Here is a 43,110-nt window from a genome sequence, read left to right as displayed (position 1 = left end):
AGATCAAGTGGGGCCTGGACTACATGAACTCCCGCTACGGCAGCCCCGTCCAGGCCTGGGACTTCTGGCAGACCCACCACTGGTACTAAACCCACAGGTCATCCAGTGACCCCGGCGCGCCCACCTGAGCGCGCCTCCCGCGAAGGCGGCGACCCCCGATCCCCGGGGCCGCCGCCTTCGGACGTTTCACATCGACGTGGACGGCGCTTCCGGCGCCGTCCACGCCTAGCCGTCCACCTCGTACCGTCCGACCTCCAGGAAGTACCGCAACTCCTCCGGCGTACCGTCGATGGCGTCCTCGGCCGCCGCACGGAGGGCGGGGCTGATGGTCGGGTCCGCCAGGATGCGGGCGACCGCCACGCGGAGGTCGTCCTCCGACATGTCGTCCACCGCTGTCCGGGACGTGGCCACGGCAACCGTGGACGCGGTCGATGGACCGGTGGCGAACGCCGGGGTGGTCAACAGCAGGGCAGGCGTCAGGGCGGTGGCCGCGACGAGCGGAGCAGCGCGGGTTGGTCTCATGGGCTTGCGCCTCCGTGGTCGAGCTGTCGATGCGAAGATCATCGCCGCTGTGCACCACCGCAACCGATGCCGGGAATCGGCAGTCTTCATGGACTGATCATCGCCGTCGTCACACCTGGTCGGATGCGGCCAGAGCTTACGTAAAGCCTTACGGAGCACGGTTTATGACGGTCCATTAGTTATGTGTCACCGTATGCACCACCCGGCCTCGTGGTCGTGGGCGGTGCCTCAGAGGCTGCGGGCGGTGATGTCGCCGTGGGCGGTGGTGGCGTGGATGTCGAGTGCGGTGGTGCCGTTGTTCGCGAGGGAGTTGTGGATGCGGCCGTGACCGGTGCCGGCGTCCAGCGCGGCCGGGACGCCGGTGGCGGCGCCCACGGCGATGTCGCCGGACCCGGTGCGCAGGACGAGGGTGCCGCGTACGGCCTCGATGATGCGGATGGCGCCGCGGGCGGTGCTGATGTCGGCGGGGCCGTCCAGCCGGCCGACCTGGACGTCGCCGTCGACCGCGGTCAGGCGAAGACTCTCCGCCTCCCCGATCTCGATGCGGCGGTAGGCGCCGTCGACGGTGATGTCGCCGCAGCGTCCGGTGGCGTGGAACTCGGTGGCGGCCGCGTTGGCCTCGATGCTGGATCCGGAAGGCAGTTGGACGGTGACCTCGACGGAGCCGGACGGTCCCGCCGGTCGGCCGTCGGCGGCCGGGGCGGTGATCTGGAGCCGGCCGTCGGCACAGGTGACGGCGGTCCGCTCGGCGGCCCGGGCGTCTCGGCGGTGGGAGACGTCGGCGGGGCGGACCTCGACGAGGGTGTCGGTGCGGTCGGCGGCGACGATCCGGACCCGTCCCGCGGGGATGTCCAGGACGGCGTGGACGGGGGCGGGGGTGTGGAACTTCCGCATGATGCTCTCCTCTTGCGCTCAATGTTTCTTACATCGGAAACGCTACGTAGCGTTCGAGGTTCACGCAATAATCTTGTTGCGATCAACTAGCGTCATCGCAGGTAGAGTTCAATATTTCGTTGCAACAGTCTCCGACTCAACGCAACGTTGACATCACGCTCGTTGCACTGACTTGAGCGTGAACGCACCGCCTGTCATCGCACACCCCCACCGCGGCAGGTCGCAACCACCGAGCGCGCGCCCTCCGCCACTCCCTCGCCGACCGGAGTCGGGGGTGCGGTCGGCGTTCCGTTCGCCCGGGTCATGCCGACGCCCGCCAGGACCACGGCCATGCCCAGCACCACCCGGCCGCCGAGGTGCTCGCCCAGGACGGCCACGCCGAGAAGGACGGAGACCACCGGCAGCAGGTAGCCGACCACGGCCGCGCTGGTGGCCCCCTCGTCGTTGATGATCCGGTAGGTGAGGTGGAACGTGGTCGCCGTGCACAGGACACCCAGGACGACGGCCGCGGCCAGGACGCCGGGGCCGGGGTCGATGGATCCCAGGCCGCCGACCGGCATCATGACGGCGGTCAGTCCACTCGCGGCGACGAGTTGGGCGGCGGACAGGGAGATGGTGGGGGTGCCCTTACGGACCAAGGTACGACCCATGTACGTGAACGCGACGGCGTAGCTGGCGGCCGCGCCGAGGATGGCGAGGGCGCCCCAGCCGACCGCCCCGGCGGTCCGCCAGGGGGCGAAGATGACGATCGTGCCGGTGAAACCGAGCAGAAGGCCCGTCAGCCGCATGGGCCGCAGGCGGCGTTCCGAGCCGAGGAACAGACCGAGGACGACCGACCAGAGTGGGGTCGTGGAGTTCAGGACTCCGGCGAGACCCGAGTCGACGGTCTGCTGCCCCAGGCTGAACAGCGCGAACGGAAGGGCGTTGCAGAAGAAGGCCGCGACTGCGATGTGGCGCCAGACGGGGACGCCACGTGGCAGGCGCCGGCCCGTCGCGTAGCAGGCGGTGGTGAGCACGACCGCGCCGAGGGCGCAGCGGATGAGCGTGACCTGGAGCGGGGAGAACCCGCGCAGCGCCAGTTCGGTCCAGAGGAAGGTCGAACCCCACAGCAGAGCGAGCACGGCCACCCGTACGCCGCCCCACAGGCGCCATGTACCGCTGTTCACTGGCGTGTTCCTCCATTCGCCTCGATCAACAGGCCCGGTGTTCGATCCAGCGGGCCCCTACGGCCCCGGTCCGGGGAGCGAGCACCTCGGTTCCGGTCCCTCGAAGGTGCCCCAGCCAAGCTTTGAGGACAAGCGAAAGGTTCTACCTGGTTTGTTAAGCTCTGCTACATGCTTGATGTGAGGCGACTCCAGGTCCTGCGCGCGGTGGTCACCAGTGGCACGGTCACCGCCGCCGCGGCCCATCTCGGCTACACGCCGTCAGCCGTCAGTCAGCAGGTGGCGGCACTGGAGAAACAGGCCGGCACGGCACTGCTCGAACGCGTCGGCCGCGGCGTGCGGCCCACGGCAGCCGGCCTGCTGCTCACCGAGCACGCGGCCCTGATCAGTTCGGCGGTCGCCCAGGCCGAGACCGCCCTCGCCGACCTCCGCGCCGGGCGCACCGGACACCTGACGGCCCGCTACTTCGCCACGGCCGGGTCCACGCTGATGGCCCCGGCCCTGGCCCGGCTGCGCGCAGAGCACCCGGGCGTCCGCGTCGATCTTCAACTCAGCGATCCCAAGGACCCGTTGCGGGAAGTGACGCAGGGCCGGGCCGACCTGGCCGTGGTCGTCCAGGCAGGCGACCGCGGCGGCGACGGCTTCCGGCTCGTCCACCTCCTCGACGACCCCTACGCCGCCGTACTGCCCCTCGGCCATCCGCTCGCCGGCGAGGAGGTCATCGACCTGGGCGCACTCTCCGGCGAGCAGTGGGTCGGCAGCGAGCCGCCCGGTCCCTGCCTGGAACCGGTGATCGACTCCTGTGCGGCGGCCGGCTTCAGCCCCGACTTCGTCATCCAGAGCGAGGACTACGCCACCGCCCAGGGCTTCGTCGCGGCCGGTCTCGGGGTCGGCCTGATGCCGCGACTGGGGCTGCGCAACCCGCACCCCGGGGTCGTCGTACGCCCGGTGCGCAACCCCGAGCCGGTCCGGGTGATCTCGGCAGCCGTACGCGAGATCTCCTTCGGACAGTCCGCTCTGCGCGGTCTGCTGGCCGCACTGCGGGAAGCCGCCGGCACCGCCGAGCCGGCCGGCGTCTCCCGAGCGTCCTGGTCTTCCGGCTCCCGAGCCCGGATCAGTTCGAACTGATGTGGATCGCCGTCGAGTCGGAGCGAGCCGATCGCGATTCGATCTTCGAGCAGTGATTTCCCGAGCTCACGCGCTATCGGGCCGGATCGGTGTCGTAGTCGTGCCGGGCCTGCTCGACCCGGTCCAGGTTGGCGGCAGCCCATCCGGCGAGGTGCGCGAAGAGCGGGGCAAGGCTGCGGCCCAACTCGCTGATCTCGTACTCGACCCGAGGGGGGACTTCCGGGTGGTACGTCCGAACGACCATGCCGTCGCGCTCCAGTTGCCTCAGCCGCTGGGTCAGCACCTTCGGCGTGATCGCGCCGATCCGTCGTTCCAGCTCGACGAAGCGCTGCCGGCCGTGCGCGTTGAGCGTCCACAGGATCGGGGTGGTCCACCGGCTGAACACGATGTCCACCACCGCAGTGGTCGGACAGGCGAGTTGAGGATCGATCGCGGCAGCCACCTCGCCGGTCTCACCGGCCATGTGCACCCCTCGGGATAGTCACTTTCCTCTAGGTACCTACTATATCGGCGCTGTTAGCGTCCTCGTGTCGTCCGGAGAGCGGCTCCGCGTGACGGTCCCGCCCGCACCCGGGCGGGACAACCATCCTCGATCGACACGGGAGTTGTTCATGTTCGTAGTGACGGGGGCCACCGGCAACGTCGGCCGTTCGCTCGTCCAGGCCCTCGCGGCGACCGGTGCACAGGTGACCGCGACATCCCGGGGGATCTCGGCGGCGGACGTACCGCAGCACGTCGAGTACCGGCGGGCGGACCTGGTCGACCCCGAGAGCCTTCGGCCCGTGTTCGACGGCGCCGACGCACTGTTCCTGCAGAACGGGGGCCCCAGCGCGCACCTGCTCAACCCGCAGAACATCCTCGACGTGGCCAAGGCCGGCGGCGTCGGCCGAGTCGTCCTGCTCTCCTCCCAAGGAGTCGCGACCCGACCCGGCTCCGCCTCGCACGGGGACACGGCGCGCTCCATCGAGGACGCCGTCCGGCAATCCGGCATGGCCTGGACGATCCTGCGGCCCGGGGGCTTCGACTCCAACGCGTACGCCTGGGCCGAGTCGGTCCGCTCGCGAAGGACGGCCGCCGCGCCGTTCGCCGACGTGGGCCTGCCGACGATCGACCCGGACGACATCGCCGAGGTCGCCGCCGCGGCCCTGCGGGAGGACGGTCACAGCGGAAAGACCTACGAGTTGACCGGGCCCGCGCTCAACACACCCCGCCGGCAGGCCGAGGCGATCGGCGACGCACTCGGCGAACCCGTCCGGTTCATCGAGCAGACCCGCGACGAGGCCCGCACGCAGATGCTCCGGTTCATGCCCGAGCCCGTCGTCGAGACCACGCTGGCCATCCTCGGCGAACCCACCCCCGCGGAACAGCGCATCAGCCCCGATGTCCAGCAGGTCCTCGGCCGCGCACCTCGCACCTTCGCCGACTGGGCTCGGCGCCACATCGCCGCCTTCCGGTGAGGCGACGCCCGGCCCGGCGCGCAAGTGGCGCACAGGAAAAGGCACTTGGGTAAACACTTCATATGGTCCAGACCAAAGACTCGTTTGGTCTAGTCCAACATGATTGACGTGATCGCGACAGCGCCCGGAAGCTGGGACCCCCCACCCCTCTGGAGGCACAGTGAGACGTCTTCGCGCATGCCTGGGCGCGGCAGCCGCCGTGAGCCTGGCCGCGGCCGGCACGACCGCGCTCGTCGCCGGCAGCGCTTCGGGCGCGTCCGCCGCGCTCAGCAACCGGTGGTACGCCGCCGCCCCTTACCTGATGCCGACGGACAACGACCCGCCGGACGCGGGCGCCATCATGGACGCGACCGGCCTGAAGGCGTTCCAGCTCGCCTTCATTCTCGCCCCCAACGGTGGCGGTTGCTCGCCCACTTGGGGCGGAACGTCGGCGGTCTCCTCGGACACCGCGGTGCAGTCGGTCATCAACACCATCCGCGCCAAGGGCGGCGACGTCTCCGTCTCGATCGGCGGCTACGGCGGCACCAAACTCGGCCAGGCCTGCTCGGACGCGACCGCCACCGCTGCCGCGTACCAGCAGGTCATCACCAAGTACGGCCTGCACGCCATCGACTTCGACCTGGAGGAGCCGGAGTACGAGAACACGGCGGCCGTCAGGAACGAGATCGGCGCCGCCAAGATCCTCCAGCAGAACAACCCCGGCCTGTACGTGTCCGTCACCACGGCCGGAACGGCCGACGGCACCGGCTGGTTCGGCAAGCAGATGCTGCTGGAGGCGAAGTCGCAGGGGTTCACCCCGAACAACTTCTCCATCATGCCGTTCGACGGCGGTTTCAACGGCGCCGCGTCCCAGACCAGCGCGCTCGCCAACTTCAACACGATCCTCCAGTCGACGTTCGGCTGGGACCAGGCGACCGCGTACGCCCACGAGGGCTTCTCCGGCATGAACGGCCGCAGCGACACGGGCGAGTACTTCTCCCAGGCCGACTTCCAGACGGTGCTGGACTTCGCCACGAGCCACAACATGGACCGCTTCACCTTCTGGTCCCTCAACCGGGACCGCCAGTGCTCCCCCGCCGACAACGGCGGCCGCACGTCGGGCACCTGCTCCAGCGTGGCCCAGAACTCCTGGGACTTCGCGAAGTACTCGGTGAAGTTCGCGGGCGTGACCCCGCCTACCGGCACACCCACCCCGACGCCCACACCGACCCCCACGCCCACACCCCCGAGCAGCGCCTGCAAGACGCCCTGGAACGCGGCCACGGTCTACACCGCCGGCAACGAGGCCTCGTACAACAACCACAACTGGAAAGCCAAGTGGTGGACCCAGAACGAAGCGCCGACCGGCGCCGAGTGGGGCCCGTGGCAGGACGAGGGCACCTGCTGACACGTCCACCGGCCCGAGTCATTCCCGGCCGCACCCCCTGAGGGCAGGCGCCACCCGGATCCGGGTGGCGCCTGCCTTTTTGGAGACCGCGGTCACATCAACCGCAGTCACACTGTGCACGCTCGTGCGCGCGGTGTTGCGGAACCGGTGAAGCACCCCACATGACCCACGTCACCCACTACCCGCAATAGTGGATAAAAAGGGGCATGTTTAGACGCGCGCATACGCCTTGACCTGCGGATTGAGAGCCAGCTCACACAGGGCGCCAGCGCCTCGAATGCGGCCACAACTAGTAAAAGGGGTCATTGCGGACACCGGTCCGGGCTGGTTGTCTTGAGGACGTCGCCAGGCACCACGGCCCCCACCGGGTCACGGTGCCTCCGCATGCCGGGACCGACCAGCACCACCCGCACCACGCACCACACGGTCCCCCGGCGAGCGAGCGGCCCCCTTGCCCCCGAAGAACGAGGTTCTCTGTGTCCGTCTCCGCCATCCGCCGCATCGCCAGCCCGAAGAAGGCCCTCACCGTCGCCGCCCTCGCCGCCACCACCGCCGGTCTGGCGCTGGCCGCCGTCCCGGCCCAGGCTTCCACGACGTCCGCCTCCTCCGCCCAGGCGATCGCCCGGCAGATGATCCCGGACACGGCCCAGTACAACGCCTTCAACAAGATCGTCACCCACGAGAGCGGCTGGAACCACACCGCCACCAACTCCTCCTCCGGCGCCTACGGCCTCGTCCAGGCCCTGCCCGGCTCCAAGATGGCCACCGCCGGCTCCGACTGGAAGACCAACCCCGCCACCCAGATCAAGTGGGGCCTGGACTACATGAACACCCGCTACGGCAGCCCCGTCCAGGCCTGGGACTTCTGGCAGACCCACCACTGGTACTAAACCCACCAGTACCGGGCACACCCAGCCGCCCCCGCAACAGGGCATCACACGCGACACCGACCGCTGCTTCACACGAAGCAGCGGCCTTGTCGTGTCCGGGGGTCAGGCGGGCTGGGCGGCGGCCGCGTCCAGCGCCTCCCGGGCCGCCGTCACGGCCGCCGCCCGGTCCTGCGGCACGAGTCCGATGCGGGTACGCCGGTCCAGGAGGTCGGCCTCGTCCAGGGCGCCCTCGTGCAGGGCGGCCCAGAGCAGGGCGCCACGGGTGACGGGGCTCCCCGGCACCACGGGCTCGTTCAGGCGGGGATCGAGGGTGCCCAGGGCGTGCACGGCGGGAGCCTCGATGCCGTAGCGGCGGACCAGGTGGCCCGGGGCCGTGAGCGCGCCGAGCCGGTGCGGGGCGGCGGCTCCGACCAGGGGCAGGGACGCGGTGGTCGAGGCGCCGGCGCGCAGACCGCGGGCCTCGACCGCCGAGTCGACGGCATCCTGCGCCATGCGCCGGTAGGTGGTGAGCTTGCCCCCGACGACCGTGACCACCCCGTCGCCGGAGGTGAGGACGGCGTGCCGGCGCGAGATGTCGGAGGTACGGGAGGGGTCCGTCGACCGGGTGGGCACGGTGTCCAGCAGGGGACGCAGTCCCGCGAAGGCGCCGACGACGTCGTGCCGCCTGACCGGTGCGTCCAGGGCGGAGCCCAGCACGTCGAGCAGGAAACCGATGTCCGACTCCGGCACCTCGGGCACGTCCGGTATGTCGCCGTCGACGGGTTCGTCGGTGAGGCCGACGTACACGCGGCCGTCGTCCTGCGGCAGTACGAGGACGAACCGGTTGGTCTCCCCCGGGATCGGGATGTGCAGGCCCGCGGGCAGCGGACCGAGCAGGTCGGCGCGCAGGACCAGATGGGTGCCGCGCGAGGGCCGGATACGGATGCCCTCGACCAGGCCGCCCGCCCATACGCCGGACGCGTTGATGATCACGCGGGCCCTGATCTCGCCCTGCTCCCCGGTGAGTTCGTCGCGGACGCGGGCGGTGGTCCCGTCGAGCCCCAGGGCCCTGACCCTGGTGAGGATCCTCGCGCCGTGGGCGGCGGCGGTGCGGGCCAGCGCGGTGACCAGGCGGGCGTCGTCGGTCACCCGGCCGTCCCAGGACAGCAGGCCGCCGCGCAGGCCGCCGGGGCGTACCGACGGTGTCAGGTGGCGGGCTTCGACGGCGGAGAGGCGGCGCGGCGCGGGCAGGGTGGCGCGTGAGGTGCGGGCCGCGAGGCGCAGGGCGTCCCCGGCCCGGAAGCCGGCCCAGGCCAAGGACGCCTGGCCGCGTGACACCGAGGGCGTCAGGGGCAGGACGAAGGGCTGGGCGCGCACCAGGTGGGGTGCGGTGCGTTCCATGAGCACACCGCGTTCGACCGCGCTCTCGTGGGCGACGTCGAGCTGTCCCGAGGCGAGGTAGCGCAGTCCGCCGTGGATGAGTTTGGAACTCCAGCGCGAGGTGCCGAAGGCGAGGTCGTGGGCGTCGACGGCGACCACGTCGAGGCCGCGCGCCGCGGCGTCCAGCGCGACCCCGGCGCCGGTGGCGCCGAGCCCGACGACCAGGACGTCCACCACGTCGGCGTCGACGGCCTCGGCCAGTTCGCGGCGTCGGCGGGCGGCGGAGAGCGACGATCCGGGGGCGGGAACGGACGGGCCGGACGGGCTGCTGGTGGGGCTCATGGGGTGAGGGTCCTCTCCAGAAGTGTGCGCAGTTCGTCGAGGAAGGCGGATTCGGTGAGTTCGGGGTCGTCCTCGTCGGCCATGGTCCGCAGCGACAGGGTGAAGGACTGGACCACGAGCAGTACCGCGCGGGCCTGGCGGGCCGTGTGCGTACGTCGCACCGACCCGTCGGCGTGGCCCTCCGCCAGCGCGTCGGCGAGCAGGCCCAGCAGGGCTTCCTGACTGGCTCCCCGGCGGTCCAGGACGTAGGTCAGCAGGAGTTCGGGGTCGACGTCGACGATCTTGAGGAAGAGCGGGTGGGCCCGGAACGCCGCGACTCCGGCCACGAGTCCGTCCACGATCAGGCCGCGCGCCTCCTGGCCGGGGCGGCGTTCGGGCATGGCGCGGCTCGCCACGTCGATCCACTCGCGCGTCATGAGGTCGCCGACCAGTGACCGCACGTCGGGCCAGCGGCGGTAGAGGGTCATCCGTGAGACGCCGGCGCGGCGGGCGACGTCGGTGAGGGTGGTGCGCCGGACGCCGAACGCCAGCACACAGTCGCGTACGGCGTCGAGAACGGGATCGCTGTCCGAGCTGTCCGAGTGGTTGTGACGAATAGGCGTCATGTGTCACAGTGTAACGCCCCGTGCGGCCGTGCGGGAGACGGCGCGTCCGGGAGACGGCGCGTCGCCAACCGACCGATGAGGACAGACCGTTCATGGACATGCTGTGGAGTGGCTGGGGCGACCCCGACAGGGCGGCACCGCTGCCCGACCCGGTGACCGCGCTGCTGCGGGACCTGCTCGGCGTCAAGCCGCGGGAGACCGGCACGCTCGCCCTGGAGGACATCCCCCTCCCCGAGTCCCCGTTGGACACCGCCGCCCTGCGCGCGCTGGCGGCGGCCGTCGGCGGCGAGGACCGGGTGCGCACCGACCCGGAGAGCCGGATCAGGCACACCCGCGGCAAGTCCACGCCCGACCTGCTGAAGATCCGTGCCGGAGACGTCGTGGACGCCCCGGCGGCCGTCGTCCTGCCCGCCACCCACGCCGAGGTCCTGGCCGTACTGCGGGTCTGCGCCGAACACGCCCTCGCGGTCGTCCCGTTCGGCGGCGGCACGTCGGTCGTCGGCGGCCTCGCGCCCGAACGCCGTGACTTCGTCGCCCTGGACCTGCGCCGTATGGACGCCCTGCTCGACGTCGACCCCGTGTCACGGACCGCCACCCTCCAGCCCGGCCTTCGCGCACCCGAGGCGGAGGCGCTCCTGGCCGAGCACGGGTTCACCCTCGGCCACTTCCCGCAGTCCTACGAGTGGGCGACCATCGGCGGATTCGCGGCCGCCCGGTCCAGCGGACAGGCCTCCGCCGGTTACGGCCGCTTCGACGAGATGGTCCTCGGCCTCACCGTCGCCACCCCCGAAGGCACCCTGGAGGTGGGACGCGCGCCGCGCTCGGCGGCCGGACCCGACCTGCGCCAGCTGATCCTCGGCTCCGAGGGAGCCTTCGGGGTCATCACCGCCGTCACGGTGCGCGTCAGGCCCCGGCCGCAGAGGCGCGTCCACGAAGGGTGGCGCTTCGCCTCCTTCGAGCAGGGCGCCACCGCCCTGCGCCGGCTCGCCCAGGACGGCCCGCTCCCGACGGTCCTGCGGCTGTCCGACGAGACGGAGACCTTCGTCGGTCTCGCCCAGCCCGACGCCATCGGCTCGGCCGACCTGCCCGCGAACGCCGGATGCACGGCCGTCGCCGGGTACGAGGGCACCGAGGAGGAGACGGCGAGCCGCCGGGAGCGGGCAGCCGCCGTGCTGCGCGCCGCCGGGGGCACCTTCCTGGGAGCGGAGCCCGGCGAGCGCTGGGCGCACGGCCGTTACGCGGCACCGTATCTGCGGGACTCCCTGCTCGACGCCGGCGCGTTCGCCGAGACCCTGGAGACGGCGGCCTTCTGGTCGCGCGTCCCCGACCTCTACGCGGCCGTGCGCACCGCGCTCACCGACACCCTCACCGCGGCGGGCACCCCGCCCCTGGTGATGTGCCACATCTCGCACGTGTACGAGAACGGCGCCTCGCTGTACTTCACCGTGGTCGGCGCACAGGGCGAGGACGCCGTCGCGCACTGGGCGCCGGCCAAGGCGGCCGCCTGTGAGGCCGTCCTGAACGCGGGCGGTACGATCAGCCACCACCACGGCGTGGGCACCGATCACCGCGACTGGTACGTGCGGGAGGCCGGGCCGCTGGGGGTCGAGGCACTGCGCGCCGTCAAGCGGCGACTGGACCCCGACGGCCTGCTCAACCCCGGGGTACTGCTGCCCAAGGACTGACTCCCCCGCGCAGCTCCCGGTCGCCGTACGGCCACTGGCCCACCGTCAGGCTCCGGCTCCGCGCCGGGGCCCGCACCTGCCCGGACTCCATCCCCCGCTCCGTCCCACCGTCACCGCCCGGAGGCACACCGATGCGACAGTTCACCGCCGTCGTCAATCCCACTGCGGGCGACTCGGCCGGAGCGGCGGCGCTGCTCCAGGTCGCCCGTCTGCTGCGGGAGGCCGGAGCGGAACTGGACACCGAGTACAGCCACAGTCTCGACCACGCCCGGGAACTGGCCCGCGGGGCCGCGGAGCGGGGCCGGGTCGTGCTCGCCGTCGGCGGCGACGGCATGGCCGGGGGCATAGGCGGCGCGCTCAGCGGTACGGACGCCGTGCTGGGCCTGATACCCGCGGGCCGCGGCAACGACTTCGCCCGCGCTCTCCAGCTGCCCACCGACGCGACCGGCCTGGCCCGTGTCCTGCTCGACGGCGAGCCGCGGCGCGTGGACACCATCGAGGTCGAGTCGGCGGTACACCCCCGCACCGTCGTGCTGGGCAGCGTCTACGCGGGCGTCGACGCGCTCGCCAACCGCCACGCCAACCGTGCGCGCTTCCTGCGCGGGTCCGCCTCGTACTATGCCGGCGGGCTGCGCGCCGTCGCCGGCTGGCGCCCGGCGTCCTACCGGGTCACCGTCGACGGCCGGGAGCACCCGCACCGCGGCTACACCGTCGTGGCCGCCAACTCCGCGTACTACGGCTCCGGGCGCATCGTCGCCCCGTCCGCCCGGGTGGACGACGGTCTGCTGGACGTCGTCATGATCCGGGAAGCTCCCCGGCGCCTGTTCTTCACGCTCATGAACGAGCTCAGGACCGGTGCCCACGTCGAGCGGCCCGAGGTCGTCGTCCTGCAGGGCCGGGAGATCCGCATCGAGGCGGACCGGCCGGTGCCCTACGGCGCGGACGGCGAGGTCGACGCCACCCTGCCCGTGACCGTCCGGGTACGACCGCGCGACCTGTCCGTCCTGTCCTGAGCGCCGGGGCGGCCGAGGGGGACGGTCACCGACGGAACAAAACCGTGCCGGGCCGTGCGACCAGCGGGTTTCGGCACTACGGGGTTCCCGGCTAACACGGCTCATCTCGCCACATTCGCAGCGACACGCTGGTGTCGGGGGATGAGCAGACGTCAGAAGATCCATCAGACGGACTAATCGTATGTCAATCTGCCTTATTTGATGGCGATATGACATCCCATCAGGGCCTCAACAGAGGCCATAAATGCCTCATTTGGAGCTCTCTGGCCAGTATTTCGAAATGACCGATATGACCGCCGTGGGTAAGTTCATTCACAAGCCGGCTGACGGGCCGGCAGCCCTGAAACAGGAGATAGTGAAATGAAGCTTCGTTCCACGGCGGTCACCGCCGCTGTTTCCGCAGCCGCGGCTCTGGCCGCGACCGGCATCACCTACGCCTCGGCCGCTTCCGCCCCGGCGCCCCAGCAGGCGCCGGCCGTCGCCGCCCCCGCCGCTCCCGCCGCCCTTCCCGACGGTGGCAGCGGCAACGGCAACGGCAACGGCAACGGCAACAACAACGGCAAGGGCGACGAGGGCAAGGGCAACGAGGGCCGCGGCGGCGGTGGCGGTGGCCACCGCTACTACGAGGGCCGCATCGAGGTCAACGAGCGGTCCTACTCGGCCCACCCCGGCGACTGCATCACCGTCGTCAGCGGCCTCGGCGCGCGCAGCCTGAACATCCGCAACGACACGAAGCGGACCGTCGAGGTCTTCCGCGGCGCGGTCTGCGACAACGGCGCCCCCATCGCCACCGTCGGCCCGCGCAGCTCCGCCAACGGCGTGCACCCGGGCCACACCCGCGCCATCGACATCGACCACGGCGTCGTGGCGAGCTTCCGGGTGGTCCGGGGCTACGACGGCTACGACGGCGGCGGGCACGGCGGCGGCGGCCGCGGCGGCGACTACGGCGGCGACTACTAGAAAACAGTCGGTCGCGTACTGAGGAGCCCCGGCCCGCTGGAATCGGGCCGGGGTCCCAGTACCCACCATTCTCCGACGGTCACGCCCCGTGTGCACCCCGCGCGCCCGACGCCGCGCGTGCGAGGTGCATGCGGGACGTGGCCGTCCGCCTTTCCCGCACCGCCCCGTCCGGCGCCGCTTCAGGTGCCGATCCCCTGTGGATAGCGGAAGTAACCGGTCGGGTCGTACTTCCGCTTCACCCTGACCAGCCGGTCGTAGTTCGCGCCGTAGTAGGCCCGCCGCCAGTCCTTCAGCGTCGGGTCCGGGAAGTTCTGATACGACTGCCCGGGCGGCGTGCCGCCGAAGACGCCCTGGTAGAAATCACGGAGCCAGTGCAGGTTCGCGGTCTCGACACGGTGCGGATCGTAGTCCGTCCAGGAGGTCTCGGCCGCGAAGATGAACACGGCGTTGCGGTGCACGAACGCGGTCGCGTCCGGTGGCACCTGGTTGATCTCCCCGCCGAGGGCGAACATCGCGAACCCGGCCCCGTCCTCGTTGCTGCTGCCCGGCCAGTCCAGCAGCTGCTCGGCGGCGGCCCCGACCTGCCGTTCGGTCAGGAGCTCCCGGGAAGTGAGCACCGCCGACTTGGTGGCGAACTGTTCCACCGGCGTGGTGGCGCTCAGCAGTACGCTCGCCCGACCGGGAGTGACCTCGCGCACGGACGCCCTGTTGCGGGCGCGCTCCTCGGCCGTGCCGATGGCGAGCAGCGGAGCCAGGATGTCGCGCAGCTCGTCGAGGGGCCCGTAGAACTGGCCGATGGCGTTGACATCGGCATTGGCACGGATCTGGTCCCGGGTACGCCCGTGGGTCCCGATGCCGACGCGAAGGTGGAACCGCTTGTCGTCCAGGCCGGTCAGGGCGATCCGCTGCGCGGCGGCGATCACCGGCTGCACGGAGTCCAGGCTCCAGCGCAACTGGTAGAAGCCCACGTCACCCTGGAACTGCTCGTACTGGAACGTAAAGGACGTGTTGACGCCGAAGTTGTTCCCCGCGCCGCCGCGGCAGCCCCAGAACAGGTCGGAGTGCGAGTTCCGGCCCGCCTCCACCACCCGGCCGTCGGCGAGCACCACGGTCGTCGAGACCAGCCGGTCGCAGGTCAGACCGAACATCTTGTCGCTGAAGCCGATGCCGCCGCCGAGCACCAGTCCGGCCACCCCCACCGTGGGGCAGCGGCCGGTCGGCACGAAGATCCCCTGGTCCTCCAGCAGCGGGTGCAGGTCACCGTTGGTGACGCCGGCCCCCACGGTGACCGTGCCCGCCTCATGGGTGACCTTCATCGAGCCGTAGGTCCGGGCGCGGGCGCCCGGCCGCGGGGTGATGCGAATGGTCTTCATCCGGGCCATGTTGAGCAGCAGGCCCCTGGTGGTGGAGTACCCGGCGTAGTTGTGGCCGAGGCCGGAGCGGGGCACGGTGGGCAGCCCCACCGATCGGGCCCAGCGGACCGCGGTGCGGACATCCTCGGTGGAACCGCAGGCGACGATTCCGGCGGGGTGCGTCCCGGCGTAGCGGTGGTTGAACGGGAGTGCCAGCGGCGGGTAGTGGGAGTCGTTCGGCCGGTAGAGGGTGGAGCGCGACGACAGCGCGTCGGCCAGCCGCTTCCAGTCCCGGGGGCCGACCCCTTCCAGGAAGCCGGCGGGTGACGCGGCGGCAGGTGACGTCTGCGCCCCCACCAGCCCCGTCCCCAGAGCACCCAGCGTGCCTGCCCGCACCACGTCCCGCCTGCCGATCACAGTGACTGCCCCTCACGAGAAACACCCCGAAGAGGCGATCGCCTCCGTGTGCAGTCAACCGATCGCCGGCCCGCACAGGCGTCCAACATGCTCCGCTCACCGGGCCGCGACCCCAAAGAGTGCCCGGTGTACCGCCGAATGGGCCCGGAACGGCCGCCGACGCGAGACGCCCGGCCGGGGATTCCCGGCCGGGCGTCTCGCGGAGCCCTCCCCCGCCCGCTTCCTCAGTTCTTGTTCTGCTCGACGTGCAGATGGATCGGGCCGCGGAGAACGGGGCTGGGGCGGTACGGCGGCGGGTCGGTGACCAGCGTGGGGCCCTCCAGCCGGCGTACCAGTGCGGTCAGCGCGATCTGTGTCTCCAGCCGGGCCAGGGGGCCTCCGAAGCAGAGGTGGATACCACTGCCGAAGCCCAGGTGCTCGTTGTCCCGCCGGTCGGGGTCGAAGCGGTCGGGATCGTGGAAGCGGTTCGGATCACGACTGCCCGAGGCCAGCATCAGCATGATCTTCGAGCCCTTGGGGATGACGGTGTCGGCCAGGGTGATGTCGCTGTACGCCGCCCGCCACGGAATGATGTGCACGGGAGGTTCGTAGCGCAGCAGTTCCTCGACCAGCGGGACGATCAAGTCCGGCTCTTCGCGCAGTCGTTGCAGCATCTGCGGCTGCCGCAGCAGGGTCAGCATGCCGTTGGTGATGAGGTTGACGGTGGTCTCGTGACCGGCGATCAGCAGCAGGTTGGCGGTGGAGAGGATCTCCTCGTCGGTCATCCGCCCGTCCGGCCCGTCGTCGTTGGCCAGCCGACTCAGCAGGTCCTCGCCCGGCCTGCCGTGGCGTTGCTCCAGCAGTCCGGCGAGGTACTGGCGCAGGTCCTCACGGGCCCGCACACCGTTCTCCAGCTTCTCCTTCGGATCGGTCTCGGGGTTGTAGTCGATCGAGTTGACGATCGCGTCCACCCACAGGTGGAACCTCGGTTCGTCCTCGCGCGGCACGCCCAGCAGGTGGCAGATCACGGTGACGGGGAACGGGTAGGCGAAGTCGTCGACGATGTCGATCTGTTCCTTGCCCGCGAAGCCGTCGATCAGACCGTTGACGACGGCGGTCAGATCGTCCTCCATGCCCGTCACCAGCCCCGGGGTGTGCGGGGGGCCGAAGTGGCGCATCGCCATGCGCCGCAGGCGGTCGTGCTCGGGAGGGTCGAGGTTGATGAAGGACGGTGTGGTCCGTCCCTGGACCGCTTCCATGGGCCGCGACAGGTTGCGCACGTCGGAGCTCAGGTGCGGGTTGTGCAGCAGGTCCGCGATCTCGCGGTAGGTGCTGACGACGTAACTGCCGTCCGCCTGAAGGGCCACCGGCGTCTCGCGCAGCTCCGCGTACAGCGGGTACGGGTCGGCCCTGGAGGAGTAGTCGAGGATCCGGAGCAGTGTGTCGGGCTTCTCGGTCGTGGTCATCTCGCGCTCCCTCCTACCGGTGCTGCTGCGCGGCCGTGACGCGTCGCTCGCTCGGATCGTGACCGGTGACGACGACGGTGGCGCCCTGAGCGAGCAGGACGGGGCCGGGGAAGTCGACGGGCACCGGTTTCATGTCGGCGGGCTGGTCGGGCGTGGGGCTCGGCGGCGGGAAGGGTGCGGCCGTCTCGATCAACTGCCGGTAGTGATCGAGCCACTTGGCGTGGTTGAAGCTCACCGCCGCGGTGACGCGGCCCCGGTAGCCGTACGCGGCGACGAACCGGCGGTCGGCCACCGACCCCTGGGTGACGACCACTTCGTCGGCGAAGGTCGGCACGCCGACGGACTTGATGTTGACCCCGAACTGGATGGACCAGAACGCCGGGATGGACAGGTGGGGCCAGCGGTCCGCCTGGCCGCTGACCATGTTGTGCGCAGCGACCTCGGCCTGCTCGACGGCGTTGGCCCAGTGCTCCAGCGAGATCAGCCGGTACTCGTAGATCGGGTTCGGGCAGCGGGCCACGTCTCCGGCGACGAAGACGTCGTCGGTGATCAGACCGTCGAGGGTGAGGGCGCGGCAGCCGGTGTCGCAGGCGATACCCCACGGGCCGGCCGCCAGTCCCGACTCCCGCAGCCACTCGGTGTTGCGGATGCCCCCCAGTGCCACCACCGCCACATCGGCGTCGACGGTGCTGCCGTCGTCGAAGTGGGCACGACGCAGCCGTCCCTGGTCGTCCCCCTCCAGCCGGGTGACCTTGACACCGCAGCGCAGGTCGACGCCGTGAGCGCGCTGGAGGTCGGCCGCGACGTCACCGATCATGGCGCCGAGCGCCCCGACCAGCGGGGCCGGCGCGAGTTCGGCGACGGTCACCGCGATGTCGCGCTCGCGGCAGATGGAGGCGATCTCGGAGCCGGTGAATCCCGCGCCGATGACCAGGACGCGGGAGGGCCCGGCGGCCAGGGCCTGTTGCAGTCCCTCGGCGTGCTCGCGCGTACGCAGGACGAACACCCCGTCCAGGGCCGCCTCGCTCTCGACGAACCAGGGCCTGGCCCGCACGCCGGTGGAGATCAGCACCCGGTCGAAGGGCACTTCCCGTCCGTCGGCGAGACGCACCTGGTTGGCGGCCAGGTCCAGCCCGCTCGCGGGCACGCCCAGCAGCCACTCCGCGTTGACGTCACGGCGTCGTGGCAGCGTGGTGTCCTCGGCCGGCACCCACCCGGTCAGCACCTGCTTGGACAGGGGAGGCCGGTCGTAGGGCTCGCACGTCTCGTCACCGATCATGGTCAGCGAACCGGTGAAGCCCTCGGCACGCAGCGCCTCCGCGGCCCGCAGGCCCGCCAGGGAGGCGCCGACGATCACGATGCGGCCGTCGCGTTTGAACGCGCGCAGGTTGTCGGCACTGGTCATGACCGCGACGCCTCCGCCGGTACGGCCCGGTCCTCCAACCGGTCGACCAGAATCGCCTGGACCGGGCAGGCCGCCGCGGCGCGCAGCACCTGGTCGCGCCGGGCGTCGTCCGGGCTCGGGTGGTACATCAGCGCTTCCTCGCCGTGCATCCGGAACGCGTCCGGGGCCAGGAACGCGCACTGCGCGTACCCCTGGCATCGGGACAGATCTACGACAACTCGCATGCCGACCTCCACGGGGACTGCCAGCTGCGGACCCTGAAGCCGGCGTGTCACCACGGCACGCGCGGCAGCGGACGGGCTTCGAGCGAGGACGTCCGGCCGACACCCATCGGGCACCGCGCACCGGACGACGCACATGGGCACGTACCGCGCTCGTCGGGTCTCCGCAGAAGGAGATGATCGTCGCGGGCAGAACGGCCGACGACTGTGAAACCGCACAGAGAACCGGACCCACCGGACCCTCTGCTCAAGAGCCTATGCCTCACCCACATGCCCCGCACCCGGGGCCCGAGGGCGGCCGTGGGCGTCATTCACCCGCACGCCGCGCCCCTACGGCAAGGACCGTGCGCCGTCGTCGATTCTTTGCCCATGGGTCACGTACTGGGTGATGTTCTGGGCTTCGCGGCCGGTGTCGCCGTCAGTCCGCTTCCGATCATCGCCATCATCATCGTGCTGGCGACGCCTCGGGGACGCCTGAACGGAGTGGTGTTCGCCGCCGGCTGGGTGCTGGGCCTGGCGGGCCTGGGCGCGGTGATGCTGCTCGTCGGAGGTCAGGAGAGCGCCACCTCCCACGGGCAGCCGGCCACCTGGGTAGGGGCGCTCAAGCTCGCCCTGGGCGTGCTGCTGGCGCTGCTGGGCCTGAAGCTCTGGCGGCACCGCCCGGCCGATGCCACCCAGGCGCAGTTGCCCAAGTGGATGGCCACGATCGACCGCTTCACACCGGTGAAGGTCTTCCTCCTCGCCCTGCTGCTGTCGGCCGGAAACCTCAAGAACGCCCCGCTGACCATCGCCGCGGCTGCGTCCATCAGCTCGTCGGGACTGCCGGTCGGACAGCAGATCGGCGCACTGGCGGTCTTCGTCGTCGTCGCCTCCGTCGGGCTGCTCGCCCCGCTCGCGGTCTTCCTGGTCATGGGTGAGCGGGCGCGGAAGACGCTGGGCAACTGGAAGGAATGGGCGACGCGCCACAACACGGCCATCATGGCCGTACTGCTCTTCGTGTTCGGACTGAAACTGCTGGGCGACGGGGTCGACGTCCTGAGCTCGTGACCGCGTCGGCGTGAGAGCCCGGTGCGCGCCGCCGGCCGACGCGCGCCACGTCCCGAGCGGCCGGACCCGGCGCCTTGGGCCGTGCTGCCGAACGGTCAGCCGGGAATGCGTACCGTCTCCACCCAGCCCGGCGCCTGCGGTGCGGTGGAGCCGATCAGAGCCGCGATGACGCGGCAGGACGGGGACCGGTCGGGCCAGGGGGTGATCCCGTCGGTGAGGACCACGACGATGTTCGGGCGGTCCGGCGTGGCGAGCGCCGCCTCGATCCCGACGCGCATGTCCGTGCCGCCACCGCCGCCGAGGGTGATCTGCTCGGTGGCCGTCACCCGGGACACGGCCCGCACATCGGCGTCGCACGCGAACACGGTCACGCGGTTGCCCCGTACCCCCACCTCGCGCAGGACGCCCGTCACCTCCGCGAGGGCGGCGGCCAGTTCGGCGTCGCCCATCGAGCCCGAGGTGTCGATGACCACGGCCACCCGCGGCAGCGGCCGGCGCAGGCTCGGCAGCGCGACGCCGCGCAGCGCCGGGGTGCGGCGCGAGGGGCGGCGATAGGTGTAGTCGACGGCTCCGCCCGCCCACGCGGCGGCCTCCCGGACCGCGCCGGACAGCGCCTGCCGCCAGTCGACCGTGGGTTCCAGGATCGCCTCGGCCCAGCGCTGCCACCCCCCGGGCAGGGTGCCGCGACCGCGCTGATGGGCGCGCATCGCCTCGGCGGTCTGCCGTCGCAGCGCCTGCGCCTCGACCTCGCCGATCCGCGCGGGCCCGGCGGCCCCCGGCAGCTCCCAGGGCCCGGGCCTGCCGTGGGCGCCGGATCCGCAGTCGGGCGTACGGACCTGCGGTGGCAGCAGGGCGAGGTACGCCTCGAACAGCCCGCCCTCGGGAAGGCCGAACAGCCGGGGTTCCACGCGCCCTTCCGGCAGTCGCAGGCCGTCGGCGAGCAGGTCGTCGTTGATCTCGCAGTCCTGGGCGACGTTGACGCGGTGGCAGTCGCGCTGGTCGGCGGCGGGCAGCCGGTCGGCCCGGCCGTGGTGGTCGCGCAGCAGATGCGCCACCTCGTGCACCCACACGCCCGCGAGCTCGGGCACCGCCGTCGCCTCGACGAAGGCGGGGGACACATAGCAGCGCCAGTGCCGGTCCACCCCCATCGTGGGGACCTCCGTGCTGGGCACGACGGTCAGGGAGTACAGCGCGGCCGCCAGATACGGCCGGTCGCTCGCCGCCCGGTAGCGGGCGGCCAGCAGCTTGGTCATGTCAAGGGCGCCCCGGGGGTCTCCGGTGGTCCCCGCGCGCCTCACCGTCCGCCGCCGGGGAGCGCCCCCGACATCTGGAGCAGGTCCAGGAACCCGTCGATGCCGGGTGGCACGGGCCAGTCGAGGTGCCGCATCGCGGCGAGGTCGGTGGCGGCCCGGGCGGCCACGTCCGGTACGCCCGCGTCCACGGCCTTGGCCAGTACCGCCCAGCCGGCCTCCCAGCGGGGCCGGGTCAGGTCGCTCTGGATGGCGGCGACCACCGCGATGAGGAACGCCAGTTGGCGGTCGCCGCGGTCGGGCAGGGCGAAGGCGTCCGGATCGGCGAGGACCCGGTCGGGGTCGGGCAGGTCGAGGTGTTCGAGGTAGGACAGCAGCTCCAGGCCCGCGCCGTCGCCGACGGCGCCGGTGAGCGCGGCGGCCAGCGCCTCCCGGCCGGCCCCGGCCGCGTATCCGGTGGCGAGCAGCTTGAGGGCCATCTCCCAGGTCCGGGGGGACGGCCAGGACCGGCCCCGGCTCTCGGCGTCGCCGGGGATGTGGTGGACCAGGCCGGGCCGGGCCGTGAGGAAGCCGGAGATCGCGCCGCGGGCCCGGGCGACCGCGCCGGGCACCTTGGCGGCGCCGACGACGGGCACGGTCACCTCCGGCCAGGTGCCGGCCATGCCGCGGGCGACCGTCCGCGGGTCGTGGGTCCACTCCAGGTGGACGAACCGGTTGGCGAGCGGCGGGCTGAGGTGCCAGCCGTCCGCCGCGCTGGACGGCGGGTTGGCGGCGGCGACGATCCGTACCGCCTCCGGCAGGGCGAGGCTGCCGACCCGTCGTTCCAGCACGACCCGCAGCAGCGCCGCCTGCACGGCCGGCGGCGCGGAGGAGAGCTCGTCGAAGAAGAGCAGGCCCTGTCCGGCCCGCGCGAGACGGACCGCCCAGTCCGGCGGGGCCATCGGCACTCCGGTCACGGCCGGGTCGTCACCGACGATGGGCAGCCCGGCGAAGTCGGAGGGTTCGTGCACGCTGGCGATGACCGTCTCCAGCGGCAGGCCGAGCCCGGCGGCGAGCTGTTCCAGGGCGGCCGACTTGCCGATACCGGGCTCGCCCCACAGCAGCACGGGCTGATTGGCCGTCACGGCCAGTGCAAGGGCCTCCAGTTGCGGGTTCGCGGCGGGTTCGGTCCGTACCGCGCGCAGCCTGCGGTTGAGGTCGTCCGCGGCAGCCAGCGGGCCGGACGGCGCGACGGTGGGGGCACTGTCCGTGCTCAAAGGGGCGGCTCTTTCTCGTGGTCGGGCTCGTCCGGGCCGAACCGCGCTTCGTCGTCGGGTTCGACGAGATCGGCCGGGTCCTGCGCGAAATACGGCTCCCCGTCGTCGGGGTCGACCGGGTCGGCCTGATCCTCCGCGAAGTACCCCTCCTCGTCGACGGGTTTGTCGGGTTCGTCGGGGTCCTGCGCGTAGTACTCCTCCTGCTCGTCCATCCACTCGTCCCACCAGTCGGCGCCGACGTCCGGGTGTTCCCGCTCCACCCGCTCCCGGAGGAAGGCCAGGTCGCGCCGCTTGTACCGGCGGACGTTCTGGGCCAGCGACCGATCCGAGTCGTCGACCACGTCCAGCCGCGCCCCGGCGGCGACGAGCGCCTCCACCAGTGCCTTCGTGCCGAGGTCGTTGACCGCCACGAACAGCGGGGTGCGCTCCCGCTGGTCGCGGGCTTCGAGGTCGAGTCCCTCCGCCAGCAGTCGCGGCAGCAGGGTCTCGTGGTCGAGAAGGTTCAGTGCGTGGAGCAGGTTGCGGCCGTTGGCGTCCCGGACCCGGGGGTCCACACCCGCGTCCAGCAGGGCCAGCACACCGGAGGTGTCACCGTGCTGGGCCCGCAGGAACAGTTCGCGGCGCTGCGCCCGAAGTGCCTTCGGCAGACGGCCCGTTCCGGAGGTCCAGGTCTGCTCCACGGCGAAGCACCCGGCGACGGCGCCGCCGAAGGCGCGCAGGGCGCGTTCGCGCTGCTGCTCCTCGTCGCTGTGCGGCATGCGCAGCAGGCTTCCGGGCCGGAAGCCCACCTCGTGCCATTCGCCGCGGCATCTGACCCGGACGGGTGCGGGCGCCGTCGGCCCGGGCGGGCCGACCCGGCCTTCGGGGACCTGGACGGCGGGGAACAGGGCCTGGCGGACGAGCGGATGCAGATGCTCCGGTACGACGCCGCCCGCACGCAGCAGATCGAGGTCGGGGAGTCTGCGCCACAGGGCCTCGGCGAGGAGGGGCACGTCCTTGAACCCGTCCCGGTCGACGATGCGCGCCAGCAGTCCGCCGGTGTCCAGCGGCTCCAGCAGGATGTAGATCTTCCAGTGCGGGGCGAGGAGGAAGCGGCCACCGCCGCCGGCGGCCTGCCGGCGGCGGACCTCCGGCTCCAGGACGGTGTGGTTGAGCGCCGTCCCGGCCAGGAGCGACTCGGGGTCGGTCCGGAGCCAGCCCGCCCCGGGCGGGGGTGTCGGGTCCAACTCGATGCCGGCCGCGGCGAACGCGGCCTGGAAATCGCCCTGTTGGTGCAGCAGCGTGGCCCACTCGGAACGCGCCGCCGGGTCTGCGTCGCCGGGATCGGCGGTCGGGAGTTCGTCCCGGCCGCGCGGGGTGGCGTCGGCGTGGAAGAACGGTGGCCGGTCCGCGCCGCCGCCGCAGCGTTCGCGCAGCTCGTCGGTGTGCCGGGCGTCCCACAGGTGTCGTGCGTGGCGCCAGTCCTGCGTGGAGCGCACGAAGACGCCCGCGGTCTCCTCGCCCCGGAGGGTCCCGAACCGCAGGGCGATCCGCTGCGGACCGTCGATCATCGCCGGGGTGGTGATGTGCAGGTACGGCGCGGCCGGGCGGCCCTCGCCAGGCGTGCTCGGGTGGTAGCGGGCCAGGACGACCGTCGTGTCGGTGAGGAGTGTGGTCCGCCCGCCGCCCCCGCGCGGCAGGTGCCAGCGCAGCAGGTCCGGGACGAAGTGGCGCAGGTCGTCCGCCAGGGCGGCGGCGATGTCGTCGCCCCACCGGCCGGCGACCTCGGACAGGTCGAAGGCGATGTCGACGTTCGCCGCCGCGCAGGCACCTCGCCAGTCACCGGCCAGGCGGCGTTCGGTCGCGCGCTCGATCATCCACCGGGGCACCGCGTACCGGCGGACCCGGCGCAGGCTCGCCGCCTGGTCCGGGGGGAAGCAGCGCAGTTCGCCATGGAGGCTCAACGGTAGACGCTCCCTATCGCGCGCAGGTCGGGATGGGTGCCGGTGCCGGGCCGCAGCCGCCGGGTGAAGGACCGCTTCACCTTGCGGGGCAGGCCGGGGCCCAGACCGACGTACTCCAGGGGCGAGTCGTCGGGCACGGTCGCCAGCAGGGTCTTCGCGCCCCGTCCGGTCAGGCCGGTGTGGCACAGTTCCAGTCTGCGCAGCGGGCTCCCGGGCAGGGCGGCGGCCAGCGCGTGGGCGCCTTCGTCGCCGGTGGTGTTGGCGGGGGCGCCGAGGCTGCGTTCGGACGGCGGCCGGCCCAGGTCGAGCGTCTCGATCCCGTCGAGGCGGTCGGCGAGGGCCCGGGCGCCGGCGGGGCCGATCCCGTTGCCGCCGAGGCCCAGGCGCAGCGGCCGTGCGGGGTCGGCCGCGGCGGCGAGGACCGTGGCGCCCTCGTCTCCGAGGTGGTTGGCGGGGAGGTACAGCTCGCGCACGCCCGCTTCCCGGATCAGGTCCGCCAGCAGTGGGGCGGCGTCCGCGGTCAGGCCGTTGCCGCCGAGGAAGAGGCGTTCCACCGGGTCGGACCGGTCGGTGAGCGCGTCGAGCAGGGCTCGCAGTCCGTCGGTGGTCACACCGGTGTTGACCAGGTCGAGGGTGCGCAGGGTGGTGTTGTGGCGCAGCATCGCGGCGAGCGAGCGGGCGCCGTCGTCGCCGACCGGGTTGCGCTTGAGCCACAGGGCGCGCACGGTGCCGTCCGTGCTCAGCGCGTCGGCGAGCGCGGTGGCGCCGTCGGGGCCGATGCGGTTGCAGCCGAGGTAGAGCGTGCGCAGGCCGTGGCCGTCGGCCAGCGCGTCGGCGACCGTACGGGCTCCCTCGTCGCCGATGGCGTTGGTGCCGAGCAGGATGTGCGTGGCGTGGGCGGAGGCCGCGGCGAGGGGCATCAGCCGGGCGGCGCCGGCCGCTCCGAGTCCCTGCTTGCACAGGTCGACACGGCCGTCCGCGCGCACGGTGCCGAGCGGGAACGTCTCGTCGGTCCCGACCGGCCGGGCGGACCGCAGCCGGTCCAGCAGCGGTTGCAGTGCGGCGGGGTCGCTGATCGCGATGTCCGGGTGCTCGATCGCCGGGCAGCGTACGGGTGTCGGCTGCGTCATCACCACTCCACCGGTCCATCGCCGGCGCCTGGCCCGCCGAGGGCGGCATCGCCCTCCGCCCGCCCAGGACGAACCGACGCCAATCGATTTTCCTCCACGACAAGGGCGGCAAGGCTGGTCGGATTTGAACCGACGTCCTCCAGCTTGATGCTTAGGCGCGACGACCTCTGCGCTACAGCCTTGCCGCGGAGATCATAGCGACTTTCGCCCGCATGTTCGAACTCGGTCGGACGCGTCGACGTCGGCCCGACCGGGCCTGTCGCGGCCCGTGCGAGCGAACCCGGACGACTTGCTCGGTAGGGTCGGGATCATGAGTGTCGAGGTCGCGGTCGTCAGTGGAGCGAACGACGAGTCGGTTGCGGCGTTCGCGCGCCTGTTGCCCCAATTGTCGAGCACGGCAAGCCCGTTGGATCACGAGTCGGTGGCGCTCCTGCTGGCCGGCGACGCGACGACGGTGCTGATGGCGCGGGTCGACGGCGAGGTGGTGGGGATGCTGACGCTGGTCATGTTCCCCCTGCCTTCCGGTCTGCGGGCCCGTATCGAGGACGTGGTCGTGGACGAGGCCGCACGGGGGCACGGCGTCGGGGCCGCCCTGGCCGAGGAGGCGCTGCGCCTGGCGGCAGCCGCCGGCGCCCGCACGGTGGACCTCACGTCGCGCCCGTCGCGGCGGGCGGCGAATCGGCTGTACGAGCGCATCGGTTTCACGGCCAGGGACTCCACGGTCTATCGCCTCGCCCTGAAGCGGTGATTCCCCGGCCGGGCTCGGCTCCGGACGGGGACCGTGACGGCGCGTCAGGTGCGTGCGTGTCGCAGAACGGCAGCCGCAGGCCTTCGTGAGCCGGACCCTCATGCCTTCGACCGGCGCTCGAGCCCCAGGTGGAAGCGCAGCAGGCGTACCTGGTCCGGGCCGAGTGCGTCTTCGGCGTCACGCAGTCGCCTGCCGAGCTCGTCGGCGACAGGGCCTTGCGGCATCGTGTACGTGGTCGCGGCTTCGCGTGCGAGCCAGTTGGTGATGTCGCCGCGGACGCGGTCGCGCATCCGGGGCGATGGATCAGCGGCGAGTTCGAGGTCCACGAGCAGCCGGGTCCAGGTGTCCCGTTCGCGCAGCAGCCGGTAACCGGCCATCCGCACGTGCCACGGATTGCTCTCGGCGACGAGGTCCCGCAGACGCGGGAGATCGAGCTCGGACGCCCGGGGGCGCAGCGCGACGGTGACCTCCCGGGTGACCGCGCCGGACGGGTCGGTGAGCAGCCCGAAGAGGGTGCCGGGGTCCGCCGCGCCCAGGCGGCGCAGCGCGCGTACGGCTTCCGCCCGCCCGCGGGCCCGCGGGTGACCGAGCCAGGGGGAGACGAGGCCGACGTCGTCGGCACCCCCGGTCTCACCGAGACCGCCGATGGCTCCGGGCTCGGGAAGGGGCGTCTTGACGAGTCGTCGGTAGTGCTCGGCCGGGTCCACGCCGGTGCGGCGCAGTGCGGCCCGGGCGACCGCCCGCACGATCGGCTTGCGGTCGGCGAGGCAGGCGAGGGCGGGGGCGGTGTCGCCCTCTCCGGCCAGCGCCTGTATCGCCTCCGCCCGGACCGCCGCGGTCGTGCTGGTGCACAGGGGGCGGACGAGGTGAACCGTTCCGGCCGCGGCCGCGGTCCGCACCGCGGCTTCGGCACACCGGATCCGGGTCGGCAGGTCGCCGGCGCGCTCGGCGGCGCGGAGCATCTGCGCCAGGTCCAGCCTGCCGGTGGCGAGCGCCGTCAGGTGCGCGACGCGGCAGGTGCGCGGGTCCGCGGCGGCGAGGGCAGCGGCCAGCAGGTCGGCCGGGCCGTCCTGGAGAAGGGCTTCGATCCGGTCGGCCGCCCAGCGGCCCTCACGCCTTTCCCGCAGGGCCAGAGCGACCCCCGCGGCCGCGACCAGCTGCGCGGGCGAGGGCTCGGCGAACCGGCGCTCCAGCGCCGACCGGGCACGGTCACGGACCTGCGGCGCCCAGTCCGCGGCCCGAAGTGCCAGCGCGGGCATCGCCAGGGTGTCGTGGAGGTCGGCCAGTTGCGCAACGGCTGCCTCACGTACGCGGCCGTCGGGGTGGAGCGCGGCGACCGCGAGTCCCACGGGCGAGGCCGCGCCCTGCGACACCCGCCGCCCCGCGACCGCCGACCAGCGCGGAGCCCACAACCACACCCGGCGCGCCGCCACATCGAGCGTCAGCCACACCCGCGGGTCCGCCTGCCCCAGGAGGTGTCCGGCCAGGGCAAGCATCTCGGGGTCGCCGTCGCGGTCGACGGCGAGCAACAGACCGGCAAGTTCCTCGGCGTCGGGGGCTCGTCGGGTCACGACGTCGGCCACGGCCACGTAAAGCCCATGCGCACTCGGCCGGGCGGGCAGGCCGTCGTCCGGCGGACGTTCCCCCACGTGCGAAAGGCCGACCCGGACGGGCGGGCGGTCGCCCGACGGGCCCTCCGAGACGCGAGGAAAGCCGATTCGGGTACGGAGTCCCCGCAGCAGCTTCCGTCCAAGGCCGCTGGTCACGGCACTCCCCTTCCGGTCCGGCGAACCGACCGCCCGCGCGGCCGGGACTTGAGGATGCCCTCGGCCCACAGGGTGCGCGAGCGATTTTCGCCCGGCACGCGAAGGGCGGCACGCGTGGCGTGAGCGCACCCTCGTAACGACCCTGTCATAAGCGGATCTCGTGGCTTCCGGGCGATCCGGAGGTCACTAGGGTTGTGGCATGCGCACGCAAACGGGGAGAGTTCTCAGACTGACGGCCGTGACGCTGACGGTGGTTCTGGCCCTCACGGGGTTCTCCGACTCACGTCACAAGAGCCGTCACGACAGCAGCGACGGGGGCGGTGGATGCAGTAGCTCCAGCCAGGACCACGACGGCAGTTCGACGTCCACGACGGGCGGGGGGTCGTCGGGGTCGGGTTCCGGCTCCACGGACGACTCGTCGCAGAAGCCGACCTCGGGTGTCCCGGTGTCCGTGGTCAGCTGCGCGGGGCCCGGCAATCCGTTCGCCACCGTCCAGGTCAACAACGTCAATGACCACGAGGTGACCTTCATGGCGTACGTCACCTTCCTGTCGCGGGAGGGGATCCCGCTCGCCGAGAACTTCGCCCCGGTCACCGCCCCCGCCTACGGCACGGGCACCGCGCAGATCCCGGTCGGCAGCGAGGCCCTCGCCGAGCAGGTCTTCCAGTGCCAGGCCCTACGACAGGCCGAACCGGTCGAGTGACGAGGTCCGCCTCCGCCCCCGTCCACGACCGCTCACCGGGCGGGGCCGGGGCCGGCCGGTGACGTGCCGAGGCCCGCTGCGCCGCTCCGGCCCCGCATGGACACGGACACCCCGCACGAACGCACTCAGGCGCGGAGGTCCGCCAGATGCCGGGCCAGGATGTCCCGCGCCTGCCGCGGACTCAGCCGCGGCGGCCGGGCCAGCAGGTGCACCACCATCCCGTCGAGCAGGGCGTGCAGTCGCGCCGTCTCCACGGCGCGCACGCGCCCCGCACCGAGCGCCCCCAGTTCCTCCAGCGCGGCCACGGCACTCTCCACCGCACCACGGATCAACTCGTCGACCTCGGCGCGCCGTTGCGCGGCCGCGGCGTCGCGGTGCGCGAGCGACACCAGGGCGAACCACGCCTCGGACTCCAGTCGGCGCTCACTGTCCAGCGGCAGCAGCTGCTCCAGATGACTCTGCGCCAGTCGCGGCGACGGTGAGCCCGCGGCGGCGTTGGCGCCGCTGATGCGCCGCCGCACCGCCTCCACCACGAAGTCGATGGCGAACAGCACCATTTCGGTCTTGTCCGGGAAGTAGTGCCGCAACGCTCCGGCCGACCAGGCGGCCTCCTCGGCCACCGAACGGACGGTCACCGCGTCGAAGCCGTCGCGCAGCGCGACGCGCCACAGGGCGACGGCCAACTCCGCGCGGCGCCCCTCATGATCCACGACTTTCGGCACCCGGCCATTATCACACACGCGTGTTATATTGTTTCTGGCACAGCTGTGTCAAATAAACAGGGGGACTACAGTCATGAGCCGATTCCGTCGGGCACCGTGGTGGGTCTACGCCGTCACCATCGGGGTCCTCAACATCGCCCGCCAGATCGCCTTCCCGCCCACCCGCGTGGGCACCGCGGCCACCATCGGTCTGTTCTTCGCGGTCCTGGCGATCGGCTTCGCCGTGGTCACGGGCGTGCGGGCGCTCATCACGCCGCGCGGCGGCGAATAGAGGCGGCTCCGCTTTCCCCTGCCGGCCCGACGGGCCGTTCCGGTCAGACCGCGGAGGCGGGGCCGGGCGGCAGGTGGACGGTCATGATCAGGTGACAGGTCTCGGCACCCGAGCCGCGGCAGGCGTGCGGGGCGTCACCGTCGAAGGTGGCGGTCCGTCCGGCTTCGACGGGACGCTCGGCGCCGTCGACGATCAGTGTCATCCGGCCGGCCGTGACGCTGACGGTCTCCACCACACCTGCCTGGTGCGGGTGGCCGGGGTACTCCTCGCCCGGCTCCGGCTTCCAGCGCCACACCTCGACCGGGGCCGGCCCGGCGGTGGTCAGCATGAGCCGGGCCTCACCGCCCCGCCCCCGCCCACAGGGGCGTGACGGCTTCGACGGACACCACGCGGACCCGCTCCTGGGCCGGCCCCTCCATCAGGGCGGACACCGAGACGCCGAGGATGTCGGCAAGGTCGAGTTGCTGCTGTGGCCGGTCCTGGGAGCCTGGTTCGGCGGGGCCGCCACCGGGTGGGGTGCGGCGTCCGGGGTCGCGTCCGCCGCCGCGTTCGCGCTGCTGTACCGGACCCTCGCGATCGGCCCGATGAACGTGCTCTCGCCGCTCACCGCGCCGGTGTCCGCCGCGCTGCCGGTCGCGGTCGGACTGCTCCAGGGCGAGCACCTCGGGGTGGCCGGCCCGGTGGGGCTGCCGCTCGCGCTGGTGGCGGTCGTACTGGTCGGCGCCGGTCATGGAGCCCGCGCCTCGCGTCCGTCACGGACAGCGCTGCTGCTGGCGTTCGGCGCGGGGGCGGCCATCGCCCTGCAACTCGTCTTCCTGCACCAGGCCCCGGCCGACAGCGGCGTGGCACCCCTGGTCGTCGGCCGGGCGGTCTCCTCCGCCGTCACCCTCGTCGCGGCCGCCGCGATGTACCGCCGGCTCGGCCCGGAGAAGCCCGCCTGCGCGATCTCCGCGGCCGCCGGCGTACCGGACCCGCCGGCGAACCTGCTGTTCCTGCTCGCCGCCCGCAGCGGGGACCTCACCGTGGTCGCCGCGGTCACCGCCCTGTACCCGGCGGGCACCGTGCTGCTCGCCCGGGGCGTGCTCGCCGAGCGCCTGCACCGCGGCCAGTTCATCGGCCTGGGCACCGCCGCGGTCGCCGTCGGCCTGCTCGCCCTCACCTGACCCGCCTCGCCCCCGCACCACCAGCACCCCCGTACCCGTACCCGCGGGGCCGGAGGCCGGGTCACGCCTCGACGGCCTCGCGCCGCGGGGCGGTGCGGGCCGCGGCGGCGACCCGGGCGGCCCGGTCCGGCATGGTGAAGGCGAACACGGCGGCGGCCGCGGCGATCGCCGCGAGCACCTGGTAGGCGTGCTGGAAGGCGGCGACCGGCGGGTGGGCGTGCGCGCCGGTCCCGACGGCGGCGGCCGAGGCCAGTACGACGGTGACCACGGCCGGGGCGGCGGCGTTGGCGGCCTGCCGGACGACGCTGTTGAGCGTGGCGGCGTGGGAGACGTCGGCCTTGCGGATGCCGGTGAACGAGGCGACGGTGGTGGGCATGAACACCCCGCCCATGGCCGCGCCGAGCAGGAACATCAGCCCGCGGAACGTCCACAGCGAGGAGTCCGCGTCCAGCCGGGAGAACACGAGCAGGACCAGCGCGACGCCTACCAGGCCGCAGCCGGCTATCCGGCGTGGGCCGACCCGGGCGTAGAGCGGGCCGACGATCTGCACGGTGAGCAGCACCCCGAGTGCCTCGGCGAAGGTACTGGAGCCGGACTCCCAGGCGGACAGCCCCAGCCCCTCCTGGAGGAAGAGCGGGCCGAGGAACATCGCGCCCATGAAGCCGGTGAATCCCAGGAAGGCGGTGATGTTGGTGTCGCGGAAGAGGCGGTCGGTGAAGAGCCGGAACTTCAGGGCGGGTTCGGGCACCCGGAGTTCGACCACGACGGCGGCCGCCAGCAGGACCGCGCCGCCGACCAGGCCGGCCAGCACGGGCCCGCTGCCCCAGCCCAGATCGGCGCCTTCGCTGATGCCGAACATCAGCCCTGCGGAGCCGGAGGCGGTGAGCAGCAGTCCGGGCACGTCGAGGCGGCCGGGGAGGTGGTCGCGGTGCCGGTCGAGGAAGAGGATCCCGAAGGCGAGCACGGTGACGCCGATCGGCAGATTGGCGTAGAACACCCAGCGCCACGACAGGTGGTCGACGAGCCAGCCGGCCCCCATGGGGGCGAGGGCGGGCGCCACCTGCTGCGGGATGATCATGTATCGGGAGACCTTGACCTGCTCGGCCAGACTGAACGTGCGGTAGAGCAGGGCGCCCGTGACGGGCAGCAGGATCCCGGCGGCGAGGCCCTGGAGGGCACGCCAGACGACGAGTTCACCCAGCGACCCGGCCCAGCCGCACAGTCCGGACGCGACGGTGAAGACGGCGAACGCGGTGAGCACGGTGCGTCGCCCGCCGAACCGGTCGCCGAGCCAGGCCGAGACGGGGACGGCCAGGCCGACGCAGACCGGGAACACCACCACGACCGCGTCGAGTCCGGCGGTGGCGAGCCCGAAGTCACGCCCGATGGCGGGCAGGGCGACGGTGGCGCCGACTCCGTCCACGATGGACATGAACGCGGTGACGACACACACGACGGGGACGACGATGCGCTGATTCAGTCGGACGGGCATATGCTGAGCATACTCAGCTTGAGTAAGCTCAGCACCACCGATACCGTCCGGACCGTCACACGTCGGCCGGATCAGGACACGGACAACCCCGCCCCGCCGTAGGGACCACCACCCCGGACACCTCCGCCGCGTGCGACAGCGCGCGTGGCAGGAAGGGGGGAGCAGGGCACCGCAACGAGGACAGGAGCGCCACGGTGAGGGACGTACCGGGCAGCAGCGACCCACTGATCGACGAGATGTTCGCGACCACGCACCGGCTGCGGATCTTCGTCGACGGCAGACTGGCGGAGAAGGGCACCACCGTCGCCCGCCTGCGCGCCCTGCGCTTTCTCGCCCACTCCCCCGAACCGCTGCGCATGCGCGATCTCAGCGACATGCTCGGCATCGCCGCCCGTACGGCGACCAGCCTCGTCGACGCCCTGGAACGGGACGGTCTGGTGGCCCGGCTGCCCCATCCGACCGACCGCCGTTCCCACCTGCTCGCCCTCACCGACGCCGGCCGGACCTGCCATCAGGAGGCCGAGGACCTGGACCGCGAGGCCCTGGGCATCGCCACCGGCGCCCTCTCCGCCGAGGACCGCGCCGTGCTGCGCACCCTGCTGGCCCGGATCCGCGACACCGTCACCGACGCCACCCCGGAACGTCCGCAGCGCGCGACGGCCGATGCCCCGCCGGGCAGCGACTCCCCCGGCCCCGGACAGGACCGATGACCGCTCCCGCGGCCCACGCCCATCGGACCGTCCGCCCCTGACCCCGGCCGGAGCGGGGCGGCCCCGCGAGCCGAACGCGTCAGGGCCCGATGAAGCTCACCGTCTCGGCCAGGTCCGCCCGCCCGGTGCGCAGCCGGGGCACGCCTTCCTTCTCGTACCCCACCGCGACACCGCAGAACAGCGCGAGCCCGTCCCCCGCTCCGACCACCTGGCCGACCGTCCTGCGGTACATCGTCCACATCACCTGGGCACAGCTGTGCAGCCCCTCCGCCCTCAGCAACAGCATGACGGTCTGCAGGTACATCCCCGCGTCCCCCCACTGCCCGCACCCCATCGTCCTGTCGAGGTAGCAGAACAGCACGACCGGCGCCCCGAACGCCTGGGTGTTCAGGGAGGCGACCTTCCTGGGCCGGTCACGGTCGTCGCGTGCGGTGCCCAGCGCGCGGTACCGCTGGTCGGCCGCGGCGGAGAAGCGGTCCAGATAGGGAGAGGCCAGTTCCTGCGGGTACATCGGGTACTCCCGCTCGTCGCCCGGGTCCCCCGCCAGGGCCCTGGCCGTCGCACGTCTCTTCAGCCCGGCCAGGGGCTCACCGGTCACGACGTACAGATGCCATGGCTGGAGGTTTCCGCTCGACGGCGCCCGTGCCGCCGCGGTCAGCACCCTTTCGAGCACGTCCCGGGCCACCGGCTCGTCGCTGAACGCCCGCACGGAGCGGCGGGTGTCCACGGCCTCGTACACATCCACGCCTTCTCGTCCTCTCCCCGCACGGCCCCTCACCGCACAGCCTTTCACCGCACGGCGGGCGACGAGGGCGCGAAGGCCGTCGTCACACCGGTCGGGCCACCGTGCCGTCGGCCCGCCGGCGCACCGTCTCGGTGATCCACACCGGGGCGAACGGGGAGGTGCAGCCCGGGGAGGTCGGGTAGTCCTTGAGCACCTCCAGACGCCCCCCGATGCCGACGGCACGGGCGCGGTGCTCGGCGTGCTCGATGCCGATCTGCGCCAGACAGGTGTTCATCGCCCACTGCAACCGGTCCGGGGCGTCCTTCATCTCCGCCTCGATGACGTCGAGCAGACCGGTCAGGTCGAGGCCCTCGGGCTTCTTCACCACCCGCTCGGAGGTCAGCGCCCAGCCGGCGCTCGCGACCACCGGATCCGGATCGGCGAACCAGGCCAGGCGCAGCTCCTCGGCGTGCGGGTTCTTCTTCACCGCGTAGTTCACGAGCCAGTCGTGCACCTTGGGTGAGCGTGCCTGGCGGATCATGCCGTCCAGCTCGTCACGCTCGAACTCCTTGGGGCGGCAGACGAGGAGCGCCAGCAGTCGCGCGGCGGTGTCGTCCGTCGCCCACAGCTCGCGGGCGAGTTCCTGCTGCGTCCTGAGCCGCTTCGCGAGTGCGCGCAGCTTGCCGAGGTTCACCCCGTGATCGTCGCCGTGTCTCTCGTTGACGGCGCGGGCCCGCGGATCCTCGAGGGCGGCCAGCTCGGCCGTCACCCGGGCGAGGGTGGTCTCGTGCGGCGTGGTCCCGGCCACCTCGGCCCTCCTGTACGTTCGCTGCGGGCGCCCCTCACCCTACGCGTCGCCGTCGGCCTCCCCCTCGCCCTGCGCGTCCGCCCGGTGGTCGTGGTCGTCCTCGCCCGCCTCCAGCAGGTTCGCGGCCGCGCCCACGATCCTCGGATCGGGGCTGCCGACGACGTCCGCGTCCTTGTCGGTGTAGTCGAAGCGGGCGAGGACGCTGCGCATGGCCTCGACCCTGGCCCGCTTCTTGTCGTTGCTCTTCACCACGGTCCAGGGCGCCTGCGCGGTGTCCGTCTCGCGGAACATGGCGACCTTGGCGGCGGTGTAGTCGTCCCAGCGGTCGAGCGAGGCCAGGTCGATGGGGCTGAGCTTCCACTGCCGTACGGGATCGACCTGGCGGATCGTGAAGCGGGTGCGCTGCTCGCCCCGCGACACCGAGAACCAGAACTTGATCAGGTCCACTCCGTCGTCGACGAGCATCCGCTCGAACGCGGGCGCCTGCCGCATGAAGCGCCGGTACTCGTCGTCCGTGCAGAAGCCCATGACCCGCTCGACGCCGGCGCGGTTGTACCAGGAGCGGTCGAACATGACGATCTCGCCCGCCGTCGGCAGATGCTCGACGTACCGCTGGAAGTACCACTGGCCGACCTCGCGCTCGGTCGGCTTCTCCAGGGCCACCACCCGGGCGCCCCGCGGATTGAGGTGCTCCGTGAAGCGCTTGATCGTGCCGCCCTTGCCGGCCGCGTCGCGCCCTTCGAAGACGATGACCAGGCGGCGCCCGCTCTCCTTGATCCAGCTCTGGAGCTTCAGCAGTTCGATTTGCTGGAGCCGCTTGTGCCAGTCGTACTCCTTGCGCTCCATGCGTTCCTGGTACGGATAGTTCTCCCGCCAGGTGTCCACCGGGCTGCCGTCCGGTCCGATCAGCACCGGGTCGTCGTGGTCGCTGTAGTCGACGGTCATGCCCGCCAGCAGTGCTGTCATCGTGTCTCTCCGCCTCGGTCTCGGGGGAACTGCGGCAGATTCGGACGGTTGCCGTGCGCGACCACGGCCGCGCGGGCCGGGAAGCGGATCCCGGCCGGTGTGAGCCCCAGGGCGTGAGTGCCGTCGTCGTCCCTCGCGCGTGCGGTCCCGACCTGAGGACTACCCAGGACACCGGGCGCGAAGACGACGGCCACGGCGAAAGCGGCTCCGATGCTCACCGCTGCGACCTCACCGAGTGCGGACCGGTCCGGCCCGGTTCCATCGTACGAAATTCTTTTCGATTACGGCGGCGGTGCCGACGCTCGGCCGTGGACCGGGAAGCGGAACTGGAACGCCAGGCGCCCGTCGGCCTCGTCCCCGATCCGGGCGAGGACCTCGTCGAGCGCCATGAACTCCTCCCACACCGCCCGGCCGCTCGCCTCGGCAAGTCGGGCCACGACGAGCTCCTCCAGGTCGGTGACGCGCTTGTTCTTCCAGATCTTGTCGGCGAGGCTGACCATCAGGTCCTCCAGAGCGATGTGCGGTCGCGTCCATGACGCGTGGGTCGCGGCGAAGCGGGCCCGCTCCGGGCCGAAACCGTGCGCGAGCAGCAGCGTCCGGCCGGCCTCCTCATGGGCCGAGCCCGGCCCGGAGAGTTCGCCCGGGTGCACGGTCTTCCCTATGTCGTGGGTCGCCGCCCCGAAGAGCACCGCCTCCCGGTCGAGGGCCGCCTCGGGACAGCGCCGTTCCAGCCGGTCGACCAGCTGATGCGCGACGTCGTGCACCGCCCGCAGATGGGCCGCGAGGCGCGGCGGACTTCCGAGGCACGACAGCAACTCCGCGACACGGTCCGGCAGGGCGAGCAGGGGCGGCCCGGCCTCGCCGGTCATGGCCCGCGTCAGCAGGGTGTGGGTCGACATCCCGTCAGGTTTCTTGCGGCGTACCTCGGTTGTGCCGGTGCGGGCCCGACCGTGCCGGACGGCCGGAACCGGCTCACCGGTGCCGGTCCCACGCGCCGCCGCACTACCCTGGCTCACAGCCAGGCCCTCGCCACCTGATCGGGGAAACATCCGCATGTCCGACGAGACGGGTCCCATACAGGCCGAGTTGGACGCGGTGCACGCCCGACACGACGCGGTGCGAAGCGAATTGGGCGATCTGCGCATCCGGATCTGCCAGGAGCTGGGGATCGTGCGCCGGGAGCCGGGACCCGACGGGCAGAGCGTCCCGGGTGTCGTGTCCGACCAGGAGATCGTGGCCGCGGTCGCCCGGCTGCGGGCCGAGGCGGACGCCTTCCGGCAACCCGGCGACGGAACGCACCCGCAGTGGGCGCGGATCGACTGCCTGATCCTCGAGGGCCGCAGGATCCAGGCCCTCCAGCGCATCCGTGACGAGTTCGGCGGCGGCATCCACGAGGCGCTCGGCCTGCTGGACCAGCGCTGCCTCCGGCTCCGGCGCGACCGTCCGGACGACTTCGTCAACGGCGACTGACCTTCGGAGCGGCGGGTCCGGTCCGCGGGCGGCGCCTTCACGCGGCGGTCGGACCCGGCGCGACGGAGTGCCGGGCCAGGGCAAGTCCCCGGCCCGGCACGGCCTCACGACGCCGTCGGCTCCTGCTGGTGGGTGTCGTAGGGCCGCGTGATGATCTCCATGCCGTGTCCGGCCGGATCCATGAAGTACAGTCCGCGCCCACCGAAGTTGTGGTTGATCTCCCCGGGCTGCTTGCGATGCGGATCGGCGTAGTACGTGATCCCGTCCTGCCGGATCCGCTCGAAGGCCGCGTCGAACTCGTCGTCCGAGACGAGGAACGCGTAGTGCTGCATGACGATCGACTCCGCCGGGATGGTGGCGAAGTCCAGGGTGACCCCGTTGCTGGTGGCCACCGGAACGAACGGTCCCCACTCGGTCCCGGCCTCGAGCCCCAGGATGTGCGCCAGGAACTCGGCGGACTCCCGGTTGTCCCGGGCATGGACGATGGTGTGATTCAACTCGACTGACATGTGTGGAATGCCTCCGTAAGGCAATCTCACAGGCGCCTCCATGCCTCACCCGGTCGGTGACCGACACGCGATGCCCTACTCGTGATCCTATGCGGCCCCGCCCGCAGCGTCGAGGTCCGTCCCCGAGCGGTCCGTGACCGTGGCCGCTCGGGCGGGGCAAGGCATCCGGGCAGGTCAGACCGCCGTCCCGAGTGCCGGGTCCGTCCGGGCCGCGTCCCGTACGACGCCACGGCGCCGGGTCGGCATCCCGAGGGTCGGGTTGGCGACGGCCCAGGCCGCGCCCTTGCAGACCAGTTCCTTGTAGACGGCGGCCGACCGCCCGGTCAGCGCGGCCCGCACGGCGCGGTCGTCGGCGGTGACGTACTGGATCAGGCCTTCCCTGCGGCCCAGCGAGATGCACTGGTTGAAGTAGCGCAGCGGCACGTTCGGGAGCTTTCCGCCGGTGAGGCGGGCGGCGATGGCGTCGGCCGCCTGCCACGCCATGGGGGCGCCCGAGGCGCACGACATCCGCAGCGGCTTGTCGCCGGGGCCCGTCGCCATGGCCGCGTCCCCGACGGCGTACACGTCGGGGTGCGAGACCGAGCGCATGGTCGCGTCGACCACGATCTGTCCCGTGTCGGTGACCTCCAGAGTGGTGGCCGCGGAGATCGGGTGCACGGCGAAGCCGGTGGTCCACACGGTGACCGCGGCCGGAAGGGACGTACCGTCGGCGGCGGTGACCCGGTCGGCCGCGACCTCGGTGACGGCGGTGTGCTCGTGCACCGTGATGCCGAGCCCGCCGACGACCTTGCGCAGGTGGCGGCGTCCCTTGGTGGAGAGCCAGTCGCCGAGTCCGCCGCGGACGGCGAGGGCGATGTCGAGGTCCGGGCGGGCCTCGGCGAGTTCCGTCGCGAACTCCAGGCCGGTGAGACCGCCGCCGACCACGACCACGGGCTGTCCGGCGTCCAGGCCGGCCAGGCGCTCGCGCAGCCGGAGCGCTCCGGGGCGGCCCGCGATCTCGTGGGCGTGCTCGGCCGCGCCCGGGACGCCCTGGGCGTTCCAGCCGCTGCCGAGGGCGTAGACGAGGGTGTCGTACCCCAGTTCCTCGGCGCCGTTCGCGCCGGTGACGGCGACGGCCCTGCGGTCGACGTCGACGCCGGTGACCCGCGCGAGCTTCAGTTCGACGCCGGTGCCCTCGAACATCTCCTGGAAGGGCCGGGGCCTGAGGTCCTGGCCGGTCGCGAGCTGGTGCATACGGACGCGCTCGACGAAGTCGGGCTCGGCGTTGACGAGCGTGACGGCGACGTCTTCGCGGCGCAGCCGCTTGGCGAGGCGCCCGGCGGCGATGGCGCCGGCGTATCCGGCGCCGAGGACGACGATGCGGTGCTGCATCTGCTGGCTCCTGTCTTGAACGGATTCGCCCCTTGAACCGGGCAGCCCGCCGTTTCCTGACAGGAACGCGCTGTGAAGCACCTCACACAGCGGTCAGAAGGCGGCGGGGAGCAGGGGTTCCCCGTGGTCGGTGGCCGCCCAGTGCCGGGTGAAGCGTTCGAGTTTGTCGGGGTTGACCTGGTTGCGGAACGCGGCGATGCCGTCGGCGGTGATCTCCAGGCACATGACGCCGATGACCCGGTCGTCGATGACCGCCACGAGGGCGGGGCCGCCGTTGACGGTCGTGGCGTGGACCACGGGCGATCCGCCGACCAGGGAGCGCTTGGCCTTGCTGGGCTTGAACAGCCCGCGCATGAAGGTCGCGACCGCGAGAGCGCCCTCGAACGCCTTGGCGCGGGCCGGCACCTTCCCGCCGCCGTCGCCGATCGCGACGGCGTCCTCGGTGAGCAACCGCACGAGCAGATCGGTCCGGCCGCTGGTGGCGGCCGCGAGGAACTCGTCGATGATCCGCCGGGCGGCGGCCTCGTCGATCTCGGTACGGGCCTTGCCGTCGACGACGTGCTTCTTGGCCCGGTGGAAGATCTGCTGGCTGGCGGCCTCGGTGATGTCGAGGATCTCGGCGATCTCCCGGTGCGAGTAGGCGAAGGCCTCGCGCAGCACGTACACCGCCCGCTCGCCCGGAGAGAGCCTCTCCAGTACGGCGAGGACCGCGAACGAGACCGATTCGCGCTGTTCGGCGGTGTCGGCCGGGCCGAGCATCGGGTCCCCGGCGAGCAGCGGCTCGGGCAGCCACTGGCCCACATACGTCTCACGCCGTGCGCGGGCCGAGGTGAGCTGGTTGAGGCACAGGCGGGTGAGGACCTTCGTCAGCCAGGCCTCGGGGACCTCGATCCGGTCGACGTCGGCGGCCTGCCAGCGCAGAAACGTCTCCTGCACGGCGTCCTCGGCCTCGCTCGCGGAGCCGAGCAGGCGGTAGGCGATGGCCGCCAGGCGCGGCCTGGAGGCTTCGAACCGGTCCACGTCGTTCATGGTCAGGGCCATGACCTGGATCCTAGGGCCTGGTGGCGCGCGGGTGACCGGCGGCGGGCTGCAGGTTCACATCCCGGCCATGTCGCCGCCGGTCAGGCCCGGGGCCAACGCCGGGAACCAGAAGACCGCGACGGCCAGGACGATCGAGGCGACCCCCACGACCCGGGCCACCAGGCGGCCGGCCGGAGCGAGCTTCTCAGCGGTGATCACGACGGCCAGCGCCCCCATCGCCCACAGATTCATCACCCCGAAGGCCGCCAGCAGCACCATCAGGGCCCAGCAGCAGCCCAGACAGAAGGCGCCGTGGTGGGCTCCGGCCCGCAGATCGCGCGAGGTCCGCGGGTACGAGGCGTAGCGCAGGATCAGCCCCAACGGCGAGCGGCACTTCGCCAGGCAGCGGTCCTTGAGCGGGGTGAGCTGGTAGAGGCCGCCGACCGCGAAGACGGCCGCGGCCACCGCCGACCGCGCCGTCGCGGGGAGGTCGGCGGTCCGGCCGAGGCCGGCGGCCAGCGCGTACGCCGGCAGTCCGGCCGCGGCCCAGACGAGCAGGTAGGCGACGGTGAACACGGCCATGCGCGGCACCCGGTGGGCGGTGATGGTGCGGGCGTACAGCGCGGCGACGGCTGCCGTGGCGGGCAGCATCATCGCGGCCGTCATCAGCGTCCACACGGCCAGGAAGGCGGCCAGGTCCAGGCCCATGGTGCCGGACATCGCCCCCATGCCGCCCCAGCGCACCACCAGCCACACCCAGGCGGCGGCCGCCGCGACCAGCAGCAGCGGGGCCGGGCCCGGCCTGCGGCGGACGGCGACCGGGCCACCGGTCACGCGGACCACGTGAACGGCGCGGAGTGGCCGTTGGCGCCGGAGAAGTCCCAGGACCGGCCGTGGACGCCGTTACCCGTGGCCCGGATGGACCGGGCGACCGTCAGGTTGCTGTTCGCCGGGTGGAAGATGCCGGTCAGGCCCATCACGGGACCGTCCTCGCCGAACTGCGGGGCGATCTGGTCCTCGATCTCGATGTCGATGGCGTCCCCGACCCGCACGGCGTGGCGGCGGCCGTCGTCGCGGTATTCGATGGGGACGCGCTCCACACCGAGGACCTCGCCGACGAGCGGAGTGAGCGCCGCCATCGGTCCGCCGGCCTGACCGGAGAAGACCTCGGCCAGCGCTTGCGCCTGGCCCTCGTCGGTGGAGGCGTCGACGTACAGCGCCACCTGCCAGCCGCCCTCGGCCATCGCCTGCGGCGCGTCGATGAAGACGGCGACGCTGTGGTCGGAGACGTCCACGCCGTCCACGTTCCCGGCGTCCACGTGGAACGCGAAGGTCACCTGACACCGCTCGTGGTCGGCCGGCGCGGCGAAGCCCGAGGTGGTGCACGGGCACACCACGTCGCAGTTGCAGCTCTCCAGGTACGTGCCGTTCAGATTCCAGGACACGGCTCTTCCTCCCTGTCGCATGTCCCCGTTGTGCGTCCCCTCGCCGCGGGGCCCGGCCGGGAGGCCCGTCCCGGCCCCGGTGCCCCTCCTCACCACGCTATTCCCGACGGTCCCGGCGCGCAGTTCCGCACTGATCAAGCGGCCGCTGCCGGTACGGACGGCCGTGGGCACTGTCAGTGGCGGCCGGCAGAGTGGGACGCGTGACTTCGGTGACTGCTCACGACTACGCCTGGATCCGTTCCTCCCCGGTGTTCCGCCGCGCGACGGACACCGGGTACACCCTGGCCCCGGTGCGGGGCGTCGCGCCCGAGGAGGTGCTGCGCATCATGGGGGCGGAGCCGCAGGGCACCTGCGTGGGGGCGGAGGAACTGATCGAGCGGCAGGACGAGTTGCACGAGCCGATGGACTACTGGAGCGAATCGTTCCCCGCGGGCGCGTTCACCGTGCCGGGGGCGGACGGCGAACGCTTCTGCCGGGAGTTCGCCCGCGAGGACGTCGAGGCCGCTACGGCACGCGCCCGCGCTCGGGCCGAGGCACCGACGGTCGTCCCCGGGACGTTCTTCCCGCTCTCCGCCCCCTGACCCCGCGACGGCACCGGCCCGGCAGGCGGCCCGGGCCGGGAGACGGAAGGACGACGCAGACGATGGCGACGGCACAGGAGGTCCGGACCCTGGCGCTCTCCCTGCCACGCACGGAGGAGGCGCTGGTACGGGACCAGGTCAAGTTCCGGGTCCACCGGATCGTCTACGTGGCGCTGTCCCGGGACGAGCTGTCCATGGGGTTCGCGTTCCCGCGGGAGGAGCGGCTCGCGCTGATCGCCTCGGAACCGGAGAAGTTCTTCATGCCGGCGGCCTCCGACGAGCGGTTCAACTGGGTGCGGGTACGGCTGCCCTCGCTGGACGACGACGAGATGACCGAACTGGTGGTCTCCGCCTGGGCGATGGTGGTGCCCAAGCGCCTCTCGGCGGACCGCTTGGCCCGGCTGGACGTGCGGGCGGCGGGGCGGCGGAGCGAATCCGCCGACGCTCCCGAGGAGGGGAAAGGCACGGCTGAGGGCTGACGGCTGACGGCTGACGGCTGACGGCTGACGGCTGACGGCTGACGGTGGTGCTCGTCGATCTCGCCGCCCGAGTATCCACCCCGTCGGCGCCACGCAGGTGGAAGGGTGTGAGCGTTCGCGTCCGCACCACGGAGGAGAAGCTCTCGGCATGGCCGTCATCCACCACACCGTCCTCACACCGACCAAGCTGGAGCTGCTCGCCGCCTGGATGCCCGCCCGGCCGTGGTTCCGCGGTGGCGCGGGTGAGCCGGACCTGGCCAAGGCCGGTGGTTTCCGGCTGGACGATCCGCAGGGCGAGGTGGGTATGGAGTTCCTGGTGGTCACCGACGCCTCCGGCGCGGACCCGGCCGCCTATCTGGTGCCGCTCACCTATCGGGGCGCCCCGCTCGACGGGGCGGAGCACGCCCTCGTCGGCACCATGGAGCACGGGGTACTGGGGCGGCGCTGGGCCTACGACGGCTGCCACGACCCGGTCCTGGTCGCCCAGTTGCTGGCCCTGATCGAGGGCCGGGCCCAGGCGCAGGACCAGAACGCCAGCGACACCCCCGACCGGGAGGTGTTCCGCGCCTGCACGACCGAAGTCCCTCTGAAGGCGGCGGACTTCACCACTGCCGAGGACAGCCGGGACGGTACCGAACTGTCGGCACCGCACGGTACGGCCCTGCGTCTGCGTCGCCTGCTGCACCCCGCTCCGGAGGGCGCTCCGCCCGTCCCGCCGGGCGACGCGGCCGGCCATGTCGCCGGCTCCTGGCTCCTGCCGGACGGCACACGGACCCGGGGTCTGTTCGCGGTCCTGCACACCGGCCCTCGTTCCTGACGCGGCGCCCCGGTCCGTGCCCGCGGACGTCCACACCGCCGACGCTGCGTGGCGTCCGCCCGCGGCAGGGCGGGACCGGGGCGCAAGCCGCCCCGGCCGCCTGCCGCCGGACGTCCGGGGGCACGGCCCCCGGCGTGCTTCAGAGCTGGGTGGCCGGTTCCAGGGCCTCGACGGCCGCTGCCGCGGCGGCGGAGTCCTGACCGTAGAAGATGTCGATGTCGACCTCCTCGCCGCCCATGGTGAGCGTGTCCCAGGCTCCGCTGAGCACCAGCATGCGCAGCGTGCTGCTCTCCAGGGTGCCCAGGCGTTCCAGGATCGCCTCGTCGTCCGGCATCCCGGGCATGCGCTTCGCCAGTCGGGTGCGGATCCCGCGCAGCCGTTCCAGGAGTGTCGCGGTGTCCGCCTCGCGGTCCGGTTCTTCGGCGATCCCGTCGATGCCGTGCGCGATGATGTCCTTGATGGCCCAGGTGGCGC

General features: G+C 72.4%; 47 protein-coding genes (1 of these 47 cut by a window edge). 18 read left to right on the top strand and 29 right to left on the bottom strand.

Translation table 11 applies throughout. From position 1 onward, the window contains the following. Nucleotides 1-89: aggregation-promoting factor C-terminal-like domain-containing protein (locus tag ACZ60B_RS18425; RefSeq protein WP_469388145.1), on the top strand; the 89-nt coding region annotated here is incomplete at its 5' end. 136 nt (nt 90-225) lie between these two features. Here ACZ60B_RS18425 and ACZ60B_RS18420 read toward each other — a convergent pair. The 3 genes from ACZ60B_RS18420 to ACZ60B_RS18410 form a co-directional block, all read right to left on the bottom strand. After that, complete coding sequence (locus ACZ60B_RS18420) at nt 226-522, bottom strand: ALF repeat-containing protein (RefSeq protein ID WP_469388138.1); 297 nt, start codon at nt 520-522, stop codon at nt 226-228. A 228-nt stretch (nt 523-750) separates the two neighbouring features. Then, nucleotides 751-1,416 carry a DUF4097 family beta strand repeat-containing protein gene (locus tag ACZ60B_RS18415; protein ID WP_469388136.1) on the bottom strand — a complete coding sequence of 222 codons (666 nt, stop codon included), beginning with the start codon at nt 1,414-1,416 and terminating at the stop codon, nt 751-753. Between the two features lie 194 nt (nt 1,417-1,610). Further along, nucleotides 1,611-2,582 carry a DMT family transporter gene (locus ACZ60B_RS18410; protein WP_469388134.1) on the bottom strand — a complete coding sequence of 324 codons (972 nt, stop codon included), beginning with the start codon at nt 2,580-2,582 and terminating at the stop codon, nt 1,611-1,613. A 168-nt stretch (nt 2,583-2,750) separates the two neighbouring features. On the opposite strand from ACZ60B_RS18410, the gene ACZ60B_RS18405 reads away from it, so the two are divergent. Further along, nucleotides 2,751-3,707, top strand: a complete 957-nt coding sequence (locus ACZ60B_RS18405) for a LysR family transcriptional regulator (protein WP_469388132.1) — start codon at nt 2,751-2,753, stop codon at nt 3,705-3,707. Nucleotides 3,708-3,780: 73 nt separating this feature from the next. On the opposite strand, the gene ACZ60B_RS18400 is transcribed toward ACZ60B_RS18405, so the two are convergent. Beyond that, nucleotides 3,781-4,170 (bottom strand): winged helix-turn-helix transcriptional regulator, encoded by a 390-nt coding sequence (locus ACZ60B_RS18400; RefSeq protein ID WP_469388130.1) that lies wholly within the window; start codon nt 4,168-4,170, stop codon nt 3,781-3,783. A 148-nt stretch (nt 4,171-4,318) separates the two neighbouring features. Here ACZ60B_RS18400 and ACZ60B_RS18395 point away from each other — a divergent pair, with 148 nt between their 5' ends. The 3 genes from ACZ60B_RS18395 to ACZ60B_RS18385 all read left to right on the top strand — a co-directional run bounded on the left by ACZ60B_RS18395 (nt 4,319) and on the right by ACZ60B_RS18385 (nt 7,441). Next, nucleotides 4,319-5,164: an NAD(P)H-binding protein gene (locus ACZ60B_RS18395; RefSeq protein WP_469388128.1), complete on the top strand. Its 846-nt coding sequence runs from the start codon at nt 4,319-4,321 to the stop codon at nt 5,162-5,164. 160 nt (nt 5,165-5,324) lie between these two features. Further along, nucleotides 5,325-6,551, top strand: coding sequence for a chitinase (locus tag ACZ60B_RS18390; protein WP_469388127.1), 1,227 nt, complete (start codon nt 5,325-5,327; stop codon nt 6,549-6,551). A 476-nt stretch (nt 6,552-7,027) separates the two neighbouring features. Further along, the gene (locus tag ACZ60B_RS18385; RefSeq protein WP_469388125.1) at nt 7,028-7,441 is read left to right on the top strand and encodes an aggregation-promoting factor C-terminal-like domain-containing protein; all 414 of its coding nucleotides are present in this window, start codon (nt 7,028-7,030) and stop codon (nt 7,439-7,441) included. A gap of 102 nt (nt 7,442-7,543) precedes the next feature. Here ACZ60B_RS18385 and ACZ60B_RS18380 read toward each other — a convergent pair whose 3' ends face one another. Then, nucleotides 7,544-9,142 carry a glycerol-3-phosphate dehydrogenase/oxidase gene (locus ACZ60B_RS18380; protein WP_469388122.1) on the bottom strand — a complete coding sequence of 533 codons (1,599 nt, stop codon included), beginning with the start codon at nt 9,140-9,142 and terminating at the stop codon, nt 7,544-7,546. Further along, nucleotides 9,139-9,747 carry a TetR/AcrR family transcriptional regulator gene (locus ACZ60B_RS18375; RefSeq protein ID WP_469388121.1) on the bottom strand — a complete coding sequence of 203 codons (609 nt, stop codon included), beginning with the start codon at nt 9,745-9,747 and terminating at the stop codon, nt 9,139-9,141. Before ACZ60B_RS18375 ends, ACZ60B_RS18380 begins: the two co-directional genes overlap by 4 nt. A gap of 92 nt (nt 9,748-9,839) precedes the next feature. Between ACZ60B_RS18375 and ACZ60B_RS18370 the strand changes: the two genes are divergently transcribed. The 3 genes from ACZ60B_RS18370 to ACZ60B_RS18360 all read left to right on the top strand — a co-directional run bounded on the left by ACZ60B_RS18370 (nt 9,840) and on the right by ACZ60B_RS18360 (nt 13,405). Continuing rightward, nucleotides 9,840-11,432 (top strand): FAD-binding oxidoreductase, encoded by a 1,593-nt coding sequence (locus tag ACZ60B_RS18370; protein ID WP_469388120.1) that lies wholly within the window; start codon nt 9,840-9,842, stop codon nt 11,430-11,432. A gap of 131 nt (nt 11,433-11,563) precedes the next feature. Then, the gene (locus ACZ60B_RS18365) at nt 11,564-12,445 is read left to right on the top strand and encodes a YegS/Rv2252/BmrU family lipid kinase (protein WP_469388117.1); all 882 of its coding nucleotides are present in this window, start codon (nt 11,564-11,566) and stop codon (nt 12,443-12,445) included. Nucleotides 12,446-12,805: 360 nt separating this feature from the next. Continuing rightward, nucleotides 12,806-13,405 carry a hypothetical protein gene (locus tag ACZ60B_RS18360; RefSeq protein WP_469388115.1) on the top strand — a complete coding sequence of 200 codons (600 nt, stop codon included), beginning with the start codon at nt 12,806-12,808 and terminating at the stop codon, nt 13,403-13,405. Between the two features lie 179 nt (nt 13,406-13,584). On the opposite strand, the gene ACZ60B_RS18355 is transcribed toward ACZ60B_RS18360, so the two are convergent. The 4 genes from ACZ60B_RS18355 to ACZ60B_RS18340 all read right to left on the bottom strand — a co-directional run bounded on the left by ACZ60B_RS18355 (nt 13,585) and on the right by ACZ60B_RS18340 (nt 18,248). Beyond that, nucleotides 13,585-15,174 carry an FAD-binding oxidoreductase gene (locus tag ACZ60B_RS18355; protein WP_469388113.1) on the bottom strand — a complete coding sequence of 530 codons (1,590 nt, stop codon included), beginning with the start codon at nt 15,172-15,174 and terminating at the stop codon, nt 13,585-13,587. A 224-nt stretch (nt 15,175-15,398) separates the two neighbouring features. Continuing rightward, a complete protein-coding gene (locus ACZ60B_RS18350) occupies nt 15,399-16,619 on the bottom strand; it encodes a cytochrome P450 (RefSeq protein WP_469388112.1) in 1,221 nt (406 codons plus the stop codon). 13 nt (nt 16,620-16,632) lie between these two features. Continuing rightward, a complete protein-coding gene (locus tag ACZ60B_RS18345; protein ID WP_469388110.1) occupies nt 16,633-18,024 on the bottom strand; it encodes an NAD(P)/FAD-dependent oxidoreductase in 1,392 nt (463 codons plus the stop codon). Next, entirely contained in the window at nt 18,021-18,248 is a 228-nt protein-coding gene (locus ACZ60B_RS18340) for a ferredoxin (protein ID WP_469388108.1), read from the bottom strand. The genes ACZ60B_RS18345 and ACZ60B_RS18340 overlap by 4 nt, the downstream gene beginning before the upstream one ends. 366 nt (nt 18,249-18,614) lie before the next feature. Between ACZ60B_RS18340 and ACZ60B_RS18335 the strand changes: the two genes are divergently transcribed. Next, nucleotides 18,615-19,292 carry a GAP family protein gene (locus ACZ60B_RS18335; RefSeq protein ID WP_469388106.1) on the top strand — a complete coding sequence of 226 codons (678 nt, stop codon included), beginning with the start codon at nt 18,615-18,617 and terminating at the stop codon, nt 19,290-19,292. A 95-nt stretch (nt 19,293-19,387) separates the two neighbouring features. Here ACZ60B_RS18335 and ACZ60B_RS18330 read toward each other — a convergent pair whose 3' ends face one another. From ACZ60B_RS18330 to ACZ60B_RS18315, 4 genes are read right to left on the bottom strand one after another with little or no spacing between them, the layout of a single operon-like run. Then, entirely contained in the window at nt 19,388-20,545 is a 1,158-nt protein-coding gene (locus ACZ60B_RS18330) for a vWA domain-containing protein (protein ID WP_469388104.1), read from the bottom strand. A gap of 41 nt (nt 20,546-20,586) precedes the next feature. After that, nucleotides 20,587-21,798, bottom strand: a complete 1,212-nt coding sequence (locus ACZ60B_RS18325; RefSeq protein WP_469388102.1) for an AAA family ATPase — start codon at nt 21,796-21,798, stop codon at nt 20,587-20,589. Continuing rightward, complete coding sequence (locus ACZ60B_RS18320; RefSeq protein ID WP_469388100.1) at nt 21,795-23,741, bottom strand: ankyrin repeat domain-containing protein; 1,947 nt, start codon at nt 23,739-23,741, stop codon at nt 21,795-21,797. Before ACZ60B_RS18320 ends, ACZ60B_RS18325 begins: the two co-directional genes overlap by 4 nt. Then, the gene (locus ACZ60B_RS18315) at nt 23,738-24,871 is read right to left on the bottom strand and encodes a leucine-rich repeat domain-containing protein (protein WP_469388098.1); all 1,134 of its coding nucleotides are present in this window, start codon (nt 24,869-24,871) and stop codon (nt 23,738-23,740) included. The genes ACZ60B_RS18320 and ACZ60B_RS18315 overlap by 4 nt, the downstream gene beginning before the upstream one ends. Before the next feature lie 310 nt (nt 24,872-25,181). Between ACZ60B_RS18315 and ACZ60B_RS18310 the strand changes: the two genes are divergently transcribed. Next, on the top strand, nt 25,182-25,619 hold the full coding sequence (locus ACZ60B_RS18310) for a GNAT family N-acetyltransferase (RefSeq protein WP_469388096.1): 438 nt from the start codon (nt 25,182-25,184) through the stop codon (nt 25,617-25,619). Between the two features lie 98 nt (nt 25,620-25,717). Here ACZ60B_RS18310 and ACZ60B_RS18305 read toward each other — a convergent pair whose 3' ends face one another. Beyond that, nucleotides 25,718-27,208: a hypothetical protein gene (locus tag ACZ60B_RS18305; RefSeq protein ID WP_469388095.1), complete on the bottom strand. Its 1,491-nt coding sequence runs from the start codon at nt 27,206-27,208 to the stop codon at nt 25,718-25,720. A gap of 474 nt (nt 27,209-27,682) precedes the next feature. Then, entirely contained in the window at nt 27,683-27,916 is a 234-nt protein-coding gene (locus ACZ60B_RS18300; RefSeq protein WP_469388093.1) for a hypothetical protein, read from the bottom strand. Between ACZ60B_RS18300 and ACZ60B_RS18295 the strand changes: the two genes are divergently transcribed. Beyond that, nucleotides 27,915-28,088 carry a hypothetical protein gene (locus ACZ60B_RS18295; RefSeq protein WP_469388092.1) on the top strand — a complete coding sequence of 58 codons (174 nt, stop codon included), beginning with the start codon at nt 27,915-27,917 and terminating at the stop codon, nt 28,086-28,088. The two genes, ACZ60B_RS18300 and ACZ60B_RS18295, sit on opposite strands and share 2 nt — an antisense overlap. A gap of 125 nt (nt 28,089-28,213) precedes the next feature. Here the strand turns inward: ACZ60B_RS18295 and ACZ60B_RS18290 are convergent, their stop codons facing one another. After that, nucleotides 28,214-28,810, bottom strand: a complete 597-nt coding sequence (locus ACZ60B_RS18290) for a TetR/AcrR family transcriptional regulator (protein ID WP_469388090.1) — start codon at nt 28,808-28,810, stop codon at nt 28,214-28,216. Between the two features lie 73 nt (nt 28,811-28,883). Here ACZ60B_RS18290 and ACZ60B_RS18285 point away from each other — a divergent pair, with 73 nt between their 5' ends. Beyond that, nucleotides 28,884-29,081, top strand: coding sequence for a hypothetical protein (locus tag ACZ60B_RS18285; protein ID WP_469388089.1), 198 nt, complete (start codon nt 28,884-28,886; stop codon nt 29,079-29,081). Between the two features lie 43 nt (nt 29,082-29,124). On the opposite strand, the gene ACZ60B_RS18280 is transcribed toward ACZ60B_RS18285, so the two are convergent. Beyond that, complete coding sequence (locus tag ACZ60B_RS18280) at nt 29,125-29,409, bottom strand: cupin domain-containing protein (RefSeq protein ID WP_469388087.1); 285 nt, start codon at nt 29,407-29,409, stop codon at nt 29,125-29,127. Here ACZ60B_RS18280 and ACZ60B_RS18275 point away from each other — a divergent pair. Beyond that, complete coding sequence (locus ACZ60B_RS18275) at nt 29,408-30,244, top strand: EamA family transporter (RefSeq protein ID WP_469388086.1); 837 nt, start codon at nt 29,408-29,410, stop codon at nt 30,242-30,244. The two genes, ACZ60B_RS18280 and ACZ60B_RS18275, sit on opposite strands and share 2 nt — an antisense overlap. A gap of 61 nt (nt 30,245-30,305) precedes the next feature. Here ACZ60B_RS18275 and ACZ60B_RS18270 read toward each other — a convergent pair whose 3' ends face one another. Continuing rightward, entirely contained in the window at nt 30,306-31,736 is a 1,431-nt protein-coding gene (locus ACZ60B_RS18270; RefSeq protein ID WP_469388084.1) for a DHA2 family efflux MFS transporter permease subunit, read from the bottom strand. Nucleotides 31,737-31,930: 194 nt separating this feature from the next. Between ACZ60B_RS18270 and ACZ60B_RS18265 the strand changes: the two genes are divergently transcribed. Further along, the gene (locus ACZ60B_RS18265) at nt 31,931-32,446 is read left to right on the top strand and encodes a MarR family winged helix-turn-helix transcriptional regulator (RefSeq protein ID WP_469388082.1); all 516 of its coding nucleotides are present in this window, start codon (nt 31,931-31,933) and stop codon (nt 32,444-32,446) included. A 79-nt stretch (nt 32,447-32,525) separates the two neighbouring features. Here the strand turns inward: ACZ60B_RS18265 and ACZ60B_RS18260 are convergent, their stop codons facing one another. From ACZ60B_RS18260 to ACZ60B_RS18245, 4 genes are all read right to left on the bottom strand, one after another. Next, nucleotides 32,526-33,191 (bottom strand): nitroreductase, encoded by a 666-nt coding sequence (locus tag ACZ60B_RS18260; protein WP_469388081.1) that lies wholly within the window; start codon nt 33,189-33,191, stop codon nt 32,526-32,528. A gap of 82 nt (nt 33,192-33,273) precedes the next feature. Beyond that, the gene (locus ACZ60B_RS18255; RefSeq protein ID WP_469388079.1) at nt 33,274-33,978 is read right to left on the bottom strand and encodes a DNA alkylation repair protein; all 705 of its coding nucleotides are present in this window, start codon (nt 33,976-33,978) and stop codon (nt 33,274-33,276) included. 39 nt (nt 33,979-34,017) lie between these two features. Further along, nucleotides 34,018-34,944, bottom strand: coding sequence for a polyphosphate kinase 2 (gene ppk2, locus ACZ60B_RS18250; RefSeq protein ID WP_469388077.1), 927 nt, complete (start codon nt 34,942-34,944; stop codon nt 34,018-34,020). 281 nt (nt 34,945-35,225) lie between these two features. Next, nucleotides 35,226-35,843, bottom strand: a complete 618-nt coding sequence (locus ACZ60B_RS18245; protein WP_469388075.1) for an HD domain-containing protein — start codon at nt 35,841-35,843, stop codon at nt 35,226-35,228. Between the two features lie 154 nt (nt 35,844-35,997). Here ACZ60B_RS18245 and ACZ60B_RS18240 point away from each other — a divergent pair, with 154 nt between their 5' ends. Then, nucleotides 35,998-36,414 carry a hypothetical protein gene (locus ACZ60B_RS18240; RefSeq protein ID WP_469388073.1) on the top strand — a complete coding sequence of 139 codons (417 nt, stop codon included), beginning with the start codon at nt 35,998-36,000 and terminating at the stop codon, nt 36,412-36,414. Between the two features lie 104 nt (nt 36,415-36,518). Here ACZ60B_RS18240 and ACZ60B_RS18235 read toward each other — a convergent pair whose 3' ends face one another. The 5 genes from ACZ60B_RS18235 to ACZ60B_RS18215 form a co-directional block, all read right to left on the bottom strand. Continuing rightward, entirely contained in the window at nt 36,519-36,923 is a 405-nt protein-coding gene (locus ACZ60B_RS18235) for a VOC family protein (protein ID WP_469388072.1), read from the bottom strand. Nucleotides 36,924-37,097: 174 nt separating this feature from the next. Further along, nucleotides 37,098-38,294: an NAD(P)/FAD-dependent oxidoreductase gene (locus ACZ60B_RS18230; protein WP_469388071.1), complete on the bottom strand. Its 1,197-nt coding sequence runs from the start codon at nt 38,292-38,294 to the stop codon at nt 37,098-37,100. A gap of 93 nt (nt 38,295-38,387) precedes the next feature. Next, on the bottom strand, nt 38,388-39,335 hold the full coding sequence (gene sigJ, locus ACZ60B_RS18225) for an RNA polymerase sigma factor SigJ (protein ID WP_469388069.1): 948 nt from the start codon (nt 39,333-39,335) through the stop codon (nt 38,388-38,390). Between the two features lie 54 nt (nt 39,336-39,389). After that, nucleotides 39,390-40,148, bottom strand: a complete 759-nt coding sequence (locus ACZ60B_RS18220; RefSeq protein ID WP_469388067.1) for a DUF2182 domain-containing protein — start codon at nt 40,146-40,148, stop codon at nt 39,390-39,392. After that, complete coding sequence (locus ACZ60B_RS18215; RefSeq protein ID WP_469388066.1) at nt 40,145-40,759, bottom strand: DUF1326 domain-containing protein; 615 nt, start codon at nt 40,757-40,759, stop codon at nt 40,145-40,147. The genes ACZ60B_RS18220 and ACZ60B_RS18215 overlap by 4 nt, the downstream gene beginning before the upstream one ends. 200 nt (nt 40,760-40,959) lie before the next feature. Here ACZ60B_RS18215 and ACZ60B_RS18210 point away from each other — a divergent pair, with 200 nt between their 5' ends. The 3 genes from ACZ60B_RS18210 to ACZ60B_RS18200 all read left to right on the top strand — a co-directional run bounded on the left by ACZ60B_RS18210 (nt 40,960) and on the right by ACZ60B_RS18200 (nt 42,636). Next, on the top strand, nt 40,960-41,340 hold the full coding sequence (locus ACZ60B_RS18210) for a DUF6461 domain-containing protein (protein ID WP_469388064.1): 381 nt from the start codon (nt 40,960-40,962) through the stop codon (nt 41,338-41,340). 62 nt (nt 41,341-41,402) lie between these two features. Further along, nucleotides 41,403-41,819 (top strand): MmcQ/YjbR family DNA-binding protein, encoded by a 417-nt coding sequence (locus ACZ60B_RS18205; protein WP_469388062.1) that lies wholly within the window; start codon nt 41,403-41,405, stop codon nt 41,817-41,819. A gap of 148 nt (nt 41,820-41,967) precedes the next feature. Continuing rightward, nucleotides 41,968-42,636, top strand: a complete 669-nt coding sequence (locus ACZ60B_RS18200; RefSeq protein ID WP_469388060.1) for a maltokinase N-terminal cap-like domain-containing protein — start codon at nt 41,968-41,970, stop codon at nt 42,634-42,636. A gap of 139 nt (nt 42,637-42,775) precedes the next feature. Here ACZ60B_RS18200 and ACZ60B_RS18195 read toward each other — a convergent pair whose 3' ends face one another. Further along, nucleotides 42,776-43,110 carry the end of an FHA domain-containing protein gene (locus ACZ60B_RS18195; protein WP_469388058.1) on the bottom strand. Its footprint extends 1,564 nt past the window's final position, so the window shows 335 of its 1,899 coding nt (coding positions 1,565-1,899); its start codon lies off the right edge, out of view; its stop codon occupies nt 42,776-42,778.

Source organism: Streptomyces sp. NPDC104096 (genome assembly GCF_055584385.1).
Note: the sequence above shows the minus strand (reverse complement) of the source record. Positions and strands in the feature narration are given on the sequence as shown.

What these genes read in the sequence shown, in the direction of transcription:
- ACZ60B_RS18245 (WP_469388075.1), bottom strand. Translation starts at nt 35,843, where the DNA reads ATGTCGACCCACACCCTGCTGACGCGGGCCATGACCGGCGAGGCCGGG.
- ACZ60B_RS18240 (WP_469388073.1), top strand. Translation starts at nt 35,998, where the DNA reads ATGTCCGACGAGACGGGTCCCATACAGGCCGAGTTGGACGCGGTGCAC.
- ACZ60B_RS18345 (WP_469388110.1), bottom strand. Translation starts at nt 18,024, where the DNA reads ATGACCAGTGCCGACAACCTGCGCGCGTTCAAACGCGACGGCCGCATC.
- ACZ60B_RS18315 (WP_469388098.1), bottom strand. Translation starts at nt 24,871, where the DNA reads ATGACGCAGCCGACACCCGTACGCTGCCCGGCGATCGAGCACCCGGAC.
- ACZ60B_RS18270 (WP_469388084.1), bottom strand. Translation starts at nt 31,736, where the DNA reads ATGCCCGTCCGACTGAATCAGCGCATCGTCGTCCCCGTCGTGTGTGTC.
- ACZ60B_RS18370 (WP_469388120.1), top strand. Translation starts at nt 9,840, where the DNA reads ATGGACATGCTGTGGAGTGGCTGGGGCGACCCCGACAGGGCGGCACCG.
- ACZ60B_RS18280 (WP_469388087.1), bottom strand. Translation starts at nt 29,409, where the DNA reads ATGCTGACCACCGCCGGGCCGGCCCCGGTCGAGGTGTGGCGCTGGAAG.
- ACZ60B_RS18375 (WP_469388121.1), bottom strand. Translation starts at nt 9,747, where the DNA reads ATGACGCCTATTCGTCACAACCACTCGGACAGCTCGGACAGCGATCCC.
- ACZ60B_RS18395 (WP_469388128.1), top strand. Translation starts at nt 4,319, where the DNA reads ATGTTCGTAGTGACGGGGGCCACCGGCAACGTCGGCCGTTCGCTCGTC.
- ACZ60B_RS18275 (WP_469388086.1), top strand. Translation starts at nt 29,408, where the DNA reads ATGAGCCGGGCCTCACCGCCCCGCCCCCGCCCACAGGGGCGTGACGGC.
- ACZ60B_RS18285 (WP_469388089.1), top strand. Translation starts at nt 28,884, where the DNA reads ATGAGCCGATTCCGTCGGGCACCGTGGTGGGTCTACGCCGTCACCATC.
- ACZ60B_RS18230 (WP_469388071.1), bottom strand. Translation starts at nt 38,294, where the DNA reads ATGCAGCACCGCATCGTCGTCCTCGGCGCCGGATACGCCGGCGCCATC.
- ACZ60B_RS18205 (WP_469388062.1), top strand. Translation starts at nt 41,403, where the DNA reads ATGGCGACGGCACAGGAGGTCCGGACCCTGGCGCTCTCCCTGCCACGC.
- ACZ60B_RS18405 (WP_469388132.1), top strand. Translation starts at nt 2,751, where the DNA reads ATGCTTGATGTGAGGCGACTCCAGGTCCTGCGCGCGGTGGTCACCAGT.
- ACZ60B_RS18235 (WP_469388072.1), bottom strand. Translation starts at nt 36,923, where the DNA reads ATGTCAGTCGAGTTGAATCACACCATCGTCCATGCCCGGGACAACCGG.
- ACZ60B_RS18360 (WP_469388115.1), top strand. Translation starts at nt 12,806, where the DNA reads ATGAAGCTTCGTTCCACGGCGGTCACCGCCGCTGTTTCCGCAGCCGCG.
- ACZ60B_RS18200 (WP_469388060.1), top strand. Translation starts at nt 41,968, where the DNA reads ATGGCCGTCATCCACCACACCGTCCTCACACCGACCAAGCTGGAGCTG.
- ACZ60B_RS18365 (WP_469388117.1), top strand. Translation starts at nt 11,564, where the DNA reads ATGCGACAGTTCACCGCCGTCGTCAATCCCACTGCGGGCGACTCGGCC.
- ACZ60B_RS18335 (WP_469388106.1), top strand. Translation starts at nt 18,615, where the DNA reads ATGGGTCACGTACTGGGTGATGTTCTGGGCTTCGCGGCCGGTGTCGCC.
- ACZ60B_RS18340 (WP_469388108.1), bottom strand. Translation starts at nt 18,248, where the DNA reads ATGCGAGTTGTCGTAGATCTGTCCCGATGCCAGGGGTACGCGCAGTGC.
- ACZ60B_RS18300 (WP_469388093.1), bottom strand. Translation starts at nt 27,916, where the DNA reads ATGAAGGTCACCTCGTGGTCATTGACGTTGTTGACCTGGACGGTGGCG.
- ACZ60B_RS18310 (WP_469388096.1), top strand. Translation starts at nt 25,182, where the DNA reads ATGAGTGTCGAGGTCGCGGTCGTCAGTGGAGCGAACGACGAGTCGGTT.
- ACZ60B_RS18415 (WP_469388136.1), bottom strand. Translation starts at nt 1,416, where the DNA reads ATGCGGAAGTTCCACACCCCCGCCCCCGTCCACGCCGTCCTGGACATC.
- ACZ60B_RS18420 (WP_469388138.1), bottom strand. Translation starts at nt 522, where the DNA reads ATGAGACCAACCCGCGCTGCTCCGCTCGTCGCGGCCACCGCCCTGACG.
- ACZ60B_RS18380 (WP_469388122.1), bottom strand. Translation starts at nt 9,142, where the DNA reads ATGAGCCCCACCAGCAGCCCGTCCGGCCCGTCCGTTCCCGCCCCCGGA.
- ACZ60B_RS18330 (WP_469388104.1), bottom strand. Translation starts at nt 20,545, where the DNA reads ATGACCAAGCTGCTGGCCGCCCGCTACCGGGCGGCGAGCGACCGGCCG.
- ppk2 (WP_469388077.1), bottom strand. Translation starts at nt 34,944, where the DNA reads ATGACAGCACTGCTGGCGGGCATGACCGTCGACTACAGCGACCACGAC.
- ACZ60B_RS18400 (WP_469388130.1), bottom strand. Translation starts at nt 4,170, where the DNA reads ATGGCCGGTGAGACCGGCGAGGTGGCTGCCGCGATCGATCCTCAACTC.
- sigJ (WP_469388069.1), bottom strand. Translation starts at nt 39,335, where the DNA reads ATGGCCCTGACCATGAACGACGTGGACCGGTTCGAAGCCTCCAGGCCG.
- ACZ60B_RS18350 (WP_469388112.1), bottom strand. Translation starts at nt 16,619, where the DNA reads ATGACCACGACCGAGAAGCCCGACACACTGCTCCGGATCCTCGACTAC.
- ACZ60B_RS18295 (WP_469388092.1), top strand. Translation starts at nt 27,915, where the DNA reads ATGGCGTACGTCACCTTCCTGTCGCGGGAGGGGATCCCGCTCGCCGAG.